The sequence below is a fragment of the Bradyrhizobium sp. LeoB3 genome (genome assembly GCF_055456055.1).
The window spans coordinates 114,183-162,714 of record NZ_JBVBEF010000006.1; the positions used below are offsets into that span (position 1 = coordinate 114,183).

The following is a 48,532-nucleotide window of genomic DNA, read 5'->3' on the forward strand; positions in this document are numbered from 1 at the left end:
CAACCAGATCCGCGCCGCCGACTTGCTCGGCCTCAACCGCAACACGCTGCGCAAGAAGATCAGAGACCTCGATATTCAGGTCTACCGGAGCGGGGGCTAGCCCCGATCCGTCATTCCGGGACACGGTGACGCGAACCCGGAATGACGAAACTTCCCGACAAGGGCTGTGGAACCCTGTTCATTCCTGAGCAGGCGCCGCGGAAATGTCGCAATTCGGCAACATTGTGATATGATTGCATCAGTCCGCTCGATCAGTGGACGTTGAGGCCTTCAGTTCATCCTTGCCGGAATGACCAGCCCAGAGACCACGGCCCAGCCGTTCGATCCATCGCGTACCGAGAAAAGGGGACTGCCGCTTGCGAAGTGGCTGGCGCCCTTTGCGATCGCGGTTGCGCTTTTGTCGGCGTTCCTGACCTTCGTGGTGCTGACGGGGCTGACCCCGATCGAGCCGACCAAGCACGTCGTCTATTCATTCCTGCTGATCAACGCAGGCACGATCCTGCTGCTCCTCGGGATCATCATCCGCGAAATCTGGCAGGTAATTCAGGCCCGGCGCCGCGGCCGTGCGGCGGCGAGGCTTCACGTCCAGATCGTCAGCCTGTTTTCCATCATTGCGGTGTCGCCTGCGGTGGTGGTCGCGATCGTCGCCAATGTCATGCTCGATCGCGGCCTCGACCGGCTGTTTTCGGGACCGACGCGGGTAGCGATCCAGAATTCGGTGACGATCGCCGGCGCCTACATGCAGGAGCATGCGCAGCTCATCCGCGGCGACGTTCTGGGGATGGCAAACGACCTCGCCCATGCAAGGCCACTGTATGACCAGGATCGCATGACGTTCTTGCAGCTCCTGACGGCGGGCGCGGCGGCGCGTAATTTGCCGGTTGCGCTGCTATTGGACAAGGACGGCAACGTCCTCGACAGCGCGGATACCGGTAGTCGTCTGAACTACGCACTGCCACCGCTCGAAATTCTCAAGAACATCAACGAGACCGAGCCGGAAATCTCGGTTTTCCCCGAAAGCTATGTCGCGTCCGTGGTCCGGCTGCGGGCTTATGACGACACGTTCCTGTACGTGGCGCGTCTGCTTGATCCGACCATCGTTGCCCAGCTCAAGCAGACCCAGGCCAGCGCTGCCGAATATGCCGCGATCGAAGCGCAGAGGCTCGGCATCCAGGTGACCTTCGCGCTGGTGTTTGCGGTGATTGCGCTGACCATTCTGGTCGCGTCGGTGCTGATCGGGCTCAATTTCGCCAACTGGCTCGTGTCGCCAATCCGCAGTCTGATGAGCGCCGCCAATCAGGTGTCGACCGGCGACCTCAACATCCAGGTTCCGGTCCATAGATCGGAAGGCGATCTCGCCCAGCTCGGGCAAACCTTCAACAAGATGACGCAGGAGTTGCGGACCCAGCGCGATGAACTCGTCAATGCCAGCGAACTGATCGACAGCCGCCGGCGCTTCATCGAGGCCGTGCTGTCATCGGCCAGCGCCGGCATCATCGGCGTCGATCCGTCCGGCAGCGTCGGCACCCTCAATCGCTCGGCGGAGAAGCTGATCGGCCACGCCGAATCGGAGACCTTGGGTCATCCGCTCTCGGACGTGCTTCCCGAGCTTGACGAGATGATGAAGACGGCACGGGAGGGCACCCAGCGGCTGGTCCAGGGCCAGATCACCATCACGCGCGACGGCCACGAGCGCAATTTGTCGGTCCGCATCTCCGCCGAAAAGACCAGCCACTCCTGGGACAATTACATCATCACGCTCGACGACATCACCGAACTGGTCTCGGCCCAGCGCACCTCAGCCTGGGGCGATGTCGCCCGCCGTATCGCGCATGAGATCAAAAATCCGCTGACCCCGATCCAGCTCTCGGCCGAACGCATCCGCCGCAAATTCGGCAAGACCATCACCGAGGAGAAGGACAAGTCCATCTTCGAACAATGCACCGACACCATCGTGCGCCAGGTCGACGACATCAGGCGCATGGTCGACGAATTCTCGCGCTTTGCCCGCATGCCGAAGCCGGTGATGGAGGGCGAGGACGTCGCCGACACCGTGCGACAGGCGGTGTTCCTGATGAAGGTCGCGCACCCCGAGCTCGATATCGAGGCCGACATCAAGCAGGACCCGATGCGGGCGCAGTTCGATCGCCGGCTGATCTCGCAGGCGCTGACCAACATCATCAAGAATGCGACCGAAGCGATCGAGCAGGTGCCGCCGGAAGAGCTGGGCAAGGGGCGGATCGACGTCATCGCGCAGCGCGAGGGCGAGGAGATCATCATAGACGTGATTGACAACGGCATCGGTCTGCCGAAGGTCGCGCGCGCGCGTCTGCTCGAGCCCTATGTCACGACGCGCCAGAAGGGCACCGGGCTCGGGCTTGCGATCGTCGGCCGCGTGCTCGAAGACCATGGTGGCCGCATCGAGCTCAAGGATGCTTCCGACTTCCGTCCCGGCCAGCGCGGTGCCTGGATGCGGCTTCGATTCGCCGTCTCCGGCCAGCCGCCGAACGCGGGGACCAAGGAGCCGCCTCCGGCGGCCGGCTCCGAGTCGCAGCAGTCAAGCGCGCGGGACGAAGAAAAAAATCCGCCGGCGTCCGCGACCAGCGACCCGGCATCCACGACCAATATCCAAGCGAAAATCCAAGCAGCGACAGGCGACTGACAGGCAGGTGTAACCCATGGCAAGTGACATTCTGATTGTCGACGATGAAGCAGACATTCGCGACCTCGTTGCCGGCATCCTCGAAGACGAAGGCTTTTCCTCGCGCACCGCGCGCGACAGCGATTCGGCGCTGGCGGAGATCGCCAACCGTCGCCCGCATCTGGTCTTCCTCGACATCTGGCTGCAGGGCTCCAAGCTCGACGGGCTGCAGCTCCTGGAGCAGATCAAGAAGGACAATGCCGACCTGCCGGTGGTGATGATCTCCGGCCACGGCAACATCGAGACCGCGGTCGCTGCGATCAAGCGCGGCGCCTATGACTTCATCGAAAAGCCGTTCAAGTCGGACCGGCTGATCCTGGTCGCGAACCGGGCGCTGGAGAATTCGCGCCTCAAGCGCGAAGTGAAAGAACTCAAGCAACAAGCTCCAACTGCAAGCATTTTGACCGGCCGCTCCGCCTGCATGAACCAGTTACGCCAGACCATCGAGCGCGCCGCCAAGGCCAACAGCCGCATCCTGATCGTGGGGCCGGCAGGCTCCGGCAAGGAGCTGGTGGCGCGAACGCTGCACCAGGCATCGAGCCGCGCCGACGGCCCGTTCGTCGTCATCAACGCGGCTGCGATCACGCCCGAGCGGATGGAGGTCGAGCTGTTCGGCGTCGAGGCTTCCAATGGTGAGCAGCCGCGCAAGCCGGGCGCCCTGGAAGAGGCGCATGGCGGCACGCTGTTCATCGACGAGATCGCCGATATGCCGCGCGAAACCCAGAACAAGATCTTGCGCGTGCTGGTCGACCAGACGTTCCAGCGCTCCGGCGGCACCGCAAAGGTCCATGTCGACGTGCGCATCATCTCTTCCACGGCGCGCAACCTGGAGGAGGAGATCGCGGCCGGCCACTTCCGCGAGGATCTCTACCATCGCCTGTCGGTGGTGCCGATCCGGGTGCCGCCGCTGTCGGAGCGTCGCGAGGATATTCCCGAACTGATCGACTATTTCATGGACCAGATCTCGGCGGCGACCGGCCTGCCGAAGCGGCAGATCGGCCAGGACGCGATGGCGGTGCTGCAGTCCCATGTCTGGCCCGGCAACGTCCGCCAGCTCCGCAACAATGTCGAGCGGGTGATGATTCTGGCCGGCGGCGGCCCCGAGGCGATCATCACCGCGGACATGCTGCCGCAGGACGTCGGCTCGATGGTGCCGGCGATGCCGACCAGCAGCAATGGCGAGCACATCATGGGATTACCGCTGCGCGAGGCGCGAGAGGTATTCGAGCGCGACTATCTGATCGCCCAGATCAGCCGGTTTTCCGGCAATATCTCGCGCACGGCGGAGTTCGTCGGGATGGAGCGCTCCGCGCTCCATCGCAAGCTCAAGGCCTTGGGGGTCGGCTGAGCCAACCGGTCGCAGATCCATGCAATTAACTGGGAATGATCGCTTTTTTCCCCATGCTTTTGCGGCAATTGCCGATTCTTGTTCATGGGTGGCGCGTCAACCGGCTTGCCTAATGGGCGGGCCTGCCCTCTAATCCTACCGCCGAGCCTGTCAGAGGGGGAACTCAGGACAGGCCGGCAACCGGCGAAAGGCTCCGTCAGAGGGCTCCAACCGGTTCCAACATTCCAATAAAAAGAACCACAAGACGGCGGGACAACAAAAATGGCGGCAGACCGCGCTCAAAATCTACAAGACACCTTCCTAAATCATGTTCGTAAGACCAAGACGCCACTGACGATCTTTCTGGTGAATGGCGTTAAACTGCAGGGCATTGTCACCTGGTTTGACAATTTCTGCCTTTTACTCCGGCGCGACGGTCATTCGCAGCTTGTCTACAAGCACGCGATCTCGACCATCATGCCGGGCGCACCGATCCAGTTGTTTGAAGGCGGTGAAGATACACAGGGTTGAGAGTGAACTGATTGGAGCCCCGTAATCGTGAAGGGGCCGCCGACCGGCCACGGTTGGCGGAGGGAATTGAGACGGGCCGGGTGATTGTCGTCGGCCCGTACATGCGCATGCGCCGCGGCGAGGCCGAGGCGCAAACGGAGGCTTTTGTCCGCGATTTCGAAGGGCGGATCGAGGAGGCGGCCGGGCTTGCGCGCGCCATCGACCTTGCGGTGATCGACAGCGTGATCGCTCCCGTCAGCCAGATCAGGCCGGCGACCTATCTCGGCAAGGGCAAGGTCGAGGAGATCACCGGCCTCGTCGCCAGCCACAACATCGAGCTCGTGGTGATGGATTGCGCGCTGTCGCCGATCCAGCAGCGCAACCTCGAGAAGGCCTGGAACACCAAGGTGCTCGACCGCACCGGTCTGATCCTGGAGATCTTCGGCCGCCGCGCCAAGACCAGGGAAGGCGCGCTGCAGGTCGAGCTCGCGCATCTCAATTACCAGCGCAGCCGGCTGGTGCGGTCATGGACCCATCTGGAGCGTCAGCGCGGCGGCTTCGGCTTCATGGGCGGCCCCGGCGAAACCCAGATCGAGGCCGACCGGCGGCTGATCAGCGAGCGCATCACCAAGCTCGAAAGCGAGCTGAAGAAGGTTCAGGCGACGCGGCGATTGCACCGCGCCGGCCGCCAGCGCGTGCCGTACCGCGTGGTGGCGCTGGTCGGCTACACCAATGCCGGCAAGTCGACGCTGTTCAATCGGCTGACCCGCGCCGATGTCCAGGCCGCCGACATGCTGTTCGCGACGCTCGATCCGACCTTGCGCGCGCTGCATCTGCCGCATGGCGGCAAGGCGATGCTGTCTGATACCGTCGGCTTCATCTCCAACCTGCCGACGCAGCTCGTCGCGGCATTCCGCGCCACGCTGGAAGAGGTGCTGGAAGCCGATCTCATCCTCCACGTCCGCGACATCTCGCATGAGGATGCCGAGGCCCAGGAGCGCGACGTCGAGGCGGTGCTGCGCCAGCTCGGGATCGATCCCGATGCCGACGGCGGCCAGCGCATCATCGAAGTCTGGAACAAGATCGACCGCTTCGATCCCGAGGAGCGCGCGAACTTGCGCAACATCGCCGCTCGCCGTCCGCCGGAGCGGCCGGCTTTCCTGGTCTCCGCCTGGAGCGGGGAGGGCGTCGACGAACTGCTCGCCGCGATCGAGGATCGGCTGGCGGCAAAGCGCATGACGCTGGACCTGTCGATCGATGCCTCCGACGGCGCCGGCATTAGCTGGCTGCACCGCAATTCCGAAGTGCTCGACAAGAAGCTGCATGACGGCCGCTTTGATATGACCGTGCGCGTCGACGAGACCAAGCGCGATATCGTCGTGTCACGCTTCGATGCCGTGCCGCATGTGATGTGAGCGGAAGCCCCGTAGCCCGGATGGAGCGCAGCGCAATCCGGGACCGGTCGAGCCAAACGCAAGAACCCCGGATTTCGCTTACGCTCTATCCGGGCTACGGGCACCTTTCGCTTCGTTCCACAGCGCATCCATCTCTTCGAGAGATGCGTCTTGCAGCGAACGCCCCTTCGCCTCAAGCGCGCGCTCGATATAGGCGAAGCGGCGCTCGAATTTGGCGTTGGTGCCGCGGAGTGCGGTTTCCGGATCGGCGCCGACGTGCCGCGCGAGATTGACCACAGCGAATAGGAGGTCGCCGGTTTCTTCCGCCAGTTCATCGGCATCGGCCCCGTCGAGCGCGGCCTCGATCTCGTCAGCCTCCTCGCGGATTTTCTTCAACACCGCGCGCGGATCGTTCCAGTCGAAGCCGACGGTCGAGGCCTTGCGCTGCAGCTCCATCGCGCGCGTGAGGGCAGGCTGGCCGGCCTTGACGCCGGCAAGCAACGATTTGTGCCCGGCCTCTTCCGGCGGCCGGCGCGCCGCACGCTCGGCCTTCTCCTCGGCCTTGATGCGATCCCAGGCTTCCTTGACGTGGGAGGGGGCGAGATTGCCGTCCTTGTCGGCGAACACATGCGGATGCCGCCGGATCATCTTCCTGGTGATCGCCTCCACAACGTCGCCGAACGCAAAGGCGTTCTGCTCCTCCGCCATGCGGGCGTGGAACACGACCTGCAGCAGCAGATCGCCGAGTTCTTCCCTGAGATCGTCGAGATCGCCGCGGGTGATGGCATCCACCACCTCATGGGCTTCCTCGATCGTGTAAGGGGCGATGGTCGCAAAGTTCTGCTCGAGGTCCCAGGGGCAGCCGGTCACCGGCGTGCGCAAGGCGGCCATGATCTCGATGAGGCGTGAAATGTCGCGGGAAGGGGTCATGCGGCCACCAGAATTCTGCTTGTCCCGCTTTATGCCGTAAGCGACCGGCCGATCCGAGCGGAACACGCTGAAATATGCCGATTTCCACCGGTTGGCCGCCATTGCTGGCGGTGCTAAAGCGCGCACCATGAGTGAAGATTTATCGTCCGAAACCGCGCTGGTGCTGTTCTCCGGCGGCCAGGATTCCACCACCTGCCTTGCCTGGGCGCTCAAGCATTTTGCGCGCGTCGAAATGCTTGGCTTTGCCTATGGGCAGCGCCACGCGATTGAGCTCGAATGCCGGGAGGGGCTAGTTTCCGGCATCACAACACTGCGGCCGGACTGGGCTTCAAAGCTGGGCGAGAGTCACACGCTGGAAATCCCGACGCTCGCCGAAATTTCCGACACCGCGCTAACACGTGACGTCGCGATCGCGATGGGCGCGGACGGCTTGCCCAATACTTTCGTGCCCGGCCGCAACCTCGTATTCCTCACCTTCGCAGCCGCGCTGGCCTACCGCCGCGGCATCCGCCACATCGTCGGCGGCATGTGCGAGACTGACTATTCCGGTTATCCCGATTGCCGCAACGAGACCATCAAGGCACTGCAGTCCGCGCTCAGCCTCGGCATGGCCAAGGATTTCGAACTGCACACGCCGCTGATGTGGCTGAGCAAGGCCGAAACCTGGAATCTCGCTCATGAACTCGGCGGCACCGGCCTGGTCGACCTGATCCGTGAGCACTCCCATACCTGCTATCTCGGCGACCGCGGCGCGCCGCACGACTGGGGCTACGGCTGCGGCGAATGCCCGGCGTGTACGCTGCGGGAGAGGGGATGGCGGGAATATGCGGCCGCCCAACGCTAGCCCGCAAAATCCTCCGGCCGCAGTTCGATCGGCTTGCCGTGCGGGGTGCGGTCGGCGGCATGGTCCCAGGCGTCGCGGTAGCGGTGGAGGGTGTCGGCAGTGGCGACGCCTTTTTCGGCGACGAGATGTTCCAGCGTCGCGAGCCAGTGGCGATAATAAGTCTCGCCGGTGTCGGGATCGCCTTCCGCCTGTGCGCGCTTGATCTGGTCGGCGAGGGCTGCGGCCCATTCGTTCCAGGTGAACAAGCCGCGCTCGTGCAGCGTCAGCGCCATCGCAAAAGCCTGCGCTTCCCAGGGTTCGCGGAACACCGGGCCGTCATCGTCGCGCGGGATGCTCGGGACGGCGGCGGTAGCGCGCGCGGCTGCGGCGCTGTCCATCACACACGCTCCAGATATGGCTCGAAGGCGTCGACCGAAATCTTGACGGTCGGATCGGACTCCGGGCCCCACAATTCCGTCCCGTCGAACACCACGGTGTAGAGCCACTGCGGGTTCTCGCCGGCTTCCATTGCGGCGGAGTCCGGAAACACGTGACAGCCATGGTCGCGCTCGACCACGCCGACATGGCCGCGCACATAGCGGGGCAGCCGCGTGTGCGTGAGGGGGTGGATGTTCTTCGCGCGCACCCTGTCGCCTGCCTTGAACTTTGCGGGCGCCGGCGCCGTGCGGCCGAACTTGCCGCGCACCATCACGCGCTCGACGTCATCGAGCTCGAATTTGCCATGCTTGAGCGCCTTTGGCGGCTGCACCGCGTGGCCCGTTGCGACTTCGTCTTTTGCGATGAACCCCTTGTCCAGCAAGAGGTCCTCGAGCCCGAGCAGCCACTTCGTGTAATAGCAGCTCGCGAGATAGATGTGCGGCGGCAAGGCTTCGCGATAATAGCGGGAGGTGTCGATGTTGAAGGCGCCGGCCGCGCCCATCGCGCGCACCATCGCCATCACCCGCGCTTCCCATGCGGCATGGAACATCGGCTCGTTCGGCTCGGGCTCGACCTTGCCGAACCCGTCCATGCCGCCCATGTCGTGCACGCCGTTCATGATGGCGCTCCCGGCCGCCTCGGGAACCCGGTGCCGATCATGGAATCGCGTGTCACGAGGTCCGCAAGCTGCGCCTCGCTCCAGCCCTCGGTGCCTTCGGGCCGCATCGGCAGCACCAGGAAGCGCGTCTCGGCGGTCGAGTCCCACACCCGGATTTCGGTCACCTTCGGCAGCGTCACGCCGAAATCGGCGAGCACGCCGCGCGGATCCTTCACGGCGCGCGAGCGATAAGGCGCGGCCTTGTACCAGACCGGCGGCAGGCCGAGCATTTCCCAGGGGTAGCAGGAGCACAAAGTGCACACGACCATGTTGTGACGCTGCGGCGTGTTCTCGACCACGACGAGATGGTCGCCGACGCGGCTGACATGGCCGAGCGTGCCGACAGCCTTGCTGCCGTCTTCGAGCAGCGCCTGCTTGAATGCAGGATCGGTCCATGCCTTGGCGACAACCCGGGCACCGTTGTGCGGGCCGATCCGGGTCTCATAGGCCTGGATGATGGCGTCCAGCGCGGCCGGCTCGACATAGCCCTTCTCGGTCAGGATGGTTTCGAGCGCGCGCACGCGCAACTCGGTCTCGGACAGTTCCGAATGGTCGTGGTCGTGATGATGATGGTCGTGATCGCTCATGGTGGCGAAGATAGGCGAAGAATCCGGGGGATGTCGAGGCATAGAGTCTGCTAGCATTTCGGTCATGACAGGGAGGCAATCGTGGCAGAATACATAAAAATCGAAAAAGGCCTTGGCCCGGAGGGCCGCATCGCGGTCGTGCGCTTCGACCGCGGGGACGGCATCAATGCGCTGTCGCCGGAAGCGCTGCGCCAGCTCACCAATGCGGCCCGCAGCTTCGAGGATGACGGCGCGACGTCCGTCGTCGTGCTCACCGGCGGCGCAAAATCCTTCAGCGCCGGCTTCGATCTCAAGGACGCCGAAGGCCGTTCGCGTCGCACCATGGACATCGGTACGCTGCGCCGCCATCTGAAACTGGGGCCGCGGCTGACGCGGGCCTGGCAGGACATGGAACAGGTCACGATCGGCGCAATCGAGGGCTTTTGCATCGGCGGTGGCGTGGCGCTGGCGGTTGCGCTCGACTTCCGCGTCATGGCGCGCGATGCCCATATGCGTGTGCCCGAGATCGGGCTCGGCATGAACATGAGCTGGCAGAGCGTGCCGCGCATGCTGCATCTGATGGGACCGGCACGGACCAAGCAGGCCGTAATCCTCGCCGACGACCGCATCTCCGCCGCGGAGGCCTATGAATGGGGATTGGTGGAGCAGGTGGCCGAGCCCGGCAAGGCGTTTGAGGCCGCCATGACGCTTGCGACAAAGATCGCGGCGCAGCCGCCGATCTCGGTCGCCATGACAAAGCTCACGGTCAACCGCCTCGCGCACGCGCTCGATGATCTGGCTAGCCATATGGATGTCGATCAGTTCGCGCTGGCAAGCGAGACCGAGGATCACAAAGAGGGCGTGGCGGCATTCCTGGAACGGCGGAAACCGCGGTTCAGGGGGCGATAGCGCTTCGGGCTACTTTCGCGCTCCCGTCGTAGCATGCGCGTCAGCGGCCATTTCGAGGCAGGTCTGGAGCTCGACATAGCTCGGCGTGCCGTCGATGCTGGACTCGCTGATGCATGCCGCCTTGTCCTTCGCCGTGAACTTGCTCCACTGCCCAGCCACTTGCGTCCGCGCCTGCTCTTCGGCCTTCGTGCAGGACGCCAGGGTCTCTCCGATCCCTACCGTCTCAGCCGTCTCTGCTTTGCAGATTTTGGCGATGTCAAATTTCGGCACCGCGTCCGCCGCGCGCACATCGTGTGATGCTGCAATTGAAGCGGCCGCGCCGAGCGCGGCAAAAATGATGAATTTGCGCATGTTCGACCTCCGGTCACATCAATCATCATTAGACAAGCTCGTTCGATGTTGACGAAGATCAAGCCGGCGGCCCAGCACGTGAACGTGATCGTTATGACTAGTTCGAGGCCGAGCTGAGCGTGGACCGGAAACGCAGCAGCGACAGCACCAGGAACAGCGAGGCGATGCCGGCGACGGCAAGGAATTGCGGCCACACCACATCGAGGCCGGCGCCGCGATAGAGGATCGCCTGCGCGAAGGACACGAAGTGGGTCGAGGGCGACGCCTGCATCACTGTCGCAAGCCAGGGCGGCATGCTCTCCAGCGGCGTGGCGCCGCCGGACAGGACGTTCATGGGAACGGCGACCAGCATGTAGAGCAGGCCGAGCTGCGGCATCGACCGCGCAACAGTGCCCAGGAACAGCCCGATCGCGGTCGCGAAGAACAGATAGAGGATCGCTCCAAACATGAAGAGCGGGATCGAGCCGGCAATCGGGATCTGCAGCAGCAAGCGGACCACCAGATAGAGCGACAGGCCGACCGCGACCGCAATGACGAACCCGTTGGCCCAGATTTTCGACATCGCGATCTCGAACGGGCTCAGCGGCATCACCAGGAGATGGTCCATCGTGCCATGCTCACGCTCGCGTACCAACGCAGCACCGGCGAGGATGATCGCGAGCATGGTGACGCTCGAGATGATGCCCATGACGCTGGAGAACCAGGCCGTCATCACGTTGGGATTGAACGCGATCCTGGCCGCCAGGTTGACTGGCGATTCCGGCACGCGTTCCACCTGCGACACGAACTGAGCAATCTCGGTATTGATGATCTGTTGCGCGTAGCCCGATCCCAGGCCGGCCTGGATCATCGCGGTGGCGTCGACATTGATCTGCAGTCCGGGCTGGCGGCCCGCCAAGACGTCGCGTTGGAAGTTTGGGGGAATATCGATGACGAAAGTGTATTTGCCGGTATCCATCAGATGTTCGATATCAGCTTGCGCGATCGCCACCGGCTCCTTGAAATAGGGCATCAGGAACGCATGCGTGATCCGGCGGGACAATTCCGAATGGTCTTCGTCGACCAGCCCGATCGAGGCATGAAACACTTCCTGTGAATTGCTTTGCGCCTGACTGATGACGGCAAGCGAGAATGAGTAGATCACGAACCCGAGCAGCACCCAGTCGCTGAAAAAGCTGCGCAGCTCCTTGGTGCCGAGCCAGACGATGTTGGAGAGGGAGCGCATCGTCTCAGCGCTCCTGCTTGGGGAGCAGCATCATGCTCAGCGCCGTCAGCACGGGGACGAAGACGAGCAGCATGAGGATGCTCGAACCGAGATCGGCAAGGCCCAGGCCCTTGGTGAAGGCGCCGACGCTGATCGGGCGGTAATAGCTCATCGGAAAGCAAAGGCCGATAAGCTGCGCCGAACCGGAAAGCGAAGAGACGGGCGTCATCATGCCCGAGAACTGCTGGGCTGGCAGGATGGTGAGGATCGCGGTGCCGAACAGCGCGGCGATCTGGGTCGTGCAGAAGGTCGAGATCAGCATGCCGTAGCCGGTCGTCGTGAAGACGTAGATGACCGTGCCGGCCAGCAGCGCTACAAACCTGCCCTTCAGCGGCACGTTGAATATGAAGACCGCCATCGCGAACATGATAATGAAATTGATCAGCGCGACGGCGACGTAAGGAAGCTGTTTGCCGACGAGGAATTCCAGCCGCGTCACCGGCGTAACGTAAAGGTTGGTGATCGAGCCGAGCTCTTTCTCGCGAACGACCGCAAGCGCCATCAGGATGGCCGGGAACAGCGCGAGCATCATCGCGAGGGTCGAAGGCACCATGGCGTAGATGCTGTCAAAATCCTGGTTGTACTTGAACCGGACCTCGATATTGGCGGGCAGGGGCCTTGCCGCCTGCGTCGTGTTCAGCACGGGATCGCTCAGATAGAGCTGGTGCATCCCCTGCAGGTAACCCCGAATGGTTGCGGCGCGGAACGGCATGGCGCCGTCGATCCACGCGGATACGTAGGCCGTCCGCGCTTGATGTCGAGGCCGAAGTTTGGAGGAATCTCGATGCTGGCCGAGATGTCGCCGTTCTTCAGGCGACGATCGAGATCGGCATAGTCGGTCAGCGGAGGCTTTTCGAGGAAATAGGGCGATCCTCTCAGCTCCGACAGATAGGCACGGCTTTCGGGCGTCTGGTCGCGATCGAGCACGGCAAAGCTGAGATTGTTGACGTCGGCCGAAATGCCGAAGCCGAACACGATCATCAGGAGCGCGGTGCCGAACAGGGCGAACATCAGCCGGATGCGATCGCGCATCAGCTCAAGGCCCTCGCGGATGGTATAGGCGAACAGCCGCCGAAAGCTGAAAAAGGAGCGTCTGCTTTCGCGGCCGGCGGTCTTGTCCGGTTCGGCTTGCGGCTGGTCGAGAGTCACGGTGGATGCCGTGCCCGGCGTTTCCCGTTCGAGGAAGCTGATGAACGCATCCTCCAGGCTCTTGGCGTTTCTCGCCTTGATCAATCCGGCCGGCGTGTCGGAGGCAAGCACGCGTCCTTCGTGCATCAGCGACAGCCGATCACAGCGCGCCGCCTCGTTCATGAAATGCGTCGACACGAAAATCGTCATGCCCTGATTGCGCGACAGGTCGATCAGGAGCTGCCAGAACTGGTCGCGCGCCAACGGGTCGACGCCGGAGGTCGGCTCGTCCAGGATCAAGAGGTCCGGCTTGTGGACGACGGCGACCGCAAGCGACAACCGCTGCCTGATTCCGAGCGGGAGCGACGAGGCGAGGTCATCGAGATAGTCGGCGAGGTCGCATTTCTCGATCAGCTCCGCGATGCGTGCCTCCGCAAACGCCAGAGACAGGTGAAACAGCCGCGCGTGCAGGACAAGGTTCTGGCGAACCGTGAGTTCCCCGTAGAGGGAGAAGGATTGCGACATGTAGCCGACACGGCGGCGTGCTTCGAGGTCGCCGGCGCGCAGCACTTCGCCGAAGATCAGCGCCTCGCCCTCGGACGGCGGCAGCAGCCCGGTGAGCATCTTCATCGTGGTCGTCTTGCCCGATCCGTTCGAGCCGACAAAGCCAAAGATCTCGCCGCGGCGGATCGTGAAATTCACACGGTCGACGGCGGTGAAGTCGCCGAACCGGCAGGTCAGGTCCTTGGCGACAATGACGGGCTCGGCGTGACCGTCGAGCGGCGGACCGATCGGCTTTTCGTTGCCGGCACGCTGTCGATGCGGGAGCAGGGCAACGAACGCGTCTTCGATCGAGTCGGTGCCGGTTTGCTGTTTGAGGTCGGACGGCGAGCCGGTCGCGAGAATCTTTCCCTCATTCATCGCCATCAGCCAGTCGAAACGCTCGGCCTCTTCCATATAGGCGGTGGCGACGAGCACGCTCATTTTCGCCGTGCGATCCCTGATACGGTCGATGAGATCCCAGAACTGGCGGCGCGACAGCGGGTCGACGCCGGTCGTGGGCTCGTCCAGGATCAGGAGATCGGGATCATGGATCAGCGAGCAGCACAGCCCGAGCTTCTGCCGCATGCCGCCCGACAGCTTGCTGGCCGGCCGGTCGGCGAACGGCGCAAGCCCGGTGCTTTCCAGGAGCTCATTGATGCGCCACTCGCGCTCCTTGCGCGACTGCTCGAACAGCCGCGCGAAGAACTCGACATTCTCCTTAACGCTCAGGTCGGGATAGAGATTCTTGCCCAGCCCTTGCGGCATGTAGGCGATGCGCGGACAGATCAGGGCGCGCTCGGCGGCCTTGGAGATGTCGGTGCCGAGCACGGCGACCGCACCCTCCTGGATCTTCCGCGCGCCGGCGAGGATCGCGAGCAGGGAGGATTTGCCGACGCCGTCGGGTCCGATCATGCCAACCAGGCGTCCGGCGGGAATGTCGGCCGATATGCAGTCGAGCGCCGTCACCGAACCGTAGCGATGGGAGAGGGCGCGAACGACGGCGACCTGATCGTCGCTGCCATTCATGGCGCAGCCTGCAGCGTCGTCGGCCATGCAACTGCGGAATCCCAGCGGACATAGGCGACACCGGGAAGGCCACTTCTGACCGCGTCCGCATGCGCAAGCAGGCGTTCCGGGTCGATGCGGACCCGAATGCGGAACATCAGCTTGTCGCGCTCGGTCTTGGTCTCGACCGTCTTCGGCGTGAACTGCGCCTGGCTCGCGACGAACGAGACCTTCGCGGGGATCGGATGATCGGGGTAGGCGTCGAGAACGATGCGTGCGTCAGCGCCGACCTTCACCTTGCCGGCTTCCGTCGTCGGCAAATAGAGGTCCATGTAGACATAGGTCAGATCCAGCATCGTGAAGACCTTGCCGCCGGCCGCGAGGACTTCGCCGATATTGGTAAGGCGGTACTGGATCCGGCCCGCCTTCGGCGCCACCAGCGTGTTGTCGGCGATCTGCACCCTGTAGAGACCGGCATCGTGCTGGGCGGCCTCCAGCGCATGTTGGGATTCGAGCACCCTGGCTTGTGCCGCAGCGAGCGCGCCATTGGCGGCGTCGAGCTGTTGCTTGCGCTGGTCCAGCAATTCCTTGGTGGCCCAGCCATTCTTGAACAGCGATTCAGTCCGCTGGTTCTCCTGCTCGGCGAGGGTCTTCTGCGCCTGCTGCTGGGTCAGCACGGCTTCGGCTTCCTCGATGGCGCGCTGTGCCTGCCGGCCCTGCGCAACCGACTTAGAAAGCGATTGCTCGAGATCGCGGGTATCCATCCGCGCCACGACCTGTCCGGGCGCAACCATGTCGCCGATATCGGCGAGCAGCTCGTGCACGCGTCCGGCATATTTGGTGCTGATGTCGATTTCATCGGCTTCGATACGGCCGTTGCCGACGCTGATGCCGACAGGCAGCGGCGGATGCATTTGCTTCCAGATGTAATAACCGCCGCCACCGGCGCCTAGCGCAGCGAGGAGGAGCGCCACCGTGATCCGCAAACCGCGCCGTTTGCCGCTTGGGCGGGCCGGCACAGGCAGATGCGAGGCGGGCGCAGGCGCGGGCGAATGAGACGCATCGCCGGCTTGCGCGCCTCCTTTGATCTCTTCGATTTGATCTTGCATCGGTCAGTGCCTTTGGTTGCAGAGCTTGTCTGCAATCTTGCACCGCCGCATCCGCGGGCTGTTGACGTAACGCAAATTCTGGCGAACGCCGGTCCCGCGAGCCGTGTTCCAAGTAGGTTCCGAGCGACCGGCACATCAATGCGCGCGACAAAGTTGATTTCGCTCAACCCGCACCGCCGCGAATGCCCCATGCTCTGTCCAATTGCGCAGCGAGACGGCGCGCTCGCTTTCTGATCACCGAGGACAGGTCCATGGCCGACAAGAAGAACGTGGTTACCACCGAACCCGGGATCGGTACCCCAAAAAGTCTCCAGACCAAAAAACAGCAGGCAGAGGAGGGAAGCAGGGTCCTCGATTGTCTGGAAGACGACGAAGTTCGAGAAGCGCTGGACCTCCTCCATGAGCGTGACGAGAGAACGCCTCCCTCGCAAGATTGAAGCGGGGACGGTTGCGGGTGACGTCAGTTAGAATTGGTGATCGGCTGCTCCCGGCGTTCAACCCGGTGCGATTGATCCACGTCAATCGCTGTCGTCTTGCTGCGCGCTACGTGTTTTCAACAATTCGCTGGGGAGTTTTCCGTGCCGCTGAGAACCATAGCCGTCTTCTTCGATCCGTCGCCTGCCGGCGAGGCGCGTGCCGACTATGCCGTCAAACTCGCATTCCGTCACCGCGCCCATCTGGTCGGGATCTTCGTGGTGCCATTCGGCTGGGACGGCAATCCGTCCGAATCCTTCGTCCGAGGGCAGGCCGCGGTTCGCGATCTCATTGAACGCCATACGGCGAGCGAACTGGCCGCGACGAAAGCCGCGAGCCAAAGCTTTGCAACTGTTTCGACCCGCGAAGACATCAGTTGCGAGTTTCGTTGCATCCCTCCCGGTGAAGCCAATGAGGCGTCCGCGCTGAACGCGCTGCATTCCGATCTCGTGATCGTTGGCAGTCCGCGGTCAGGCGGCCTGCCGCAGGAGTGGTCGGCGGAATCCCTGCTGCTCGCCACTGGTGTACCCGTCCTCCTGTTGCCCGAGCATTGGAGTGGGACCGCGGCGGAGCACATCGTGGTCGCCTGGAATGCCAGCCGTGAGGCACGGCGTGCCATCAAGGATGCTCTTCCGCTGCTTGCAGCCGCGCAGTCGGTGACTGTCCTCCTGGTGGATTCGCACAAGAATGCCCGGCATGGCGAAGAGCCCGGCGCCGATGTCGGACTGTATTTGTCTCGCCATGGCGTAAAGGTGACCGTCGAGCGGATCCACTCCAACGGCGCTTCGGTCGCCGATGCCATCCTTGGTTTTGCCGGGCGCCACACCCGCGACCTGATCGTGGTCGGTGCTTACAGCCACGCGCGAGCGAGCCAGATGATCTTCGGCGGCGTGACCCGCGCCCTGTTGCGGGACGCGACCATTCCATTGTTGATCGCGCATTGAGAGACCCGGCGGGCTAGCGCTGAAAATCGCTCATGCGGCTTCTCAGCCAGGCGAGAAAGCTGCGCGCCTTTTTCGGCAGGGGGCGGTTTTTCGGCCAGACCGCATAGTGCGCCAACGGGCGTTCGAGCGGTTGTTCGAAGAGCGTCACGAGCGAGCCGTCGCGCAATTCGTTGCGCAGGAGGTGGAGCTGTCCTATCGCCACGCCGACCCCTTCGGTCGCGGCCTGATAGGTCAGCACCGAACTCGGAAACGAGATCCCTGCGTCATTCAAGAGATCGAGACGATTGCAGGCCATCAGCCAGTCCGCCCAGTCTGTCCGCCGATAATGCGAATGCAGCATCGGCACCCGCTTCAGGTCGTCGATCGAATGCAGGTTCGCCTTGCGCCGCAAGGTGGGGCTGCAAACCGGTTGCAGAAGGTCGCGAAACAGCAGCTCGCTTTCAACGCCCGGCCATTTGCCGCCGCCGAACTGGATTGCGAGGTCGACCTTCTCCTTCTCGAAATCAACGGGCGCTACCGCATTGCTGATGCTGAGCCTAATGCCGGGATAGGCGGCGTAGAATGAAGGCAAACGCTCAATCAGCCATTTTGCCGCGAAGGTCGTGTAGACCCGCAGTCGCAACGGCTCCGATTTTCCGCTCGCGACCAGCCGCTGCGTGACTGTTTCGATAACGCGAAACGCCGGCGAAATCTGACGCTGCAGCTCCTCGCCCTCCGGCGTCAGCCTGATGCCGAGCTTGTCGCGCTCAAACAGCCGAAAGCCGAAAAAATTCTCCAGCGTCTGGATCTGGCGGCTCACGGCAGGTTGCGACACGCGCAAATCTTCCGCCGCCCGGGTGAAGCTTTGCAGGCGGGCCGTTACTTCAAACACGTGCAGCGGATTGAGCGGCGGGAGCATTTGTGGCCATAACAAAATATCATGACGTTATAATCTATGTTCAGTTGCCGGGCAATGCTTTGGCTGGAAAACAGGCGTCTTTCGTTCTTCATGGCCCCGGTGCAGATGGATTTCAATCTCTCAGAAGAGCAGCAGATGTTCGCGGACTCGGTGCGCCGTTTCGCCGAGGACAATCTTGCCGAGGGCGCGCTTGCCCGGGCGCATGACCCGCGGTTTCCGTTCGATGTAGCGCGGCTGCTGGCGGATCAGGGGCTGCTCGGCATCGCCTTTGACCCGGCAGACGGCGGTCAGGGCGGAACGCTCTTGGATTCCGTGATCGCGATCGAACAGATTGCCTCGGTCTGTCCCCGCAGCGCCGATGTGGTACAGGCCGGCAATTTCGGGCCGATCCGCACCTTCGTGGAATATGCCAGCGCCGAGCAGAAGGCCCGCTATCTGCCCGACCTGCTGGGAGGCCAGGCCGTTATCAGCCTCGGCATGAGCGAGCCGGACGCAGGTTCCGCCGCGACCGAGATGAAGACCGCCGCAAAGGCCGATGGCGATCACTATGTGATCGACGGTAGCAAGGTGTTCGGAACCCACAGCCCGGATGCCAACCTGTTCCTGGTCTACCTGCGCTTCGGGCCAGGCGTCGGAGGCATCGGCTCAGTGCTGGTGGAGCGTGGAACGCCGGGTTTCACGGTCGGCAAGGCGTCCTCGTTCATGAGCGGAGAAGAGTGGAGCCCGCTGTATTTCGAGAACTGCCGGGTTCACAAGAGCAACGTTCTGCTCGGCCCCGGCGGCTTCAAGAAGCAGATATCGGGCTTCAACGTTGAACGGCTCGGCAATTCGTCGCGCTCGCTCGCGCTTGGCCGCTATGCCTTCAATCTGGCGCGGGAACACGCGCTGGTGCGCCGCCAGTTCGGACGGCTGTTGTGCGAATTCCAGGGCCTGCAGTGGAAGTTTGCGGACATGGCCACCAAGCTCGATTCCGCGCAATTGCTGCTCTACCGCGCTGCCAGCGTCAAGGAAGGCTTGCCGTCGGCGTACCACACCGCCATGGCGAAGCTGGCCTGCAATCAGGCGGGTTTCGATGCCGCCAACGAAGCGGTGCAGATCATGGGCGGTCTCGGCTACAGCACGGAAGGGTTGGCGGAGTACTGCATGCGGCGCACGCGCGGCTGGATGATCGCCGGCGGCTCGATCGAGATCCTCAAGAACCGGATTGCCGAGGACGTCTTCGAGCGGCGTTTCGATCAGCGCGGCATCCAGGTTCGCGCGGCCGAGTAGGGCGATGGCGGACACCGGCTTCGTTCAACCGCTGCTCGCGCCCAGAAGCATCGCACTCGTCGGCGCCTCCGACGACAGCACTAAGACGTCGTCGCGGCCGCTGCGCTATCTGAGGCAGGCTGGATACGAAGGCACGATCTATCCTATCAATCCTCGTCGCGCGCAGATCGCGGGCGAGCAGGCATGGCCTTCATTGTCGGCGCTGCCCGCCGTCCCGGACCACGCCTTCATCCTGACGCCGACGGAGCAGGCCCTGGAGGCGGTCGAGGAATGCGCGCGTCTGGGTGTGCCCGTGGCGACGATCCTGGCGACAGGGTTCTCCGAAGACCGCAATGCGGGACCTGCGCGGGTCGCGCGCCTCAAATCGCTGTGCAGGGATTCGCGGCTGCGCATCCTGGGGCCGTCGAGCCTTGGCGCCATCAACCTGCACCACCGCACGATCCTCACGGCCAACGCCGCGTTTGCGGAGCCGGATCTTCCGGTTGGCGGCACCTTCGTGGCCTCCCACAGCGGCAGCATGCTTGGCGGATTGATATCGCGCGGCAAGGCACGCGGCGTAGGCTTTGCGGGTCTGGTGTCGGTTGGCAATGAAATCGACCTCAGTCTCGGCGAGATATGCGCGGCGACGCTCGATGATCCCAAGATCACCAGCTACATGCTGTTTCTCGAGAGCCTGCGGCACGCCGACGATCTCAGGGAATTCGCGCTCGGCGCGGCGGCGCGCGGCAAGCCGATCGCAGCCTACAAGCTCGGGCGTTCACCGGTGGCGGCGGAATTGGCGCTGTCGCATACCGGCGCGCTCGCCGGCGAAGACGACGTCGCCGACGCTTTCCTGGCCGATTGCGGCATCGCCCGGGTCGAGAACTTCGAGACCCTGCTCGAAGTGTTGCCGTTGCTTGAACGCGTTACCCTCGGCGCGACCTCGGGCCGAAGCCCTCGGGTCGGCATCCTCACCACCACCGGTGGCGGCGCGGCGATGGTGGTGGACGGTCTGGCGGGCAGGGGAATTGAGGTCGCCACACCTTCGAAAGAGACCTTCGCCGCCATTGGCGCTGCCGGCGTCGCCGTGCAGCATGAGCGGATCGTCGATCTGACGCTTGCCGGGACGCGTTATGACGTCATGAAGACCTCGCTCGAGGCGATGCTGGCGGCACCTGAATTCGACATGGTGGTCGCGGTGACGGGATCTTCGGCGCGGTTTCAGCCCGAGCTCGCGGTAAGGCCCGTGATCGACAGCGCGGCATCCGGAAAGCCGCTTGCCGCATTCCTGGTGCCGGATGCGCCGGACGCATTACGTCTGCTTGGGCAAGCCGATGTGCCGAACTTCAGGACTCCGGAAGCATGCGCCGACGCGATCGCGGCAGCCTACAAGAGGCGCAGGCCGCGCCCGGCGCCGCCGGCCGCTCCACTCTCGTCCGGCACGCGACAGCTCGACGAACTCGAAGCCTATGTGCTGCTCGCAGGCCTCGGAATAGACCATGCGCCGAGCGCGTCGCTTCCGGCTGACGGATCGAAGCTGGATCTGCCGTTCTCCTATCCCGTCGCGGTCAAGGCGCTCTCCGCAGAGATCGCACACAAGACGAATGTCGGCGGCGTCGCGCTCAACGTGACCAACGCGGAGGAGCTCAAGGCCGCGATCCTGCGCATCGCCGCCTCTGTGGCCGCGAACTGCCCAGGGATTGCGCTGCGCCATGTCCTCGTCCAGCCCATGACCTCGGGTCTCGGCGAGGTCTTGCTCGGGTATCGGCGTGACCCGGACGCTGGGCCGATCGTGCTGCTCGCAGCCGGCGGCATTTACACGGAGATCTATCGCGATCGCAGCATTCGCCTTGCGCCGGTCGACCTCGCTGGCGCGCGCGAGATGATCGAGGAGCTGAGCATCTCCCGCATCTTCCAGGGCTTTCGCAACCGGCCGGTCGGTGATCTGGAGGCACTGGCCCGCGCTATTGTCGCATTCTCGAAACTTGCCGAATATAGCGAGCGCGGCGTGATCGACGCAGAAATCAATCCCCTCATCGTCCGTCCAAAAGGAGAGGGTGTCCTCGCGATCGACGCGCTGGTGCAGCTCGCACAACAGGGAGATCGTGATGATTGAGCAATTGAAAGAGCGTATAAACGCCGACGCCGGCCTGGTTCGCCGCGGCCGTTTCCTCTCGACCAACTTCCTGCTCGAGGTCGGCTCGACGCAGTGGCTGATAAACATTGTGGAGGGACGAGTCTCGTCCGTGGCGCGGGGCCCCTTCGTGATGCCCTCCTGGTCGTTCGCACTGCGTGCGCCGCAGGAGGAGTGGGCAAAATTCTGGCAGGCCGACCCGCAGCCCGGTTCGCATGACCTGATGGCGCTGATCAAGCGCCGCGTCCTGAAGGCCGAGGGAAACCTCCAAATCTTCATGGCGAACCTTCGTTACTTCAAGGAAAGCCTCGCCAAGCTGCGGGCGGGAGTTGCAGCATGAGCGCGAGCTTTGAACCGATCGTCGGCCGCTACATGAATCTTGAACTGCTGGGCCGGCCGCACCGCCTTTATGTCGAGGAGGCCGGGCAGGGCGTGCCGCTATTGTGCCTGCACACGGCCGGTTCGGATGGCCGGCAATATCGGGCGCTGATGAATCACCGGGACATCATTGCCCGTCATCGGGTGATCGCTTTCGATATGCCCTGGCACGGGAAGTCGTCACCGCCCGCGGGCTGGCACGACGAGGAATATCAGCTCACTTCGCAGCAATACACCACGATGATCCTCGAGATCATGCAGGCGCTCGAGCTGGACAAGCCCATCGTGATGGGATGCTCGATCGGCGGACGCATCGTGCTGCATCTGGCGCTGGAGCATCCCGATCGCTTCCGCGCGATTATCGGTCTGCAGGCGGGTGCTCACGTTGACCCCTACTATGATCTCAACTTCCTGCACCGGCCCGATGTGCATGGCGGCGAAGTGTGCGCGGCGATCGTCTCGGGCCTGGTCGGACCGAAGGCGCCGGTCAAGGAGCGTTGGGAAACGCTGTGGCACTACATGCAGGGTGGTCCCGGTGTCTTCAAGGGCGACCTGCATTTCTACAAGATTGATGGCGACATCCGCCAGCGCGTCGCGCAGATCGATACATCGCGTTGTCCATTGTTCCTGCTTTCCGGCGAATACGACTATTCCTGCACGCCCGAGGAAACGATGGCTGTTGCTGCAAGCGTGAAGGGTGCCCAAGCCACCATCATGAAAGGCCTCGGCCATTTTCCGATGAGCGAGGACCCTCAGGCGTTCATTGGTTACCTGCTGCCGGTGCTCGAGGAGATCAGCCGGACAGCCGGCAAAGGGTAATTGCAATTTTCAATTAAAGGGGAGGACAAGGGCAAATGAATCTTCGTTCCATCGTGCTGGCTGTGTCGGCTGCTCTGGCGGCCACGCCGGCTGCGGCCGAGATTTCGGGCGGCGTCGTGAAAATCGGCGTGCTCACGGACATGTCGGGTCCGTACGCCGACAATGTCGGCGCAGGTGCGGTGCTTGCCGCGAAAATGGCGGTTGAGGATTTCGGCGGCAAGGTCGCCGGCGTTCCGATCGAGGTCGTGTCTGCCGATCATCAGAACAAGGCGGACATCGGCCTTGGCATTGCACGGCGCTGGTACGACACCGAGGGAGTCGACACCATTACCGAGGTCGTGTCCTCGGCGGTCGCGCTCGCTGTTCAGCAGCTCTCGCGCGACAAGAACAAGGTCCTGCTGGCGACCGGCCCCGGGACGCCCGACCTCACGGGCAAGGCCTGCTCACCGGTCGGCATCCATTGGGCGTATGACAACTACGCACTTGCCAATGTCGCGACCGCACCGCTGGTGCATAGGGGGCTGAAGAGCTGGTACTTCCTGACCGCAGATTACAGTTTCGGGCATGCCTTGGAAGCGGAGGCGGCCAAGGTGGTCACCGCGAACGGGGGCCAGGTGCTCGGGTCGGCCCGAGCCCCGCTCAATACGTCCGACTTCTCCTCGTACCTGCTGCAGGCGCAAGCATCGAAGGCCCAGGTGGTCGGCCTCGCAAATGCGGGAGCAGACATGATGAACTCGCTCAAGCAGGCCAATGAGTTCGGTCTGACCGATGGCGGCCAGAATATCGCGGCCTTGCTCGTGAACCTTCCCGACATTCACGCCCTCGGTCTCAACAGCGCCAAGGGCCTGATGTTTGCCGACAGCTTCTATTGGGACCTCAACGACAAGACCCGCGCATGGAGCAAGCGCTTCATGGAGCGCTTCAATGGCAAGGCGCCCGGCAGCCTTCAGGCGGCCGTCTACGGTGCCATCACGCACTACCTCAAGGCGGTGGAAGCAACCAAGAGCGATGAAGGAACGGTCGTCGCACAACAGATGCGCAAGACGCCCATCAACGATTTCTACACGGTGAACGCCACCATCCGCGAGGATGGCCGTGTGCTGCGCGACATGTACCTTCTGCAGGTGAAGCAACCGTCGGATTCGAAGTATCCGTGGGACTACTACAAGGTCCTCGCCACCGTTTCGGGCGACAAGGCGTTTCGTTCCTTGAAGGACGGTAACTGCCCGCTGCTCACCGAGAAATGAGGTCACTCCCGGTCAACACGCAAGCACGAGAGCGTCCGTATGGCAGTCGACTATCCTGAACTGAGGCTGTTCGTCGGCGGCCGATGGATCGGCCTTGACGCGCGAAAGGGTGAGCCGGTCTACAATCCGGCGACGGGAGGTGTCCTCGCCGAGCTCCCGCATGCGACCGAGGCCGATCTGGACGAAGCCTTGGTTGCCGCGGCCGCGGGTTTCGAGCGGTGGCGGCGCACGTCTCCGGTCGAGCGGGCGCGGGTATTGCAGCACGCGTCCGCCCTGATGCTCGCACGGCGGGACCAGATTGCGACGCTGATCACGCTGGAGCTCGGCAAACCGATCGCCGAAGCAAAGGCCGAAGTCGAGCAGGCCGCGGGAATCTTCAGCTGGAATGCAGAGGAGGGGCGACGCGCCTACGGGCGGGTCATTCCGCCGCGAACGCGAGGGGCCATGCAGTTCGCTTTGCGCGAACCGATCGGTCCCATCGCCGCTTTCGCATCCTGGAATGCGCCGGCAATTACGCCGTCGCGGAAGATCAGCGGCGCGCTCGCCGCTGGTTGCTCGGTGATCATCAAGGCGTCGGAAGAAACGCCGGCGACCGCACTTGCCATTGCCGCACTGCTGCAGGAGAGCGGTCTGCCGGATGGGGTGCTGAACGTCGTGTTCGGCAATCCCGCGGAGATATCGGTGAAGCTGATCGGCTCTCCGATCATTCGCGGCATCACCTTCACGGGCTCGACCTCGGTCGGGAAACAGCTCGCATCGCTGGCGGTGCAGGGCATGAAGCGAATGACTCTGGAACTCGGCGGTCACGCACCCGTGGTGATTTTCGAAGATGTCGATCCCGAGGCCGTGGCACTCTCCGCGGTAACGGCGAAATACCGGAATGCGGGGCAAGTGTGCACGTCACCGACGCGGTTCTACGTGCATCGCGCGATCCACGATCGCTTTGTCGCGCGTTTCGCCGAGCTCGCAAGAGCCATCAAGGTCGGAAACGGCCTCGATCCGGCGACGAGAATGGGCCCGCTGGCCAATGCGCGCCGGTTGGAGGCGATGGACCGTTTCCTCGATGATGCCCGCTCGCGGCAGATCGCCGTTCCGGTCGGCGGCAACCGGATCCGAGGCGAGGGATGCTTCTACAGCCCGACCTTGATCGCGAATGTCGATGAGGACTGCCTGGTTTCGAACGTGGAGCCGTTCGGCCCGATCGCCGCGACAACCGCGTTCGACTCGGCGGAAGACGCCATCCGTCTCTGCAATCGGCTCCCCTTCGGACTTGCGTCCTACGTGATGACCAACGACATGCGCAATGCCGGCGCCATGATCGATGGCATCGAGGCGGGCAACGTCATCGTGAACCATTGGCAGGCATCGCTGCCGGAGACGCCGTTCGGGGGCTACAAGGACAGCGGCGTCGGCTCGGAAGGCGGGGTCGAAGGACTGCAGGCCTTTCAGAACATCAAATATGTGAGTGAGCATAGGCCGCCGGCGTAACGGCGCGGCTCAGGTCGCGCGCAACAGGTCCGCGACAGCCCGCCGGGCGATCGCGTTTTCCTCCGGCAGGCCGATCGAAATGCGCACCCAGGTATCGAGCGGTGGATAACTACGACCGATGTCGATGCCTTGTGCTGCGAGCGCGGACGCAATGGCTTGTTGCGGCCGGCCGGAGTTGAAGAACACGAAATTGCCCTGCGATTCCGTGAAGCGAACCTTTCGTTGCCGGAACAGCTCGTACCAGGCATCGCGCTCGACCGTGACCTTCGCGCGAACTGACGGCACATAATCTGTATCTTTCAGACTGGCGTTTGCAGCGACCAGGCTGAGCCGATTGAGGCCGAAAAATGCGCCGATGCCGAGCTGCTTCACCGACTTGGCCAACTCGGCGGGCGCCAGCGTGTAGCCGATGGCAAGGCTGGCGAGCCCGTAGATTTTCGCGAATGTCCTGAAGACGGCGACCTGATCGCCGTTGCGAACGAGGCCGGCGACGGTTCGCTTCTCGAAATCCGGCGTGAATTCGAGATAGGCCTCATCGACGATGACGAGCGTGCGCTTGGAGAGATCGTGCACGAATTCGATGAACTGCGCCGCCTCGCTCACCGTGCCGCTCGGATTATGCGGATTGACGAGATAGACTGCGCGTGTCCGTCCATTGACCTTGCCGGCGATGGCGGGGAGGTCGTTCTCGAGTCGGTCGTTGAGGGGAACGCCGACCACGATGCCGCCGGCGGGCGAGACGGCATCGACCAGCGCAGTATAGCCGGGCTCGGAATAGATGAACTCGCCGCCCGTACCGCCGCGGGCCGACAGATACAGGCCGAGCACGTCGAGAATCTCGCCGAGTACGACCTGCTCGGCAGCAACATTCTCGTGCGCGGCAATCGTCTGCGTCAGCTCGGTGAGTTCGTCGCCGGTATAGCGGCTGAGACCGGTCAGGTGGGCCTTGATCGCCTCCACCGCCCGGGGCGAGGGACCGAACGGATTTTCATTCAAGGAGAGGCGAATTCGATCTTGTTTCGATGCATTGGCCATGGCTGGATACAAAAGACTGCTGGTTGCGGCCGCACTGATCAGCAGCCAATCGCGTCGAGAAAGCTCCGTCAGGGTGCTGCTCCTTACGGTCGATAGCGGTCGCAAAGTTGCGCCGGTCACCACCAACTATAAGCGACCAACGGGACGATCGAGAACACGTCAGACTGCACCGTCGCGCGATTGTTACGCGCGGTGAACTTACGTTGTCTACAGTCTTGATCTCGGATACGGTTCGGACTTCTCTCCGCGCGACACTCTCATTGTCGGGACCGACAACGATAGGATTTTCGGATCGAACGAAAATCGACACACATCGGCGAATACAAACGGTGAATTTATTTTTCTCCGGTGCAAACTGCTGCGAACATTTCGACGTTGAGCACATGCAAAAGGAGGCAAGAATGAAGACAGTGATTGTGTTACTGTCGACGATTTTCCTGCTGGCCGTACCTGTGACGGCGCATTCCAAATCCGTTTTTGTTGCGAAAGTTCCTGGTGTCTGGCGCACGCCAAACGGCGCAGCCTTCCTGGAATTCCGTTCCAACCCTGATCTAAATCGCGCGTGGGTATCAGCGACCTTATGCGATAAATACGTTAATGGAGATTGGGCAGCGTCCGAATGCAAACCATACAACAGCTACAAGATTAGAGTTGCTGGCCTTGTCTACGATCGTTCGTTAGGTGCAATCCGCCTTGGCAAGCACGTGTGCGCCTGGGTGGAAGATGGACTTGTGCGGCCGATCTTTCGGCAGACGGGCCAGTGCAAACTCAACATAGGCACGGTTCGCCAAGACTACAGCGATGGCTTTGATACGTACTGGCGACCGATGGATGTGATCACCATCCAGCTAAATGATGGAACCGGCAGATAGGTCGAGCGGCGCGCCTTGCGGAAATACTGTCTCGCTCTCGTGCAGCACAACGAGAGGAAGGCGAGGGTGACGCGAACCGAGCGCGTTGCGCGCTAGGTAAGCGTTGCTGACGTGTCAAGGCGTGTCAATCGACCAAGAATCTTGGCGAGCTGCGATGCAAGCGAGAGGTAGAAAGCTCACCACACGGCTAGATACGTTGCCTTGGTGAGCGTTCGTTGCATCGTCGGGTCTTCGGATCTTACGAACGAGAAGTTCGTCGACGCGTTGCACCCGATATCGCTCGGTATCCGCTCGCGTGCTGTCGGCTGTATCGATCCTGGTCGTCAGCCTGGGCGGCAATTGCTCCTTGAGTTGTATTTGGCGAGGGACGGTGCGATGATGCTCGCGCTCACCGACGCGTACTTGAATGCGATCGTACCGGATTTGGTGCCGACTGCCAGCCTTGGACGATCGGTTTCTGGAATTCCAGGTCGCAAGCTTTTCTTCCTTGCAGACGCATGAGCACAGCAGTGAATGCGAACCCGGTCAGCGAGATTGTTGCCTGGCACGCGATATCTCAACAAGAGGTCGTGGAGCGACTCGGCACCAGCCGGGAGAAAGGTCTCGATCCGGCTGAGGCCGCGGTCCGCCTTCGGAAATACGGGCCAAACCGTCTGCCGGAAGGCAGGAAGGAGGGACCGTTTGCCCGGTTTCTCGCGCAGTTCAACAACATCCTGGTCTACGTGCTGCTCGCCGCGGGATTCACCAAGTTGATGCTGAACCTTTGGGTTGATGCCGCAATCATTTTTGCTGTGGTCATTCTCAACGCGCTGCTCGGGTTCATTCAGGAGGGCAGGGCCGAGAAGGCACTGGACTCCATCCGCAACATGCTGTCCGCGGAGGCGCGGACGGTGCGCGGTGGCGAGAGCCGCATGATTGCTGCGGAGCAACTTGTTCCGGGCGACGTCGTGCTCCTGGAGTCGGGTGACAAGATTCCTGCAGACCTGCGGCTCATCGAGACAAAGAACCTGCGGACCGAAGAGGCCGCCCTCACTGGCGAATCGGTACCGGCGGAAAAGAGGGTCGATGCAGTACCTGTGAACGCAACGGTCGGGGATCGCGAGAGCATGGCGTTTTCCGGCACCATGGTCACGTCCGGTCGCGCGACCGGAGTGGTCGTCTCGACCGGCAGCGAGACCGAGCTCGGCCGCATCAACCAGCTGCTCGCCAATGTCAGTGCGCTCGAGACTCCGTTGCTGCGCCAGGTCAAGAAATTCGGCTACGCCATCACCGCTGCGATCGGGGTGATCAGCGTCCTGATATTCGCCTACGGGAAGTGGGTGAAGGGTATGGACTTTGTGGAGTTGTTCCAGGCTGTTGTCGGCATCGCGGTATCGCTTATTCCGGAGGGACTACCCGCGCTCATCACGATTACCCTGGCCATCGGCGTGCAGCGCATGGCGCAGCGCAACGCCATCATCCGGCGATTGCCCGCGGTCGAAACGCTTGGATCGGTGTCGCGGATCTGCTCGGACAAGACGGGCACGCTGACGCTTATGGAAATGATGGTGGTGTCCGCCGTTACGGCTGAGTCAGCATATCAAATTACAGGCGACGGTTATTCGCCGAAGGGGGAGATCAGAAAGGACGGAGAGGCCGCGGGCAGGGAGCCGGTACTCGCGCTCATGGGGCGGGTCTCGTTGCTCTGCAACGATGCGGAGCTGTTTCTGGAGGAAGGCCGCTGGAAAGTGGAGGGCGATCCGACGGAAGGGGCGCTCTATCCATTCGCGGCCAAGCTCGGTATGGATCGGCAGGCAGAGCAGGCAGCAGCTCCGCGTATCGATGCCATTCCCTTCGAATCCGAGCACAAGTTCATGGCGACGCTCCATGAGGCTGTGGGCGGCGAGCAGGTGGTGCTGCTGGTCAAGGGCGCTCCGGAAGTGATCCTCGATCACTGCGATCGCCAGCAGACCGCCGACGGCCCGCCGAGGCCCCTCGACCGCGAGCACTTCTTGAAACAATCAGACGGACTTGCGGCTCAAGGCGAACGTGTGCTGGCGCTGGCGTGGCTCGAGAATCCGAATGTGAAGGCCGGCAGTCTCACCGCGGCCGACTTGCCACGGACGCTCGTCTTGCTCGGCCTGATCGGCTTGCTGGATCCGCCGCGCAAAGAGGCCATCGAGGCTGTGAAGGAGTGCCATGGCGGTGGCATCCGGGTCACCATGATCACGGGCGATCACAAGATCACCGCCGCGGCCATCGCCAAGATGCTCGGTCTCGGCGACGGGAAGACGGCGATCACGGGCACCGAAATCGAGGGTATGGACACCGCGACGTTGCAGGAACGCGTTCGCACCGTTGATGTCTTCGCGCGTGCCAGCCCTGAACACAAGCTGCGCCTTGTGAAGGCCATTCAGGCCAACAACCAAATCGTGGCAATGACAGGCGATGGCGTAAACGACGCGCCTTCGCTCAAGAAAGCCGACATCGGCGTTGCCATGGGTATCAAAGGCACCGAGGTGACGAAGGAGGCCGCCGGGATGATTCTGGCCGACGACAACTTCGCCTCGATCTCGGCAGCAGTGAAGGAGGGGCGCACGGTCTACAACAACATCGAGAAGGCCATGCTTTTCCTGTTGCCGACCAACGTCGCGCAGGCGATGGTGATTGCGTCGGCCATCTTTCTCGGCTTCACCATGCCGATCACCGCCCCGCAAGTCCTCTGGGTCAATATGGTGACTTCGGTCGCGCTTGGCCTGGTCATCTCCTTCGAGCCGCACGAGATCGATGTGATGCAGCGGCCGCCGCGCGCGGTGGATCGCCCGATCGTCACAGGATTCGGGATTTGGCGGATCGTCTTTGTCGGCTTGGCGCTCCTTGCCTACACCTTGCTGGCATTCTTCTGGATGAAGGCCGAGGGCGCTTCGGACGGATTGGCGCGGACGGTCGCCGTCAATGCCATCACGATCGGCCAGGTCTTCTATCTCTTGAACAGCCGCTATCTGCTCGACTCGTCGCTCGACTTCACGGCGCATATGGGCAACCCGTACTTGCCGCTCGGGATCATCGCCGTGGTGATCCTGCAACTGATCTTCACCTACACACCACCGTTCCAGGCGACGTTCGGCAACGAAGCTATCCCGTTGTGGGTCTGGCCCTGGCTGCTGGCAGGCGGTCTGGTGTTCTTCCTCGTCGTAGAGGCTGAGAAGCTGATCATTCGCTCGTCGGGCTCGCTGCGGAAGGTTGTCGTCGCTGCCGAAGCTGGCACATGACTGATCGCAGAGCCTTGGATCTCAGAGCCTTGGACAAAGGCGTCAGCCTTCGCCCGCAAGCTCCGCACGCGCGGCCGCCAGCTCCTTCTTCTGGCCCGCGCTCAGCGTCGGGTATGCAAGATCAAGCTGCTCGACCGCCTCCACGATCGCCGCGGCGACGACAAGCCGGGTGAACCACCTGTTGTCGGCTGGCACCACATACCACGGCGCGTGCTCCGAAGCCGTGACCCGGATTGCATCTTCAAACGAGCGCATGTAGTCGTTCCAGAACTTGCGCTCGTGGATGTCCGAAGGGGAGAACTTCCAATTCTTCTCCGGCTCGTCGAGGCGCTTCATGAAGCGCTTTTTCTGCTCTTCGCGCGAAACGTTCAGGAAAAACTTGAGGATGACCACGCCCTGCCGCGTCAGGTAGTCCTCGAAATGCGCGATGTCGGCGAGCCGTTCGTCCCAGATCCGCTTGCTCATGAACCGCGGAGGCAATTTCTGCCGCTCCAGGATATCCTCGTGCACGCGCACAATGAGGACTTCCTCGTAATAGGAGCGATTGAATATGCCGATCCGCCCGCGCTCAGGCAGACGCTTGACGTAGCGCCACATGAAGTCGTGGTCGAGCTCTTCCTGCGAAGGCTGCTTGAACGAGTAGACCTGACAGCCTTGCGGATTGACCCCCGACATGACGTGTTTGATCGTGCTGTCCTTGCCAGCAGCATCCATGGCCTGGAAGACGAGCAGCAGCGACCAGCGATCCTGCGCATACAGCATGTCTTGTTCTTCCGCCAGCCACTGAGTGCCGCGTTGAAGGAGGCCGGCAGCTTCACCCTTGTCCATCTTCAGGCCGCGCGTATCGCCGGGGGCGAAATCCTTCAATTGAAAGCGCTTGCCGTTAGCGACGCGGAACGGGTGGGTGTACTTCTGGATTTGGTCGAGAATCTCTTTCCTCGGCATAGCGAGACCTCCCATTTGTGAAGAGACAATCTCGCTCGGTCGGCTAGACGCCGCAATGCTGTCGGCCTCAGTGATCGGGCAGCTCAGCACGATCTGGAATTCCCGGGCCGATCGCCAGCGCGGGAGCAATTGCAGGGAGGGCGCGCAGGACTCGCGTGAACGGACCGCAGAAAATCGGGAGAGCGCTACAACAACGGTTCGAGGCTATGGCCTATACCAAATTCGCATAAGGTATATTATGGAATATATTTATATACCATCAGATCAAAGATTTAGGCGAACTTCCTGATAGAAACGGCAATCTAGCGCGTCAGCGCCAGCTTCCCGTCAGGCAATCCGGAGCGACCGCATTGGCCAGTCCGCATGTGAGCATCCAGCCGTCCGCCGCCCTGTGTGAAAGCCTATATTGCCGCCGGCTCCAGACGCTGCAATAAGCGCCAGCGAGATCGCTTGCCGACCCGCGGCACGGACAACAACAAGCCTCATAAAGGGAGCAAACCAAGATGAGCTTTTCACGACGCGCGCTACTGAAGGCATCGGCTGCCTCGGCCGTTTTGGGCGGCCTTGGCGCGCCATTGGTGGCCCGCGCGCAAGCCGCCGAGTTCACCTACAAATACGCCAACAATCTCCCGGACAGCCATCCCATGAACGTCCGCGCCCGCGAGATGGCGGCGGCGATCAAGACCGAGACCAATGGCCGCTTCGACCTGCAAGTCTTCCCCAACAACCAGCTCGGTTCCGATACCGACGTGCTGAGCCAGATCCGTTCCGGCGGCGTCGAGTTTTTCACGCTGTCCGGCCTGATTCTGTCGACGCTGGTGCCGGCGGCATCCATCAACGGCATCGGGTTCGCGTTCCCGGACTATGACAGGGTCTGGAAGGCCATGGATGGCGGGCTGGGCGCCTATGTCCGCGGCGAGATCAAGAAGGCCGGGCTCGAGGTGATGGAAAAGATCTGGGACAACGGGTTCCGCCAGACCACGTCGTCGACCAAGCCGATCAACGGTCCGGAGGATTATAAAGGCTTCAAGATCCGCGTGCCGGTCTCGCCCTTGTGGACCTCGATGTTCAAGGCGTTCGACGCCGCCCCCGCCTCGATCAATTTCAGCGAGGTCTATTCGGCGCTGCAGACCAAGATCGTCGAGGGTCAGGAGAACCCGCTGGCGATCATCTCGACCGCCAAGCTGTACGAGGTGCAGAAGTACTGCTCGCTGACCAACCACATGTGGGACGGCTTCTGGTTCCTCGCCAACCGCCGCGCCTGGGAGAAACTGCCGGAGGACGTCAGGACCATCGTCGCCAAGAACATCAATGCGGCGGCCGTCAACGAGCGCGCCGACGTCGCCAAGCTGAACGCCAATCTGCAGCAGGAACTGGCCGGCAAGGGCCTCGTCTTCAACCAGCCGGGCATCACGCCGTTCCGCGACAAGCTGCGCGCCGCGGGCTTCTATGCCGAATGGAAGGGCAAGTATGGCGACCAGGCCTGGGAGCTTTTGGAGAAATCCGTCGGCAAACTGTCGTAAGCTCCAGCGCGCCAACTCAATAATCTCTAGTGCAGGGGGCCGTGATGGCTCATGCCGAACTGAGCGAGATCATGGCCGGCGAGGCGGACCACTCCCCTCGCCGCCGTTCGTTCACGGAATCGCTCGAACACACCCTCGGACGGCTGGTCGAGATCCCGGCGGCGCTATTGGTCGTAGCCGAGATCGTGATCCTGTTCGCCGGCGTGGTTGCTCGCTATGCGCTGCACAGCCCGCTGATCTGGTCGGACGAACTGGCCTCGATCCTGTTCCTGTGGCTGGCGATGCTGGGCGCTGCGGTCGCGTTCCGCCGCGCCGAGCACATGCGGATGACCGCCGTCGTCGCCAATGCGCGTCCGGCGCTGCGGTCCTATCTCGATCTCGTCGCCACCGCCGCGGCGCTGGCGTTCCTGCTTCTGATCGCCTGGCCGGCCTACGAATACGCTTACGAGGAAAGCTACATCACGACGCCGGCGCTGCAGATCCTCAATAGCTGGCGGGCGGCGGCGCTGCCGACCGGGATCGGCCTGATGGCGCTGTTCGCGCTGCTGCGGCTCGCCCGCGCGGCCAATGTGCGGACGGTGCTGGCCGCAATCGCATCGGTAGTGGCGGTGATCGCCGTATTCTGGCTGCTCAAGGGCGTCTTGCGACCGCTTGGCAACCTCAATCTCATCATCTTCTTTGTCGGCGTCACCGGCTTTTCGGTCTTCGCCGGCGTGCCGATCGCGTTCGCGTTCGGGCTTGCGACCTACGGCTATCTGGCGCTGACCACCAGCACGCCGCTGATGGTGCTGGTTGGCCGCATGGACGAGGGCATGAGCCATCTGATCCTGTTGTCGGTGCCGCTGTTCGTCTTCCTGGGGCTTCTGATCGAGATGACCGGCATGGCGCGGGCGATGGTCGCCTTCCTGGCGAGCCTGCTCGGTCATGTCCGTGGCGGACTGCATTACGTGCTGGTCGGCGCGATGTATCTGGTCTCCGGCATTTCCGGCTCCAAGGCCGCCGACATGGCCGCCGTCGCGCCGGTGCTGTTTCCGGAGATGAAGGCGCGCGGCGCCCGTCCCGGCGATCTCGTCGCCCTGCTCTCCGCCACCGGCGCGCAGACCGAAACCATCCCGCCGAGCCTCGTGCTGATCACCATCGGCTCGGTCACCGGCGTTTCGATCGCCGCACTGTTCACCGGCGGCCTGCTGCCTGGCGTGGTGCTGGCGATCACGCTGTCGGTGCTGGTCTGGTGGCGCTACCGCAAGGAGGACTTGCGGCACGTGAAGAGGGCGAGCGGCGCCGAGATTGGGCGGACACTCATCATCGCCCTGCCGGCGCTGGCCCTGCCTTTCGTGATCCGCTACGCCGTCATCGAGGGCATCGCCACCGCAACGGAAGTCTCTACGATCGGCATCGTCTACGCCTTTATCGTCGGCTTCTTCATCTATGGCCTTTTGATCTACCGCAATTTCGACTGGCGGCGACTCGTGCCAATGCTGGTCGAGACGGCTTGCCTGTCGGGTGCGATCCTCCTGATCATCGGCACGGCAACCGGGATGGCCTGGGGGCTCACCCAGTCCGGCTTCTCCCGGGCGCTCGCCGCGGCCATGACTGGCCTCCCCGGCGGCTCGGCAAGCTTCATCGCGGTGTCGATCCTGGCATTCGTGATCCTCGGCAGCGTGCTCGAGGGGATACCGGCGATCGTGCTGTTCGGGCCATTGTTGTTCCCGATTGCGCGTGCCGTCGGCGTCCACGAGGTGCACTATGCCATGATCATCATCCTGGCGATGGGCATCGGATTGTTCGCACCGCCCTTCGGCGTCGGCTATTATGCGGCCTGCGCCATCGGGCGCGTCGATCCGGCGGAAGGCATCAGACCGATCTGGGGCTATCTTCTGGCGCTGATGGTTGGATTGATCATCGTCGCGGTCTTCCCGTGGATTTCCATCGGGTTCTTGTGAGACTTTAATCTTTAATGGGATCCAGCCATGAGCGCAGCCCAAAACCAGTACAATATCGGATTGGACAAGACACCGGCCAACTACGTGCCGCTGACGCCGCTCAGCTTCCTGGCGCGTTCGGCCGCCATCTATCCCGACCATGTCAGCACCGTCTATGAAGGCCGTAGCTTCACCTGGGCCGAGACTTACGATCGCTGCCGGCGCTTCGCGTCCTATCTCGCCAGCCGCGGCATCGGGGTTGGCGATACCGTTGCGGCGATGCTGCCGAACATCCCCGCGATGAACGAACTGCATTTCGCGGTGCCGATGACCGGCGCGGTCTTGAACACGTTGAACATCCGGCTCGACGCGCCGTCGATCGCGTTCCAGCTCGATCATGGCGGCGCCAGGATCATCCTGGTCGATCCCGAATTCGCCGACGTCATCGCCGACGCGCTGCCGCAGATGAAAGGTCCCAAGCCTTTCGTCATCGACGTCGATGATGCATCGTTCGATGGCGGCCAGCGCATCGGCGAGATCGAATATGAAGCGGCGCTCGCGCTGGGCGATCCCGCCTTTGTCGAGCGTCGGCCTGACGACGAATGGGAAGCGATCGCGCTCAGCTATACGTCAGGGACCACGGGTAATCCCAAGGGCGTGGTGACGCATCACCGCGGCGCCTATCTCAACGCCGTCAGCAACATTCTGGCCGGCAATCTCGGCCAGCGTCCCGTCTATCTCTGGACACTGCCGATGTTCCACTGCAACGGCTGGTGCTTTCCCTGGACCATAGCAGCCGCCGCAGGCGTCAATGTCTGCCTGCGCAAGGTCGAGCCCACCAGGATCTTCGAACTGATCGCAACACACGGCGTCACCCACATGTGCGGCGCGCCGATCGTCTACAACGTGCTGATCAATGCGCCGGACGCGCCGAAGGGCGGGCGCGCAAAGCCCGTGATCGGATTGATCGCAGGCGCCGCCCCGCCGGTCGCCGTGCTCGAAGGCGCCGAGCGGATCGGCATCAAGCTCACCCATGTCTATGGCCTGACCGAAGTCTATGGCCCCGCCTCCGTCTGCGCCGAGCAGCCCGGCTGGGACGAATTGCCCGCCCCGCAGCGCGCTCAGATGAAACGGCGACAGGGCGTGCCCTACCCGCTCGAGGAGGCCGTCACCGTGCTCGATCCGGCCACGATGCAGCCCGTGCCGCGCGACGGCGAGACCATCGGCGAAGTCATGTTCCGCGGCAACATCGTGATGAAGGGCTATCTGAAGAACGAGAAGGCGACGCAGGAAGCCTTCGCCGGCGGCTGGTTCCACACCGGCGATCTCGGCGTGCTCGATCAGCACGGCTACGTCATCATCAAAGATCGCTCCAAGGACATCATCATCTCCGGCGGCGAGAACGTCTCCTCGGTCGAGGTCGAGGACATCCTCTACAAGCACCCCGCGGTGCTGTTTGCGGCAGTGGTCGCCAAGCCCGACCCGAAATGGGGCGAAGTGCCCTGCGCCTTCGTCGAGCTCAAGGAAGGTGCGCAGGCGACGGAGGCAGAGATCATCGCCTTCTGCCGCGAGCAGATGTCCGGCTTCAAGACGCCGAAGGCGGTCGTGTTCGGCCCGATTCCGAAGACCTCGACCGGCAAGATCCAGAAATTCATGCTGCGCAACCAGGTCGGATCAGCAAAGGCGATCACGGCGTAACTGGCGGTCATTCCGGGGCGATGCGTAGCATCGAACCCGGAATCTCGAGATTCCCCGACGCGCAATTGCGCACCTGAGGTCTGGTCCTTCGGACCATCCCGGAATGACCTCAGCTCATCCCGCTTTGTCCAACACCAGCCGCATGCCGTCATACGCCGGCACCACACCGGCGGGGAGCTTTTGCCGCAACGCCTCATAGTCGAGGTCGGCGTGCATATTGGTGATGACGGCGCGCTTCGGCTTGAAGCGGTCAATCCATGACAGCGCATCGGCCACGCTGAAATGGCTGGAATGCGTCACATAGCGCAATCCGTCGACGATCCAGAGATCGAGGTTCTCCAGCGCCGGCCAGCTTTCCTTGGGAATGTCGTGCAGGTCGGGCGTGTAGGCGGCATTGCCGACGCGAAAGCCGAGCGCGGGAATCCTGCCGTGCTGGACCAGGAAGGCGGAAAGCTTGACCGGACCGCCCTTCCCCTCGGTCGTGTGGCTCTCGCCCGCCTCGATACCGTGACGCGTCAAGATTGGCGGATAGTCGCTGCCCTCGGGCGAGATGAAGCAATAGGAGAACCGCGCCATGATGTCCTTGGCGGTCGACTGGTTGAAGTAGACCGGAATGCGTCGGCGCTGATGCATCACCACCGAGCGCAGGTCGTCGATGCCATGGGTCTGGTCGGCGTGCTCATGCGTGAGGAAGACCGCGTCGATGTGATCGACGTTGGCGTCGATCAGTTGCTCACGCAGGTCGGGCGAGGTGTCGACCACGATCCGCGTGGTGCCGTGCGCGCCGTTGCGCTCGACCAGCAGCGAGCAGCGGCGGCGGCGGTTCTTCGGATTGTTCGGATCGCAGGCGCCCCAACCGAGCGCCGGGCGCGGCACGCCGGCGGAGGAGCCGCAGCCCAAAATCGTCAACGTGATCGTCATGCCGCCTCTTTCGGAGCCGGCACTTTCGAGAAGAGTCGGAAGAAGTTTTCGGTGGTCTGCCGCGAAATTTCCTCCAGTGAAACGCCGCGCGTCTCGGCGAGGACCTTGGCGACCTCGACCACGTAAGAAGGCTCGTTGCGCTTGCCGCGGAATTTGCCGGGCGCGAGATACGGCGAGTCGGTCTCGACCATGATGCGATCATCAGGCAGTTCGGCCGCGAGCGCCCGCAACGCCTCCGATTTCTTGAAGGTCAGGATGCCCGTGAACGAGATCGACAGGCCAAGCGAAATCGCTTTCATCGCGAGCTCACGCCCGCCGGTGTAGCAATGCAGCACCGCCTTGAACGGTCCCTTCGCCACCTCGTCTTCCAGAATGCGGCCGCAATCCTCGTCCGCCTCGCGGGTGTGGATCACGAGCGGCAGGCCGGTGGCGCGTGCAGCGGAAATATGCGCGCGGAAGCCGCGCTCCTGCGCCTCGCGCGAACCGTGCTGGTAGAAGTAGTCGAGCCCGGCCTCGCCGAGCGCCACGACCTTCGGATGCCTGGTCAGCTCGATCAGTTCGGCCGGCGCAATGCCGTCTTCCTCGTCGGCCTGATGCGGATGCGTGCCGACCGAGCAATAGACGTTCGGAAAACGCTCGGCGATCATAAGCAGCCCATCGAGCCGCCGCACCCGGGTCGAGATCGTGACCATGCGCCCCACGCCCGCGCCCTCGGCCCGCGCGACGATGGCGTCGAGATCCTCGGCAAAGTCAGGAAAATCCAGGTGGCAATGGCTGTCGACCAGCATGTCCTTCCAACCGCTCAATCGGTCTTTGGTTCGACGTAGCGCGGGAACACGCCGACCGGCGGCGGCAATTGGACGCCCGGCTTGAGCCGCTCGCCAAAGGCTGCGAATTGGCGCGACTTATGATCGTCCCTGGGAATACCCAGACTGTCGAGCAGCTTGGCCGAGGCTTCCGGCATCACCGGCTGCGTCAGGATCGCGATCTGGCGCACGACCTCCGCGGTCACATACAGCACCGTCTTCTGCCTGATAGGATCGGTCTTGGCCAGCGCCCATGGCGCTTCGCCCGCGAAGTAGCGGTTGGCTTCGGCCACCACGGCCCACACCGTGTTCAGCCATTGGTGGATCTGCTGGGTCGCCATCGCATTTCGCGACGCCTCCAGCATGTTATCTGCCTGCGCCAGGATCGCCTTGTCATTGTCCGAGAACTCGCCGGGCTCCGGCAGCACGCCGTCGAGCTGCTTGGCGATCATCGACAGCGAGCGCTGCGCCAAATTGCCGAGATCGTTAGCAAGGTCGGCATTGATGCGCGCGACGATGGCCTCGTGGCTGTAATTGCCGTCCTGCCCGAATGGCACCTCGCGCAGGAAGAAATAGCGCATCTGATCGACGCCATACTGGTCCGCGAGGTTGAAGGGATCGACGACATTGCCGACCGACTTCGACATCTTCTCGCCCCTGCTGAACAGGAAGCCGTGGGCATAGACGCGCTTCTGCACGGGGATGCCGGCCGACATCAGGAAAGCGGGCCAATACACCGCGTGGAAGCGGATGATGTCCTTGCCGATGATGTGCACATCCGCCGGCCAATAGCGCCAGTTTGTATCGTTCTCGTCGGGATAGCCGACGCCGGTGATGTAGTTGGTGAGCGCGTCGACCCAGACATACATCACATGCTCGGGATCATTGGGCACCTTGACGCCCCAGTCGAACGTCGTGCGCGAGATCGAGAGATCCCTCAGCCCGCTCCTGACGAAGCTCATGACTTCATTGCGACGCGAGTCCGGCCCGATGAAATCGGGCTGGCTCTCGTAGAGATGAAGCAGTCTGTCCTGGTACGCGGAGAGCTTGAAGAAGTAGCTCTTCTCCTCGACCCACTCGACCGGCGTGCCCTGCGGTCCGCGGCGGACATTGTCCTCGCCGACGACGGTCTCGTCCTCGGCGTAATAGGCCTCGTCGCGCACCGAGTACCAGCCGGAATAGCTGTCGAGATAGATGTCGCCATTCGCCAGCATGCGATCCCAGATCGCCTGCACCGAACGGTGGTGCGCCGGTTCGGAGGTGCGGATGAAACGGTCGAACGAGACGTTCAGCCGCTCGTCCATTTCCTTGAAGCGGGCGGCGTTGCGGGTCGCGAGTTCGTGGGGCGTCAGTCCCTCGCCTTGCGCGGTCTGGATCATCTTCTGGCCGTGCTCGTCGGTGCCGGTCAGGAAGAACACGTCCTTGCCGTCGAGCCGCTGGAAGCGCGCCAGCGCATCGGTCGCGATCGCCTCATAGGCGTGGCCGATATGCGGCTGGCCATTGGGATAGGCGATCGCGGTCGTGATGTAGAACAGGTTGCCGCGATCGGTCGCAGGCGCGGGGTTGGCGGCGGGATCGGGTCGCTTCGGCTTTGGCTTCGGCGCCTTCTTCGCCACCGGCGCGGGCACGGGTGTGCTGGCCTGCTCAGGAGCAGGAACCGGCTTTTCTGTCTCGGTCTTCTTCGTGGCTTTCTTTGCCGATTTTTTCGCGGGCTTCTTGGTCTTGGCAGGCGTCTTCTTGGTCGTTGCCTTCTTAGCAGTTGCCTTCTTGCCCGCGGCTTTCTTGACGGCGGTTTTCTTCTTGGCAGCTTTCTTCACGGCCGTCTTGGCGGTCTTTTTCGCCTTCTTCGAAGTCGCCGTCTTCTTTTTCGTGCGCGTTTTTACCGCGGCCTCGGCGGCGCGACGTGCTGCCTTCTTCGTCTTTTTCTTCTTCGAAGCTTTCCGAGCCACAACGAATTCCTCAAGGTGCAGTTCAAGCGAAAATGATCGGGATTGGTGAAACGGCGGATTACCGCACGGCTTCCGCGAGCATCGAAAACACCGAGAACACCAGCGGTTTGCGTTCCAGATTGTATGCTTCGGTGTCGCGCGCGGCGAGGACGATCTTTTCCCATACCTCCGCCAGCCGTGCAAGGCGCGGCAAATTGGCGTTGGGATCGCCCGTGCGCAGTCTGTCGCTGATCCAGCGTTCGACGCCCTCGATGAAGGCCGCGAGCGCCACGCGATCGCTGAGGCCCAGCGAATCCGCGAGCGCATGCAGTTCGCGTGGATCGACCTGCGGCAATGTCGCAAGCAGCGCCGCGGTCTTCTGCTGCAGCTTCAGCGCGTCGCCGCCGAGAAGGTTCAGCGCCCGCGCCACGCTCCCCTCCGCCGCTGCGGCGGCCTCGATCAGCGCCGGATCGTCGGGTGCCATTTCGGCGGCCGCGGAAGCGGCGTGGATCACGTCATCGGTATCGAGCGGCCTGAGCAGCAATTTACGGCAGCGGGACAGGATCGTCGGCAGCACCCGCGACGGCGCGTGGCTGACCAAAAGGAACAGCGATTGCTGCGGCGGCTCCTCGAGAATCTTCAGGAGCGCATTGGCCGCATTCGGATTGAGCTCGTCGACGGTATCAACGATGCAAACGCGCCAGCCCTCGACCGCAGCCGTCGAGCCGAAGAACGAGATGGTTTCGCGGGTCTCGTCGACCGTGATCACCGTCCGCAGCACGCCGCGGTCGTTGAGCCCGCGCTCCAGCACCAACAGCCCGCCATGAGCACCCGCCGCGACCTGCCGTGCCACCGGATCCTGCGGATCGACCGCCAGCGTCTCCGCCTGCTGCACAGAAGGCGCGAGCGGATCGCGGTGCGCCAGCACGAAGCGCGCCATGCGATAGGCCAGCGTCGCCTTCCCGATGCCGGCCGTGCCGCCGATCAGCCAGGCGTGCGGAATGCGGCCCGAGCGATAGGCCGCGAGCAGCGCGGTCTCCGCCTCGCGATGCCCGAAGAAATCGGGCATCTCGCGCGGATGCCGGACCGCGATCTCCTGCTCGACCTTGCGCGCGCTCATGCGTGGCTCGCCGCCGGAATTGCTGTGAGGAGGCGCTCGCGCAACACATGCCAGATGCGCTCGGCGACCGCATCGGCGTCGGCATCGGCATCGATCAGCAGGCAGCGCTGCGGGTCTTCGACCGCGAGCTGCCGGTACGCCTCGCGCAAATCCTGATGGAACTGAACGTCCTCGGACTCGAAGCGGTCGGGCGCCGCGCTGCCGCGCCGTGCCGCCGCCCGCTTCAGGCCGACTTCCACGGGCACGTCGAGGATGAAGGTGAGATCCGGCTTGAGGTCGCCGATGGTGACGCGCTGCATGGCGCTGACGAGGCCGGGCGGCACCTGTCCGAGCCGGCCCTGATAGACGCGCGTCGAATCGAAGAAGCGGTCGCAGAGCACCCAGATGCCCTGATTCAGCGCTGGCCGGATCACGGTGCGGACGTGATCATCGCGCGCGGCCGCGAACAGCAGCGTCTCGGCGTCGGGCCCGAGCAGCTTGCCCATGCCCGACAGCAGCAGATGGCGGATGATCTCGGCGCCCGGCGAGCCGCCGGGCTCGCGGGTGACGATGGTGCGCAGCTTGGTCCCGTTCAGCCGCTCGGCGAGCCGCTTGATCTGTGTGGATTTTCCGGACCCCTCGCCGCCTTCGAACGTGATGAAACGCCCGCGCAAGGATGGTCGTTTGGCCCTCGCCTTTGCCATATCAGAGCTTCTCGACGCCGGCGCGGAACATGCCGATGACCAGCTCCTGGGCGCCGTCGAGCGCCCGGCGCACGGTCGATCCCGTGCCGATCGCGTCCGCCGCATAGACCGGCGTTTCCACGGCGAGATTGCCGCTCCGCCAGACCCTGACGACGCCGATCTGTTGCCCGGCCTGGATCGGCGCCCGCACCGGGCCGTTATAGACCACGCGCGCGAGCAGCTTCTCATTGCCGTTCTTCGACACCATCACCTTGATCGGTTCGGGGCTCGTCAGCTTCACCGAGCGGCTTTCCCCGCCGAACACCCGGGCGTAGCCGATGGTCTGGTTGGCGGCGATCAGCGTGCGGGTCTCGAAGCTGCGGAAGCCCCATTCCAGCATCTTCTTGGCTTCGCTTGCGCGGTCATCGGCGTCCTCCAGCCCGTTGACCACCACGATCAGCCGCGTGTCGTTCTGCACGGCCGAGCCGACCATGCCGTAGCCGCCTTCCTTGGTGTAGCCGGTCTTCAGGCCATCGGCGCCGCTCAGCGAGTTCAACAGCGGATTGCGGTTGAGCTGACGGATCTTGTTCCAGGTGAATTCCTTCTCGCCGAACAGCTTGTACATGTCGGGATAGGTCAGGATGATATGGCGCGCGAGCTTCGCCAGCTCGCGGACGGTCATCTTGTTGCCGGGGTCAGGCAGGCCGTTGGAATTGGCGAAGGTCGATTTGGTCAGCCCCAGCTCCCGGGCGCGCTTGGTCATGAAGTCGGCCGCAAACTCGCGCTCGGTGCCGGCGATGCCCTCGGCGAGCGCGATGCAGGAGTCGTTGCCGCTCTGGATGATCGCCCCGTGCAAGAGGTCGTCGACCGAGACCTTACTGTGGATGGCGGCGAACATCGTCGAGCTGCCGGAGGGCGCTCCGCCCCTTCGCCAAGCGTATTCGCTTATCTTGTATTCGTCGGTCAGCTTGATGTCGCCGTTCTTGAGGGCGTTGAAGACGACTTCCGCCGTCATCAGCTTCATCATGCTCGAGGGCGCGCGGAGCTCGTCGGCGTTCTTCTCGAAAAGCACGCTGCCCGAGGACGCCTCGATCAGGATCGCGGTCGGCGCATCGCCGTCAAACCCGCCCTCCTCTTTCTTGGCGCCTTGCACGCTGTTATTGGCGGCATAGACCGCGGTGCCGCAGCCGATCGCAAGCGCGACCGCAGCCGCCGTCAGCGCGCGCCAAGGTGAACACCAGGGCCGGCGCGCCGGGAAAGCGGATCGAGAAGCAGCGATCATCGGCGATGTCCTGAAACGGGGACCTTCTACCAGTTGGAAGTACCGCAAACAACTGAGGTTTTGGCCGCAAGGCCGTAGCCGGCGCGCACTCCCGCAGTGAAAATGATCCTATCGCGGAAGCCGCGTCGGTTCCTTGAAGCAAATCCGGCAAAGACGGCGGAAACGCGTACGCCTGAACGGCTCGAGGCTGCAGCCGACGCTGATCGGGTTTCTTAAGATAAGCGCGTGAAGCTGTTGATTTTAGTACAGCCCGCGACCGCTCAGCACTTCCGCCGGACCGCGCGGATCGATCGGGACATAGGCCGAGCCGGCATCGCTCGCAGAGCTGCCATTGGCGTCATATGACACCTGCCGCAGATTCGCGGTGCCCCGCCCGCGCCCACGGCTGGAGGCGGACATTTCCGAGGTCGCATTGGTCGAGGCGTGATCGGCCGACGTATTGCCCAGCGAATAGGGCCGTCCCTCGGGCAGCGGAACTTCGCCGCGGATGTGGCCAGCCGAGGACGACATGTCAGGCACGAACGGCCGGGCCGAGGCGATCCGGACCGTGGACGGCGACGGCGCCGGCACGCCGCTGCGCAGCGTCGCCATCAACTGGCGGTCGTCGGAGCCTTCCAGCGGCGCCCGCCCAACATATTCAACGCGGACACGGGCCACGCCATGGCCTTTGAATTCAAGCAGTTCAGCGGCTTTGTTCGAGACGTCGATGAGGCGGTTGCCGTGATAGGGGCCGCGGTCGTTGACGCGCACGATCAGCGACTTGCCGTTCCGCAAATTCGTCACCCGCGCATAGGAGGGCATGGGCAGCGTCGGATGAGCGGCGGTCAGCGAGGCCATGTCGAACACTTCGCCATTGGCGGTCAGCCGACCGTGGAAATCATCGCCATACCAGGAGGCCATCCCCTCCGCGCGGTAGTTGGCGTCTTCCTCCGGCATATACATGCGCCCGGCCACCATGTAGGGCTTGCCGACCCGATAGGTCCCGCCGCCCTTCGGCACCGGGTCGCCGAAAGCAACCACGCGCGGGCTTGCGGAAACGCCGTATTTCGGATCGACGCGGCTCGCGAACTTGTTCGAGGAGGCGCAGTTGGCGAGCACCAGGCAAGTCGCGACCGCAGCCACCCCCCGCGCCATCGCTCGAATCGGATATTGCCGCTTCCCCATCGACCCCAACTACCACGCTACCGGACGCGTGCCCACTTGCGAGGCCTCTTCGCGTCACTGATCCCCACGATGCGGCCCACCTTCCGCATCAGAACGTGAGGATATCGCAACCGGAACACGGCGGAAATGGGGAGAGCCGAACCATGGTAAATTCTCAGTTGCGCCCTCCCCGGCATTCTACGGGCAAAGCTGTCCCACTTTCACACATCTGTTGCAGCAAATCATCACTTCACGGCCGATCGCAGCGTTGCCGGCAGGATTCTTTTGACTGTGCAAGGCCGCAGTCGTTCTCTCCCTCGTGCGCAGGGGGCGCAAAGGAAGTTCTGAAATGATCGAGACGGTTACGGCGGTGATGGGCCTGGTGAGCGCGGGGATCTTTCTGGCCCATGCCTATGAGGGTTTTCGCACCCGGGCGTAAAGCTCAACGCGAAATGGAAAGACGCATCACCTCTTTCCCGAAAGGTAAGTTCGTAAAGCTTTAATAGATTCGGACGAGCATCGGAGTGTAGCAGGTGCATCATGCGCAAACACGACTTGGTCTCCGACGGATTCCTGACGCTCACAGCAGCAAGCTTCGTGCTGCTGTGCTCGAGCCTGCTGGCCTTCGCGCTGAGCTAGGCTAAGGCCACGCCTCCCCGGGGCATTCCGGGCCGATCGTGCTGCGCTCTCGTTTCGACGTGCGCGGCCTTTGCAGTTTTCGCACAGTTTTTTTGATCTCGCCTTCCCTGCGCGGCGGTCGCCAGACCGTCCTTGATCTTCGCCTCCCAGCCTGAGACGAACTGCGCAAGCTCCTTAGCGAGGCTTACGCGCATTACTCCACGCCATAGAGACCACCGCTCTCTTGATCTCGCGCGCCGGTTGGGCTTTGGGTATGGCAGGTTTGGGGGAATTCCAATGCGTAAATTATCGATCGTGGCGTTGTGCGCCACGCTGGCGGGTTGTGTCTCGGCCGGCGAAACCGTTTCATTCAAGACGTCGAACCCGCAACAGCAGGCCTTGATGCGCGACGGCCAGCCCGCGCTGGTGTCGCGGCAGAAGAATTCGCTGGTGCTGGTCCGTCCAGCGGCGCGGCAGCTTCAGGCCAACGGGCGACCTGTATTTGTGGTCGGCATCAACAATCTCGGACGTCAGCCCGTCGACTTCCGCGTGGCCCAGGTCGAGGCCGTCCAGCATGTCGGCGGACAGGATTTCGGCATGCAGGTCGTCACCTACGAGATGCTGATCCAGGAGGAGAAGAACCGCCAAGTAGCGGCCGCTATCTTCACCGGTCTTGCGGCCGCCGGTAATGCGTATAGCGCCTCACAGGCTGGCCATGGTCACTACAGGACGCCCTCCGGTCGCACCGGCACTTTCTACAGTCCGACCGCTGCAGCGATCGCCCGGGAAAACGCTGCGGCACAGAATGAGGCGATGATCGAAGCCACGATCGAAACCGGCCAGCGCAATATGGCTGCGCTGGAACAAGCCGTCATCAAGGACAATACTCTGATGTCGGGTGAATGGTACGGCGGCCAGCTACACTTGGCACCGCCGACCGACCAGAGCGGCGGAGCGAAGACCTACACCATCGTCATCACCGTTGGCAGCGAGCGCCACGTGATCGATGTCTCGCAAGGGCCAGCGGGCGTCTGATCGACGAACCGAAAGCGGCACCAAGCGCTACTCCAAGGCATGGAGCGACCTGCCAGTTGCTCCGTGCCGGCGTGGATGCGGTCACAATTTCCAAGCGTCTCGGGCACGCCAAGCCTGATATCACCTTGCGCATCTACGCCCATTTGTTCAGAAAGGACGACGGCAGGTGGCAGCGGCGATCAACGCGGCGCTGAATCGCCAGGCTGCCAATCGGGTGCCGATTTCGCGGTTTGTTCCATTGAAACGTCCCGCTAAGCACTTGAAAACATTGGTTTGGAAGGGTGGCCGAGTGGTTTAAGGCACCGGTCTTGAAAACCGGCGTGCCCGCAAGGGTACCGTGGGTTCGAATCCCACCCCTTCCGCCAGTACAGTGTTCTCCGTTGTTCTCCACTGTTCGGAATCCCCAGTAAAATCAGCGCTTTCGTCGGCAGGCTGTTCGCCGTCGTTCCTCACAATCAAAGCGCAAACCGTAGCTTGGGACCGTAGGTTCGGAGGATGGTTTTGATCGGAGGAACACATGGCTGGAAAGCTGAAGCCGCTCGACGTCGAACGCGAAACGAAGCCCGGCAAGTATGCCGACGGCGACGGACTCTACCTGATCGTCACCGGCCCCGCGGCGAAGAGCTGGTCCTATCGTTATTGGAAGGACGGCAAGGAGCGGTGGCACGGCCTGGGTTCCTTCAAGGACATATCCCTCAAAAACGCTCGCCTCGCACGCGACGCAGCTCGCCTGCGCGTGAAGGGTGATCGCAACACCGCTGGTGTAGACATCGTGCAGGAACGCCGTGAGGCCCGCCAAGAGGCGAAGGCGGCAGAAGCGCAGAACGCGGCGCCGACATTCGAGGAGTGCGCCGAGGTCTATATCCGCGCGCAATGGTCGACCTGGAGCGAGAAGCACCGCGACCAATGGCCCTCCTCGCTTAAGCGCTACGCCTACCCCACTATCGGGAAGCTGACGATCGCGGAGATCAAGCCGAGCCACATCCACGAATTGCTCGAGCCCATCTGGGTGACCAAGCGCGAGACCGCCAACCGGGTGCGCGGCCGAATCGAGACGATCATCGCCAAGAACGCGAACATCGACGATCCCGATTTCCGCAATCCGGCCGAGCTGACCAAGCAGCTCCGCGAAAAGCTTCCGAAGCGGCCCAAGCGCGTCATTCGTCACCATCCGGCCCTGCCCTATGCCGATGCGGCGCAGTTTATGAGCGAGCTCCGCACGGCCGAGGCCCGCGCCGCGGTGGCGCTGCGCTTTCTGATCTTCACCGTGTGCCGCACGAACGAAATCGTCGGCGCCAAATGGTCTGAGATCGATCGGACCTTTCCAACCGGTCCGGTCTGGAGGATCCCCGGCGAGCGGATGAAGATGGACCAGGACCACTGCGTCCCGCTCTCTCAGCCGGCGCTCGACGTGCTCGACGAGCTCAGCAAAGGCCAGCAGAGCGAGCTGATCTTCACCAATCCGGATGGCCAGGAGTTTTCCGAGAACGCGATGCTCGCGGTCCTCGATCGCATGGGCTACGGGCACGTCACCGTGCACGGCTTCCGCGCGACGTTCGCGACCTGGGCCGAGGAATGCACAGACTACCCGGACGGCGTGCGCGAAGCGGCTCTGGCGCACAAATACAAAAGCGAGACGACCGCCGCGTACCAGCGCGGAGCTAAGCTCGAGAAACGGCGGGCGCTCATGAGCGACTGGGCTAACTTCATTCGCGCGCCATCGGAGGTTATCCAGCTGGCGCGCGGTTAGTGTACTCATAGAACCGGTCGCGTGACGTACAGAAGCGATGTCCGCTCTGTTCCTAAAGCGACACGGTTACCGCACTGCAGCGAAATGACGCGAAGGGCCATAACCGGAAGCCAGCTAAATCTGTTGCCTCTTGGCGATCAGAACGCCATCGTGCCAACGCGGGGAACGGCTAGTCCATCAGCCGTCAGCACTGTTCGCTATCGATCGACGCGCTGGTCCAATTATAACAATTGTATGAGACCCGGATGCGCCAAAGGCTGGCTGACCCTCATCTTCGACATGGGTGGAACCGAAGATCGGTGCTACGCAACGCCGGTGGAGAAGAGCACCTTTTGCAGCTTCCGTATTTTCGCGCTGCAATTGCATCGAGACTGCCGCTTGCACTGACTCTCTTCCCTTACTCGCCGTGCGCATGTCGCGGCGCAAGCCCCTAAAAATTGATCCGTTCGTGTCGATGAGGACTCACGCTTGAGCCGACGTCCAGTTGGAATATCCGAGTTTGCGAGTGAGTTGGATCTCAGCGCGAGTAGCGACAGCAGATCTAAACATATGTTAAGGCCGCCGCTCCGCCCCGCCCGGAATGAAGGGCCTCACCGCGGGTCATCTGCAGTGACGCGTCCGGGCGGAATGCCTAACTGCCTTCTGGCAACACTGCCGGTATCGGATCTCGATCTGTTGCGGCCCGCGCTGGAGACGGTCGCGCTCGATCAGGACGCGATCCTTGCGCGAGCGGGG

The 48,532-nt window shown here is 63.0% G+C and carries 40 protein-coding genes, 1 tRNA gene and 1 pseudogene (1 of these 42 running past the window's edge); 24 read left to right on the forward strand and 18 right to left on the reverse strand.

From position 1 onward, the window contains the following. The 5 genes from ntrC to hflX all read left to right on the forward strand — a co-directional run. Positions 1-100: the end of a nitrogen regulation protein NR(I) gene (gene ntrC, locus ACZXDY_RS07840; RefSeq protein ID WP_028165642.1), read on the forward strand. 1,343 nt of this gene lie to the left of the window's left edge; 100 of the gene's 1,443 nt are visible here — the last part of the coding sequence; its start codon lies off the left edge, out of view; the stop codon is at positions 98-100. A gap of 189 nt (positions 101-289) precedes the next feature. Further along, positions 290-2,662 (forward strand): sensor histidine kinase, encoded by a 2,373-nt coding sequence (locus ACZXDY_RS07845; protein ID WP_464345071.1) that lies wholly within the window; start codon positions 290-292, stop codon positions 2,660-2,662. Positions 2,663-2,678: 16 nt separating this feature from the next. After that, a complete protein-coding gene (gene ntrX, locus ACZXDY_RS07850; protein ID WP_028165644.1) occupies positions 2,679-4,049 on the forward strand; it encodes a nitrogen assimilation response regulator NtrX in 1,371 nt (456 codons plus the stop codon). 261 nt (positions 4,050-4,310) lie between these two features. After that, positions 4,311-4,559 (forward strand): RNA chaperone Hfq, encoded by a 249-nt coding sequence (gene hfq / locus ACZXDY_RS07855; RefSeq protein WP_027578348.1) that lies wholly within the window; start codon positions 4,311-4,313, stop codon positions 4,557-4,559. Between the two features lie 11 nt (positions 4,560-4,570). Then, entirely contained in the window at positions 4,571-5,953 is a 1,383-nt protein-coding gene (hflX, locus tag ACZXDY_RS07860) for a GTPase HflX (RefSeq protein WP_464345072.1), read from the forward strand. A gap of 78 nt (positions 5,954-6,031) precedes the next feature. On the opposite strand, the gene mazG is transcribed toward hflX, so the two are convergent. Further along, complete coding sequence (gene mazG, locus ACZXDY_RS07865) at positions 6,032-6,862, reverse strand: nucleoside triphosphate pyrophosphohydrolase (RefSeq protein ID WP_464345073.1); 831 nt, start codon at positions 6,860-6,862, stop codon at positions 6,032-6,034. Between the two features lie 127 nt (positions 6,863-6,989). On the opposite strand from mazG, the gene queC reads away from it, so the two are divergent. Continuing rightward, positions 6,990-7,706, forward strand: a complete 717-nt coding sequence (queC, locus tag ACZXDY_RS07870; RefSeq protein ID WP_464345074.1) for a 7-cyano-7-deazaguanine synthase QueC — start codon at positions 6,990-6,992, stop codon at positions 7,704-7,706. Here the strand turns inward: queC and ACZXDY_RS07875 are convergent. From ACZXDY_RS07875 to nthA, 3 genes are read right to left on the reverse strand one after another with little or no spacing between them, the layout of a single operon-like run. Next, positions 7,703-8,083: a nitrile hydratase accessory protein gene (locus tag ACZXDY_RS07875; protein ID WP_464345075.1), complete on the reverse strand. Its 381-nt coding sequence runs from the start codon at positions 8,081-8,083 to the stop codon at positions 7,703-7,705. The genes queC and ACZXDY_RS07875 overlap by 4 nt on opposite strands. Further along, positions 8,083-8,742, reverse strand: a complete 660-nt coding sequence (gene nthB / locus ACZXDY_RS07880; protein ID WP_028165649.1) for a nitrile hydratase subunit beta — start codon at positions 8,740-8,742, stop codon at positions 8,083-8,085. Before nthB ends, ACZXDY_RS07875 begins: the two co-directional genes overlap by 1 nt. Beyond that, entirely contained in the window at positions 8,739-9,368 is a 630-nt protein-coding gene (nthA, locus tag ACZXDY_RS07885) for a nitrile hydratase subunit alpha (RefSeq protein ID WP_464345105.1), read from the reverse strand. Before nthA ends, nthB begins: the two co-directional genes overlap by 4 nt. Positions 9,369-9,449: 81 nt before the next feature. Here nthA and ACZXDY_RS07890 point away from each other — a divergent pair, with 81 nt between their 5' ends. Continuing rightward, a complete protein-coding gene (locus ACZXDY_RS07890; RefSeq protein WP_464345076.1) occupies positions 9,450-10,256 on the forward strand; it encodes an enoyl-CoA hydratase/isomerase family protein in 807 nt (268 codons plus the stop codon). A 9-nt stretch (positions 10,257-10,265) separates the two neighbouring features. On the opposite strand, the gene ACZXDY_RS07895 is transcribed toward ACZXDY_RS07890, so the two are convergent. From ACZXDY_RS07895 to ACZXDY_RS07910, 4 genes and pseudogenes are all read right to left on the reverse strand, one after another. Then, on the reverse strand, positions 10,266-10,607 hold the full coding sequence (locus tag ACZXDY_RS07895; protein WP_464345077.1) for a hypothetical protein: 342 nt from the start codon (positions 10,605-10,607) through the stop codon (positions 10,266-10,268). Positions 10,608-10,704: 97 nt separating this feature from the next. Next, complete coding sequence (locus ACZXDY_RS07900; protein ID WP_464345078.1) at positions 10,705-11,832, reverse strand: ABC transporter permease; 1,128 nt, start codon at positions 11,830-11,832, stop codon at positions 10,705-10,707. A gap of 4 nt (positions 11,833-11,836) precedes the next feature. After that, a pseudogene (gene rbbA / locus ACZXDY_RS07905) lies at positions 11,837-14,568 on the reverse strand (ribosome-associated ATPase/putative transporter RbbA). Then, on the reverse strand, positions 14,565-15,656 hold the full coding sequence (locus ACZXDY_RS07910; RefSeq protein ID WP_464345079.1) for an HlyD family secretion protein: 1,092 nt from the start codon (positions 15,654-15,656) through the stop codon (positions 14,565-14,567). The pseudogene rbbA and the gene ACZXDY_RS07910 overlap by 4 nt, the downstream one beginning before the upstream one ends. Before the next feature lie 251 nt (positions 15,657-15,907). Between ACZXDY_RS07910 and ACZXDY_RS07915 the strand changes: the two genes are divergently transcribed. After that, complete coding sequence (locus ACZXDY_RS07915; RefSeq protein ID WP_464345080.1) at positions 15,908-16,093, forward strand: hypothetical protein; 186 nt, start codon at positions 15,908-15,910, stop codon at positions 16,091-16,093. A gap of 141 nt (positions 16,094-16,234) precedes the next feature. Then, the gene (locus ACZXDY_RS07920; RefSeq protein WP_464345081.1) at positions 16,235-17,074 is read left to right on the forward strand and encodes a universal stress protein; all 840 of its coding nucleotides are present in this window, start codon (positions 16,235-16,237) and stop codon (positions 17,072-17,074) included. 13 nt (positions 17,075-17,087) lie between these two features. Here ACZXDY_RS07920 and ACZXDY_RS07925 read toward each other — a convergent pair whose 3' ends face one another. Beyond that, positions 17,088-17,972 carry a LysR substrate-binding domain-containing protein gene (locus tag ACZXDY_RS07925; protein ID WP_035690792.1) on the reverse strand — a complete coding sequence of 295 codons (885 nt, stop codon included), beginning with the start codon at positions 17,970-17,972 and terminating at the stop codon, positions 17,088-17,090. 54 nt (positions 17,973-18,026) lie between these two features. On the opposite strand from ACZXDY_RS07925, the gene ACZXDY_RS07930 reads away from it, so the two are divergent. Genes ACZXDY_RS07930 through ACZXDY_RS07955 form a run of 6 tightly spaced genes read left to right on the forward strand, consistent with a single transcriptional unit; the run spans position 18,027 to position 25,286 of the window. Continuing rightward, positions 18,027-19,241, forward strand: coding sequence for an acyl-CoA dehydrogenase family protein (locus ACZXDY_RS07930; RefSeq protein WP_464345082.1), 1,215 nt, complete (start codon positions 18,027-18,029; stop codon positions 19,239-19,241). A 4-nt stretch (positions 19,242-19,245) separates the two neighbouring features. Then, entirely contained in the window at positions 19,246-21,336 is a 2,091-nt protein-coding gene (locus ACZXDY_RS07935; RefSeq protein WP_464345083.1) for an acetate--CoA ligase family protein, read from the forward strand. After that, positions 21,329-21,694, forward strand: coding sequence for a hypothetical protein (locus ACZXDY_RS07940; protein WP_464345084.1), 366 nt, complete (start codon positions 21,329-21,331; stop codon positions 21,692-21,694). The genes ACZXDY_RS07935 and ACZXDY_RS07940 overlap by 8 nt, the downstream gene beginning before the upstream one ends. Further along, the gene (locus tag ACZXDY_RS07945; protein ID WP_464345085.1) at positions 21,691-22,551 is read left to right on the forward strand and encodes an alpha/beta fold hydrolase; all 861 of its coding nucleotides are present in this window, start codon (positions 21,691-21,693) and stop codon (positions 22,549-22,551) included. Before ACZXDY_RS07940 ends, ACZXDY_RS07945 begins: the two co-directional genes overlap by 4 nt. A 35-nt stretch (positions 22,552-22,586) precedes the next feature. Beyond that, positions 22,587-23,798 (forward strand): ABC transporter substrate-binding protein, encoded by a 1,212-nt coding sequence (locus ACZXDY_RS07950; RefSeq protein ID WP_464345086.1) that lies wholly within the window; start codon positions 22,587-22,589, stop codon positions 23,796-23,798. A gap of 39 nt (positions 23,799-23,837) precedes the next feature. Further along, positions 23,838-25,286 carry an NAD-dependent succinate-semialdehyde dehydrogenase gene (locus ACZXDY_RS07955; RefSeq protein ID WP_464345087.1) on the forward strand — a complete coding sequence of 483 codons (1,449 nt, stop codon included), beginning with the start codon at positions 23,838-23,840 and terminating at the stop codon, positions 25,284-25,286. 9 nt (positions 25,287-25,295) lie between these two features. Here the strand turns inward: ACZXDY_RS07955 and ACZXDY_RS07960 are convergent, their stop codons facing one another. After that, complete coding sequence (locus ACZXDY_RS07960; RefSeq protein WP_464345088.1) at positions 25,296-26,321, reverse strand: pyridoxal phosphate-dependent aminotransferase; 1,026 nt, start codon at positions 26,319-26,321, stop codon at positions 25,296-25,298. 401 nt (positions 26,322-26,722) lie between these two features. On the opposite strand from ACZXDY_RS07960, the gene ACZXDY_RS07965 reads away from it, so the two are divergent. From ACZXDY_RS07965 to ACZXDY_RS07975, 3 genes are all read left to right on the forward strand, one after another. After that, positions 26,723-27,193 (forward strand): hypothetical protein, encoded by a 471-nt coding sequence (locus ACZXDY_RS07965; RefSeq protein ID WP_464345089.1) that lies wholly within the window; start codon positions 26,723-26,725, stop codon positions 27,191-27,193. 201 nt (positions 27,194-27,394) lie between these two features. Beyond that, positions 27,395-27,694 (forward strand): hypothetical protein, encoded by a 300-nt coding sequence (locus ACZXDY_RS07970; protein ID WP_464345090.1) that lies wholly within the window; start codon positions 27,395-27,397, stop codon positions 27,692-27,694. Continuing rightward, positions 27,691-30,444: an HAD-IC family P-type ATPase gene (locus tag ACZXDY_RS07975; RefSeq protein ID WP_464345091.1), complete on the forward strand. Its 2,754-nt coding sequence runs from the start codon at positions 27,691-27,693 to the stop codon at positions 30,442-30,444. Before ACZXDY_RS07970 ends, ACZXDY_RS07975 begins: the two co-directional genes overlap by 4 nt. Positions 30,445-30,486: 42 nt before the next feature. Here ACZXDY_RS07975 and ACZXDY_RS07980 read toward each other — a convergent pair whose 3' ends face one another. Then, positions 30,487-31,389, reverse strand: coding sequence for a polyphosphate kinase 2 family protein (locus ACZXDY_RS07980; protein WP_464345092.1), 903 nt, complete (start codon positions 31,387-31,389; stop codon positions 30,487-30,489). A 503-nt stretch (positions 31,390-31,892) separates the two neighbouring features. Between ACZXDY_RS07980 and ACZXDY_RS07985 the strand changes: the two genes are divergently transcribed. Genes ACZXDY_RS07985 through ACZXDY_RS07995 form a run of 3 tightly spaced genes read left to right on the forward strand, consistent with a single transcriptional unit; the run spans position 31,893 to position 36,532 of the window. Then, complete coding sequence (locus tag ACZXDY_RS07985) at positions 31,893-32,912, forward strand: TRAP transporter substrate-binding protein (RefSeq protein ID WP_464345093.1); 1,020 nt, start codon at positions 31,893-31,895, stop codon at positions 32,910-32,912. A 44-nt stretch (positions 32,913-32,956) separates the two neighbouring features. Then, complete coding sequence (locus ACZXDY_RS07990; protein WP_464345094.1) at positions 32,957-34,855, forward strand: TRAP transporter large permease; 1,899 nt, start codon at positions 32,957-32,959, stop codon at positions 34,853-34,855. Between the two features lie 27 nt (positions 34,856-34,882). Continuing rightward, the gene (locus tag ACZXDY_RS07995) at positions 34,883-36,532 is read left to right on the forward strand and encodes an acyl-CoA synthetase (RefSeq protein WP_464345095.1); all 1,650 of its coding nucleotides are present in this window, start codon (positions 34,883-34,885) and stop codon (positions 36,530-36,532) included. Positions 36,533-36,646: 114 nt separating this feature from the next. Here ACZXDY_RS07995 and ACZXDY_RS08000 read toward each other — a convergent pair whose 3' ends face one another. The 7 genes from ACZXDY_RS08000 to ACZXDY_RS08030 all read right to left on the reverse strand — a co-directional run bounded on the left by ACZXDY_RS08000 (position 36,647) and on the right by ACZXDY_RS08030 (position 44,385). Continuing rightward, the gene (locus ACZXDY_RS08000) at positions 36,647-37,453 is read right to left on the reverse strand and encodes an MBL fold metallo-hydrolase (RefSeq protein WP_464345096.1); all 807 of its coding nucleotides are present in this window, start codon (positions 37,451-37,453) and stop codon (positions 36,647-36,649) included. Further along, entirely contained in the window at positions 37,450-38,241 is a 792-nt protein-coding gene (locus ACZXDY_RS08005) for a TatD family hydrolase (RefSeq protein ID WP_464345106.1), read from the reverse strand. The genes ACZXDY_RS08000 and ACZXDY_RS08005 overlap by 4 nt, the downstream gene beginning before the upstream one ends. A 14-nt stretch (positions 38,242-38,255) precedes the next feature. Further along, positions 38,256-40,208: a methionine--tRNA ligase gene (gene metG, locus ACZXDY_RS08010; protein ID WP_464345097.1), complete on the reverse strand. Its 1,953-nt coding sequence runs from the start codon at positions 40,206-40,208 to the stop codon at positions 38,256-38,258. A gap of 58 nt (positions 40,209-40,266) precedes the next feature. After that, a complete protein-coding gene (locus ACZXDY_RS08015) occupies positions 40,267-41,307 on the reverse strand; it encodes a DNA polymerase III subunit delta' (RefSeq protein WP_028165674.1) in 1,041 nt (346 codons plus the stop codon). Beyond that, the gene (gene tmk, locus ACZXDY_RS08020) at positions 41,304-41,990 is read right to left on the reverse strand and encodes a dTMP kinase (protein WP_464345098.1); all 687 of its coding nucleotides are present in this window, start codon (positions 41,988-41,990) and stop codon (positions 41,304-41,306) included. Before tmk ends, ACZXDY_RS08015 begins: the two co-directional genes overlap by 4 nt. Position 41,991: 1 nt before the next feature. Further along, positions 41,992-43,251: a D-alanyl-D-alanine carboxypeptidase family protein gene (locus ACZXDY_RS08025; protein WP_464345099.1), complete on the reverse strand. Its 1,260-nt coding sequence runs from the start codon at positions 43,249-43,251 to the stop codon at positions 41,992-41,994. Between the two features lie 240 nt (positions 43,252-43,491). After that, positions 43,492-44,385 (reverse strand): septal ring lytic transglycosylase RlpA family protein, encoded by an 894-nt coding sequence (locus tag ACZXDY_RS08030; protein ID WP_464345100.1) that lies wholly within the window; start codon positions 44,383-44,385, stop codon positions 43,492-43,494. Positions 44,386-45,309: 924 nt separating this feature from the next. Between ACZXDY_RS08030 and ACZXDY_RS08035 the strand changes: the two genes are divergently transcribed. The 3 genes from ACZXDY_RS08035 to ACZXDY_RS08045 all read left to right on the forward strand — a co-directional run bounded on the left by ACZXDY_RS08035 (position 45,310) and on the right by ACZXDY_RS08045 (position 47,797). Then, positions 45,310-46,047 (forward strand): hypothetical protein, encoded by a 738-nt coding sequence (locus ACZXDY_RS08035; RefSeq protein WP_464345101.1) that lies wholly within the window; start codon positions 45,310-45,312, stop codon positions 46,045-46,047. A gap of 275 nt (positions 46,048-46,322) precedes the next feature. After that, positions 46,323-46,412, forward strand: a tRNA-Ser gene (locus tag ACZXDY_RS08040). Between the two features lie 152 nt (positions 46,413-46,564). Further along, positions 46,565-47,797 carry a tyrosine-type recombinase/integrase gene (locus ACZXDY_RS08045; RefSeq protein WP_464345102.1) on the forward strand — a complete coding sequence of 411 codons (1,233 nt, stop codon included), beginning with the start codon at positions 46,565-46,567 and terminating at the stop codon, positions 47,795-47,797. Positions 47,798-48,532: the final 735 nt, after the last annotated feature.

What these genes read in the sequence shown, in the direction of transcription:
- ACZXDY_RS07945 (WP_464345085.1), top strand. Translation starts at nt 21,691, where the DNA reads ATGAGCGCGAGCTTTGAACCGATCGTCGGCCGCTACATGAATCTTGAA.
- ACZXDY_RS07930 (WP_464345082.1), top strand. Translation starts at nt 18,027, where the DNA reads ATGCTTTGGCTGGAAAACAGGCGTCTTTCGTTCTTCATGGCCCCGGTG.
- ACZXDY_RS07975 (WP_464345091.1), top strand. Translation starts at nt 27,691, where the DNA reads ATGAGCACAGCAGTGAATGCGAACCCGGTCAGCGAGATTGTTGCCTGG.
- ACZXDY_RS08035 (WP_464345101.1), top strand. Translation starts at nt 45,310, where the DNA reads ATGCGTAAATTATCGATCGTGGCGTTGTGCGCCACGCTGGCGGGTTGT.
- ACZXDY_RS08000 (WP_464345096.1), bottom strand. Translation starts at nt 37,453, where the DNA reads ATGACGATCACGTTGACGATTTTGGGCTGCGGCTCCTCCGCCGGCGTG.
- ACZXDY_RS08005 (WP_464345106.1), bottom strand. Translation starts at nt 38,241, where the DNA reads ATGCTGGTCGACAGCCATTGCCACCTGGATTTTCCTGACTTTGCCGAG.
- ACZXDY_RS08030 (WP_464345100.1), bottom strand. Translation starts at nt 44,385, where the DNA reads ATGGCGCGGGGGGTGGCTGCGGTCGCGACTTGCCTGGTGCTCGCCAAC.
- ACZXDY_RS07925 (WP_035690792.1), bottom strand. Translation starts at nt 17,972, where the DNA reads ATGCTCCCGCCGCTCAATCCGCTGCACGTGTTTGAAGTAACGGCCCGC.
- ACZXDY_RS08025 (WP_464345099.1), bottom strand. Translation starts at nt 43,251, where the DNA reads ATGATCGCTGCTTCTCGATCCGCTTTCCCGGCGCGCCGGCCCTGGTGT.
- ACZXDY_RS07910 (WP_464345079.1), bottom strand. Translation starts at nt 15,656, where the DNA reads ATGCAAGATCAAATCGAAGAGATCAAAGGAGGCGCGCAAGCCGGCGAT.
- ACZXDY_RS07955 (WP_464345087.1), top strand. Translation starts at nt 23,838, where the DNA reads ATGGCAGTCGACTATCCTGAACTGAGGCTGTTCGTCGGCGGCCGATGG.
- ACZXDY_RS07995 (WP_464345095.1), top strand. Translation starts at nt 34,883, where the DNA reads ATGAGCGCAGCCCAAAACCAGTACAATATCGGATTGGACAAGACACCG.
- ACZXDY_RS07940 (WP_464345084.1), top strand. Translation starts at nt 21,329, where the DNA reads ATGATTGAGCAATTGAAAGAGCGTATAAACGCCGACGCCGGCCTGGTT.
- ACZXDY_RS07900 (WP_464345078.1), bottom strand. Translation starts at nt 11,832, where the DNA reads ATGCGCTCCCTCTCCAACATCGTCTGGCTCGGCACCAAGGAGCTGCGC.
- ACZXDY_RS08045 (WP_464345102.1), top strand. Translation starts at nt 46,565, where the DNA reads ATGGCTGGAAAGCTGAAGCCGCTCGACGTCGAACGCGAAACGAAGCCC.
- ACZXDY_RS07980 (WP_464345092.1), bottom strand. Translation starts at nt 31,389, where the DNA reads ATGCCGAGGAAAGAGATTCTCGACCAAATCCAGAAGTACACCCACCCG.
- ACZXDY_RS07960 (WP_464345088.1), bottom strand. Translation starts at nt 26,321, where the DNA reads ATGGCCAATGCATCGAAACAAGATCGAATTCGCCTCTCCTTGAATGAA.
- ntrX (WP_028165644.1), top strand. Translation starts at nt 2,679, where the DNA reads ATGGCAAGTGACATTCTGATTGTCGACGATGAAGCAGACATTCGCGAC.
- tmk (WP_464345098.1), bottom strand. Translation starts at nt 41,990, where the DNA reads ATGGCAAAGGCGAGGGCCAAACGACCATCCTTGCGCGGGCGTTTCATC.
- ACZXDY_RS07935 (WP_464345083.1), top strand. Translation starts at nt 19,246, where the DNA reads ATGGCGGACACCGGCTTCGTTCAACCGCTGCTCGCGCCCAGAAGCATC.
- nthB (WP_028165649.1), bottom strand. Translation starts at nt 8,742, where the DNA reads ATGAACGGCGTGCACGACATGGGCGGCATGGACGGGTTCGGCAAGGTC.
- ACZXDY_RS07965 (WP_464345089.1), top strand. Translation starts at nt 26,723, where the DNA reads ATGAAGACAGTGATTGTGTTACTGTCGACGATTTTCCTGCTGGCCGTA.
- ACZXDY_RS08015 (WP_028165674.1), bottom strand. Translation starts at nt 41,307, where the DNA reads ATGAGCGCGCGCAAGGTCGAGCAGGAGATCGCGGTCCGGCATCCGCGC.
- ACZXDY_RS07875 (WP_464345075.1), bottom strand. Translation starts at nt 8,083, where the DNA reads ATGGACAGCGCCGCAGCCGCGCGCGCTACCGCCGCCGTCCCGAGCATC.
- ACZXDY_RS07915 (WP_464345080.1), top strand. Translation starts at nt 15,908, where the DNA reads ATGGCCGACAAGAAGAACGTGGTTACCACCGAACCCGGGATCGGTACC.
- ACZXDY_RS07950 (WP_464345086.1), top strand. Translation starts at nt 22,587, where the DNA reads ATGAATCTTCGTTCCATCGTGCTGGCTGTGTCGGCTGCTCTGGCGGCC.
- ACZXDY_RS07895 (WP_464345077.1), bottom strand. Translation starts at nt 10,607, where the DNA reads ATGCGCAAATTCATCATTTTTGCCGCGCTCGGCGCGGCCGCTTCAATT.
- ACZXDY_RS07990 (WP_464345094.1), top strand. Translation starts at nt 32,957, where the DNA reads ATGGCTCATGCCGAACTGAGCGAGATCATGGCCGGCGAGGCGGACCAC.
- queC (WP_464345074.1), top strand. Translation starts at nt 6,990, where the DNA reads ATGAGTGAAGATTTATCGTCCGAAACCGCGCTGGTGCTGTTCTCCGGC.
- ACZXDY_RS07845 (WP_464345071.1), top strand. Translation starts at nt 290, where the DNA reads ATGACCAGCCCAGAGACCACGGCCCAGCCGTTCGATCCATCGCGTACC.
- nthA (WP_464345105.1), bottom strand. Translation starts at nt 9,368, where the DNA reads ATGAGCGATCACGACCATCATCATCACGACCACGACCATTCGGAACTG.
- ACZXDY_RS07985 (WP_464345093.1), top strand. Translation starts at nt 31,893, where the DNA reads ATGAGCTTTTCACGACGCGCGCTACTGAAGGCATCGGCTGCCTCGGCC.
- mazG (WP_464345073.1), bottom strand. Translation starts at nt 6,862, where the DNA reads ATGACCCCTTCCCGCGACATTTCACGCCTCATCGAGATCATGGCCGCC.
- hfq (WP_027578348.1), top strand. Translation starts at nt 4,311, where the DNA reads ATGGCGGCAGACCGCGCTCAAAATCTACAAGACACCTTCCTAAATCAT.